This is a genomic window from Stutzerimonas chloritidismutans (assembly GCF_051486945.1).
GTDB classification, from domain to species: Bacteria; Pseudomonadota; Gammaproteobacteria; order Pseudomonadales; family Pseudomonadaceae; genus Stutzerimonas; species Stutzerimonas chloritidismutans_B.
This window is the reverse complement of record NZ_JAHVDX010000001.1, coordinates 1-56,879: the sequence shown is the minus strand read 5'-3', so window position 1 is coordinate 56,879 and position 56,879 is coordinate 1. Positions and strand designations below refer to the sequence as shown.

Here is a 56,879-nt window from a genome sequence, read left to right as displayed (position 1 = left end):
ACCTGGCCGAATGGTTGATCTCGCTGTCGGATAACGGCGCGGTACTGCTGATTCTGGTGATGGTCGCCGTGCTGCTTGCGGGGATGTTGCTCGATGCGATCTCGATCTACCTGATCCTGATGCCGATCCTCATCCCGGTCATGCAGCATTTCGGCTGGAACCCCGTTTGGTTCGGCATCCTCTTGGCGATGAACATCGCCATCGGGCAGTTCACGCCGCCGGTCGCAATCAACCTGATGGTGACCGCCGAGGTCGCGAAAATCCGCCTGGAGCAAACGGTCGGCTGGGCCCTGTTGTTCGTCGTGGTCATGGGCAGCGCGCTGGTGCTGGTAGCCCTATTCCCCGAAATCGCGCTGTGGCTGCCAAGGGTGCTGGGTTACGCGGTGTGAACCGCCCGTCTGTCCCGGGGCGCTCGTGCGTGTTTGCTGATCTGTAGAGGCACCCGCCTGGGCTGAGGAAGCGCCCGCAACCTCAGCCCTTTTCCATCAACTCCACCACCCAATCGATAAACACGCGCAGCTTCGCGCTGACATGCCGGTTCGGTGGGTAGGCGATGTACATCGGCATCGGGTCGAGCGTCCAGTCCTCGAACAAAGGTGTCAGCTCGCCGCGCTCCAGTGGCGCCCTCGCCATGTAATCCGGCAACCACAGCACACCCAACCCCGCCAGACCGGCCGCCAGATAAGCGTTGCCGTCATCGACCGACAGCACATGGTGCCCCTGCACGCTGATGCGCTCGTCGCCGCGATGCATGGCGTAGGGCAAGGCCTTGCCGGTGCGCGCCCAGAGGAAGCCGATGGTGCGGTGCTGGCTGTTTTCAAGCTCCACCGGATGCCGCGGCGTCCCGGCTCGTTCCAGATAATCCGGTGCGGCGTACACGGCCAGCCGCAGGTGCCCGATGGGCCGCGCCATGAGCGACAGGTCGGTCAGCTCGCCACCCCGCACCACGCAATCGACGTTTTCGTCGATCAGATCGACCTTGCGGTCGCTCACGCCCAGGTCGAGTTGAATCTCCGGAAACCGCGCATGGAAGGCCGGCAGCGCGGGTATCAGAATCAGCCGTGCAAAGGGGCTCGGTACATCCACACGAAGGCGGCCACGCGGCGCAGTGGCTGCGCCGGAAAGGCTCGTCTCGGCGTCATCCAGATCGGCCAGCAGCTGCACCACACGCTCGTAGTAGGCGGCGCCATCGGCCGTGACGTTGACCTTGCGCGTGGTGCGGTTGAGCAGCCGCACGCGCAGCCGTGCCTCCAACTGCTGGATCAGCTGGGTGACGCTGGTACGGCTCAGGTGCAGCGTTTCGGCCGCCTTGGTGAAGCTCCCGGTCTCGACGACACGGGCGAAGGCCTGCATGGCGGCGAAGCGATCCATGGCATGTTCTCGTGCTTGATTGTTTGGAATTCGCAAACGGTGCTGGTCAGGCTCGCGAGTTTATCCGCATGGCTCGGCTCCCTAAAGTTTGGTCATCAACCTGACCCGGGGCGTACCGCCCCAATTGGAGGAAACATGAGCACTCGTGACGTCGTATTCCCAGCCGGCCGCCAGGCGCTGTATGAAAAAAACCGCTACTCGCCCGCGATCCGCTCCAATGGTTTCCTATTTGTTTCCGGGCAGGTCGGTAGCCGCGAGGACGGCTCACCCGAACCCGATCTGCAGGCGCAGGTGCGGCTGGCCTTCGCGAATCTCAACGCCATCCTCAAGGAAGCCGGCTGCACCTTCGACGACGTAATCGATGTCACCGTCTTCATCGTCGATCCGCACGAGCAGTTCGAACGCATCTGGCCCGTGGTGCAGGAGTTCTGGGGCGAGGCGCCCCACCCTACGCTGACCGGCATCGGTGTGACGTGGCTCTACGGCTTCCAGTTCGAGATCAAGGTGATCGCCAAGCTGCCCGAAGCAGCCACCGCCTGACCCACTCCCCCTGGCCCGTAAAACCCCTTGCGGCTCTGCGGGCAGGTTTGGCTATGCTCAATGGCAACCGAGCGGTCAGCCGACCTGCCCGGCTCCGACTACTTTTGCCAGAGCCCTCTCCATGCAACTGATCTATGCCCCTGCGTCGCCCTTCGCCCGGAAAGTCCGTGTGCTTGCCATTGAAACCGGTCAAATGGGCAGGCTGGACCCGGTCGAAACGACCGTCATGCCCGTAACCCTCAATGAGCGCGTCAACGTCGCCAACCCGCTCGGCAAGATTCCGGTGCTGATGATGGATGACGGCGAAGCGCTGTATGACAGTCGGGTGATCTGCGAATACCTCGATAGCCTGCACGACGGACAGCACCTGTTCCCGGCAGACCCGGCGCAGCGCTGGCAGACCTTGCGCCTCGTTGCATTGGCGGACGGGCTGATGGATGCCGCCGTATTGGCGCGCTACGAAAAGGCAATGCGCCCGGCCGAGCGGCAATGGGATGAGTGGATCGATGGTCAGCTCGGTAAGGTGCGTCGCGCCTTGCGTGCACTGGAAGACAGCGCATCACAGCTGCAAGGCCCGCTGGACATCGCCCAGATCGGTGTCGCCTGCGCGCTGGGTTACCTGGATTTCCGCTTCGCTGAACTCTACTGGCGCAACGAATTTCCGAAGCTAGTGGCGTTTCAGGATGAATTTTCGCAACGCGAATCGATGCAGCTCACCGAGCCTGCGTGAGGTTCGCGTATTGCGTGCAAGTCGTGCTCCTGTAGGCGCCCGCGTGCTCGCGAAAAAGCGCTGCGCCCACCGGCACAGCGCCTGTCACACGAGTCAGCCGAGGCCCAGGGGTCGGGTAGTTCGCCCGCTGAACCGCACAGCAGTGCATTCGCGAGCAAGCTCGCTCCTACAGGGATACCTGCGGCTCATTCGTCAGCCATTCAGCACGCCATCCACCAGCGCCTTGGCCTCTTCCTGGATGCGCTTGAGGTGCGTCTCGCCCTCGAAGCTTTCCGCGTAGATCTTGTAAACGTCCTCGGTGCCGGATGGGCGTGCAGCGAACCAGCCATTTTCGGTGACGACTTTGAGCCCGCCGATGGCCGCGCCGTTGCCCGGCGCCTCGGTGAGGATCTGCGTGATGGGCTGGCCGGCCAGCTCGCCCGCGGTGACCTGGGAAGCGGACAGCTTGCCGAGTTTGGCCTTCTGCTCGCGATTGGCCGCAGCATCGATGCGCTGGTAGACCGGCGCGCCGAATCGCTCGGTCAGGGCTTGATAGCGTTCGCCCGGGTCCTTGCCCGTCACGGCGGTGATTTCCGCGGCCAGCAGCCCAAGGATCAGGCCGTCCTTGTCGGTGGACCACGCCCCGCCCTGCTTGCGCAGGAAGGACGCGCCGGCAGACTCCTCGCCGCCGAATCCCAGGCTGCCGTCCATCAAACCGTCGACGAACCACTTGAAGCCCACGGGCACCTCGACCACCTTGCGATCGATACCCTTGGCGACGCGGTCGATCATCGACGACGAGACCAACGTCTTGCCGATGCCTGCACTCGTGCTCCACTCGGGGCGATGGGTAAACAGGTATTCGATGGCCACGGCCAAGTAATGGTTGGGGTTGAGCAGGCCCACCGAGCGCGCCACGATGCCATGGCGGTCGTGGTCGGTGTCGCAGGCAAAGGACACGTCGAAGCGGTCCTTGTTCTCGATCAGCCCGGCCATGGCGTGCGGCGAGCTGCAGTCCATTCGGATCTTGCCGTCCCAGTCCAGGCGCATGAAGCGGAAGGTCGGGTCGACTCGGGTCGACAGCACCTCGAGCGGCAACCCGTAGCGCTCGGCGATGCGCGTCCAGTAATGCACACCAGCGCCGCCTAGGGGATCGACGCCGAACTTCAATCCGCTGTTACGGATCGCTTCGAGGTCGATCACCTGATCCAGCCCGCCCACGTAGCTGTCGATGAAATCGAAGCGCTGGGTGGTCGATGCCTTGAGTGCGCGGGCGTAATCCATACGTTCGACGCCCTTGAGCCCAGCGGCCAGCAACGCGTTGGCGCGGTCCTGGATCCACTTGGTCACATTGGTATCGGCCGGGCCGCCATTGGTGGGGTTGTACTTGAAACCGCCATCGGCGGGCGGGTTGTGCGACGGGGTGATGACGATGCCATCGGCCAGGCCGCTGCTGCGACCTGCGTTGTATTCGAGGATGGCGTTGGAGATCGCCGGGGTCGGCGTGTAGCCCGGCTCGCCATTGGTTTCAGGGCAACCCGCATCGATGCGCGTCTCCACACCATTGGCCGCGAGCACTTCGAGCGCCGAGACGAAGGCCGGCTCGGACAGTGCGTGGGTATCCATGCCGACGAACAACGGACCGGTGATGCCCTGTTCGCGACGGTAGTCGCAGATTGCCTGGGTGGTGGCCAGGATGTGCCATTCATTGAAGCTGACCTTGAATGACGAGCCGCGGTGCCCAGAGGTGCCGAAGGCGACCTGCTGCGCGGGATCGGAAGCATCCGGCCGGTCGCTGTAGTAGCGCGAAATCAGCCGCGGGATGTTGGTCAGCGTCAGTTCATCCGGCAGGCGTCCTGCGTTGAGGTCGGTGCTCATCAATCGTTCCTTTGAGGTCATGTGGTCGCCGCATGCGCCCATGCGCATCGCCGCCCATTGGCTGTGTACGCGCTTCGACCCCCAGCCATCGGCCTTTGGTTCCCCAACCGGCTACAGGAATCTGCGGGCAGCCTGGCGGGCGCATGATAGAGCCTTCGCCCGACCCGGCGAAGCGGCATGCGAGCGGCCTTACAACAACAGGCTGCTCCAGGCCGAGACGAGCAGGAGCAGCGCCATCCCTTGATTGAAACGTCTGAACGCGGCTGCCGATCGCAATAGCCCGACGGCACCGCGTCCCAGCGCAGCCCATGCAGCAAGGCATGGCAGCGCGACAAGAAAGAACAGCAACGCGAAGATTGCATAACGTGCCAGCCCGCCATCGGCTCCGGTGAACACGCTGGCCACTGCGATCGCCATCATCCATGTCTTGGGGTTGACCAGCTGCAAACCAGCGCCACCCCAGGCACCGATACGCAGGCCAGCGCCATTGGCTTCGAGCGGTTCACCCGCACTGCGCCAGAGTTTCCAGGCGAGCAGAGACAGCCAGGCAACACCCACCCAGGCCATCGTTTGTTGAAGCGTTGGCAGGCGCAGCAGCGTTTCTCCTAACCCCAGGCCGACCAGCAGCACGATGGCGGCGGCGCTCGCGCAGGCACCGATGACCAGCGGCACCGCGGCACGCCAGCCGAAGCGCGCGCTGTTGTTGAGCACCAGCATGTTGGTCGGGCCCGGGGTGATCGAGGCGACAAAGGCGAACAGCACGAACGGCAGCAACTGGCTCATGGCATCAGCTCCCGGGTGCAGGGAGGGGCAAAGGTTTGAAAGCGGGCGTTCATAGGCAGCTCCTCGGTAGGGTGCTGCTACTGTCGCGCGTGCAGGGCTCAGGCGTCTGGAAGGTTTGAGCACTGCCGGCGATACGCGGCGGGGCTCAAACCGTAGGCGCGCCGGAACCAGCGACCGAGATGGCTCTGGTCGGCAAAGCCCAGCTCGCTCGCCACGCTCGCCGGCGCCACGCCCTGGCGCAACAGCTTGCGCGCGAGGCTCAGGCGCAACTGCACGAGATAAGCATGCGGCGCCAGGCCAAATGACGCCTTGAACGCGCGGGACAAGCGAAAGCGATCCACCCCGGCCACCACGGCCAGCTCATCGAGGCCGATGTCCTGGTCCAGGTGCGCGTGCAGGTAGTCCCGCGCCCGGATCGCGGCCCCCGGCAACCGCGGCGTGACATCGAGGCGCTGGCGCCAGCTCATCCGCGCGGACAGCCTTTCCAGCAGCGCATCGAGCGCCGCGTGCCGGACGATGCGCATGTCCTGCTGGTAAAGCGCCTGAAAGGCCCGGGCGATATGCACCGCCAGGTCAGGTTCGTTGGTCAGGGTTTCGGCGAATGTCGGGAGACAGTCGTCCGGCACGTCCTCACAGAGACTTTGCAACTGGGCACGCAGCCAATGCGGCTGAAGATAGAGCGTGGAGTAGGTAAAGCCGACGGGCGACGGTGCGAGCCCGTCGTGGATTTCACCAGGCTCAAGCAAAAAGACCTGCCCTGGCAGGCTTGAATGCAGCGTTTTGCGGCAGTTGAACTGCTGCACGCCCTGCTCGGTGAAGCCCACGAGATAGCTGTCGTGCCAATGCGGGTCATAGGCATGGCCTTCGAAATGGGCACGGATGATCTCGATCCCGGTTTCGGCATCCAGTTTCAAGTCGATCCAGCTGTTATCGCTCATGCCAAGGCGCCCCAGTACGCCACTCGCATCGGTATGCATCGATATGCATCGGTATAGTTCGGCCGTTTCCGGCGTCCATGGCCCGAGTGTTCACCAAGCAGGCACAGGGTTCTAGAACATTCGTGCAACTTCGATTCGCACACCGAGCCTGCCGCCCGCTTTGCGCCCGCGGCCGCACCGCCCGTCGGAATGGCGCCAGGCAGGCCAAGGTGAACGCCCGCCCCGCCGATACATCCCGTATTGCCGGTCAACGCGGCAGCGTGAAGTCGGCGAACGAGCCGCTTCTCGCATTCCGTCGTACCGCCTCCTTCAAACGCCTGGCGAATTGGTCCCGATGACACACACCACAACGAACCTCCCAGAAGATGTGGCGGGCTACACCGCCATGACCCGCAAGGCATCGCTCAGCTTCATCAGCCTCATCGCCGCGCTCTTCGTGATCGCGTCCGTGGCGCTGGTTTACCTGTGCATGGCGCTTGACGAACGGCAGATGGACCACAGCGAGCAGGATGCCGCCCGGGCCATGCAAAGCCGCTGGGACAAGATCGAAACCGCGCTTGTCGACTATGCCTTCTGGGAGGACGCCTACAATTTCATGGGCGAGAAAATCGACCTCAATTGGGCGTATGAGCGCAACAACATTGGCCCGTCGCTGTTCACCACCTACGAGCTGGACGGTGTGTTCGTGCTCGACCGCAATGCCGCAACCCGCTACGGCATCATCGACGGCGAGCTGACCGACACGGCCGCGCTTGACTGGATCGACGGTGACCTGTCGGCCCTGCTCGCCGCCGCGCGCGAAGGCTCGCTGGAAGACACAGTCGCGCAGGCCTACTACTCCGTCTCCGGCATTCCAGCGTTCGTTTCGGCTGCGGTCATTCGGCCCGACAGTTCGTATGTAGACTTCGACCGGATGTCCTACCTGGTCTACGTCGACGTTCTGACCCAGGACAAAATGAAGGCCATCGACGAAGCGTTCGACCTCGCCGACCTAAACGCCAGCCTTGGCTCGCTGCCCAACGCGCCGGGCCCAAAGCTGACCTTGCGCTCCGACCTGGGCGTCAACGTGACGCTTCAGTGGCGTAGTGAAGAACTGGGCAAGACGCTGCTCAAGAAATTTCTGCCCATGCTGCTCGTGCTGGGTCTGCTGATCGCCATTCTGGTTGCCTGGCTGCGTGGCCGCGTGGCGCGCTCCGCTGCAATGATCGACGCCGCCCAGCAGGCACTGCGCGTGAGCGAGCAGCGCTTTCGCAATATCTCCGAAGCGTCGTCGGACTGGATCTGGGAAACCGACGCCGAGCAGCGCCTGACCTACCTGTCCGAACGGTTCACCCAAGTCACCGGGCTGCCCTGGGAAGCGTGGCTGGGGCGCCCCCTGGCCGAACTGCTCGCCTACGACACCCATCTGCTGGCCGCCAATGCCGAACCGGGCGCGCTTGCCGGCCGCAAGCCGCTGCCCTGCTCGATGCGCGACAGCGAGGGGCGGCAGCGCTATGGCCAGCTCTCGGCCCGCTCGGTATCGACCGACGGCACGCTGCAAGGCTTCCTGGGCACCGTCTGCGACATCACAGAGGAAATCGAAGCCAAGGCCCGTATCGAACACATCAGCCAGCATGACGCTCTGACCGGTCTGGCCAACCGCCACCGCCTCAACCACTACCTCAACGCCCGCCTCGCCGAAGGCGTGAGCGGCGACCATCCGGTGTTTCTGCTGGCCTTGGATCTGGACCGATTCAAGCCCATCAACGATACGCTCGGCCATGCCGCGGGCGACTTGGTGCTACGCGAGGTCGCCAGTGCGCTGACCGGCTGCACCCGCTCGACCGATCTGGTGGCGCGCCTGGGTGGCGACGAGTTCATCGTCGTGGCGACCGATTGCCGTACGCACGAGCAGGCAGAGCGCCTGTGTCAGCGGCTGATCGAGCAGATCAACCAACCGATCCGCATCGGTACCAACGACGTCAGCGTCGGCGCCAGCATCGGCATCGTCTCGGCGCCCTACGACGGTCTGACCGCCGAAGACCTGCTGCGGTACGCCGACATTGCGCTCTACGAGGCCAAGTCCAACGGGCGCAACCTGTTCAAGTTCTACGAGCCGGCCATGAACGAGCGGATCATGGAGCGCCGCCAACTCGAGATGGACATGCGCCAGGCCCTGCGTCGCCGCGAGTTCCGGCTCGACTTCCAGCCCCGCTACGATGCGTCCTCGCAGACCATCGTCGGCGCCGAAGCGCTGGTGCGCTGGCAGCATCCGACCCGAGGTTTGCTCAGCCCTGGCAGCTTCATCGGCCTGGCCGAGGAGACTGGGTTGATCGTGGAGCTCAGCGATTGGGTGCTCAACGAGGCCTGCCTGAATGCGTTGTGCTGGGGCGCAGAGTTGATGGTGTCGGTCAACTTGTCCCCGGTCGAGTTCCAGCGCAGCGACCTCGTCGAGCGCGTCGCCACAGCGCTCGCCAACACTGGCATCTCGCCGGCGCGCCTGGAACTGGAAATCACTGAAAGCGTCATGCTGGAAGATGCCGCCAGCGCGCTGACGACCATGAACAACCTCAAGGCGTTGGGCATCCGGTTGTCGATGGATGACTTCGGCACCGGCTATTCGTCGCTCAGTTACTTGCGCAGTTATCCGTTCGACGGCATCAAGATCGACCGCAGCTTCATTGCCGGGCTGGATCAGTCACAGAGCAGCGAAGCGATCGTCAACGCCATCGTCAGCATGGGCCACGCGCTGTCACTGACCGTGACCGCCGAGGGCATCGAGACCGTGTCGCAGCTCGGCAAGCTGACCGCCCTGGCCTGCGATCAGGCCCAGGGGTTCTACCTCGGCCGGCCGATGGCGCCGCTGCTGTTCCAACAGGTGGTGCGCGATGCCAACGGCGTGACACAGGACGGGCCGCTCGCTTTAGCAGGCGAGTGAATCGCTCCGACGGGTCGGTTGGCCGGGCGTTTGCTGGTCGGCGGGGCTAAAGCATTCGCTGGCTAGCGAGCGCGAACGCCCCAGCCGGTCAGGGCTCAACTTGCCTGACGGTCGATGATGTAGTCGCCCAGCTTGGCGAGCGGCATGGGCTGCGCAAACAGGTAGCCCTGAGCCTCGTCGCAATCCGAGCGCAGCAGGTGGCGCAGCATCTCGGCATCCTCCACGCCTTCGGCCACCACGCGCATGCCGAGTGAATGGCACATCTCCGTGACCGCGCGGATGAAATCGACACTGAGGTCGGCCTTGGGCGTCGGACAGAGGAAGGTACGGTCGAGCTTCACCACGTTGATGGGATACTGACGCAGGTAGGCGATGCCGGCATAACCAGTGCCGAAGTCATCGATCGCCAACCTGACGCCGATGTCCCCCAGCTCCCGCAACAGCTGATGCGACGATTCGGTGTCCTCGATCAGGCCGGACTCGGTCAGTTCCAGTTCGAGGCGGTGGGTGTCCATGCCGGCGGCTTCCAGCGCTTGGCGCACCTCACCGCAGAGCGTCGGCGACCTCAATTGCACCGGCGAGACATTGACCGACAGCATCAGTTTGGTGCCGACGCGCTCGACCAGGCGCTGCACGTCGCTACAGGCCTGGCGCAGCACCCAGTTGCCGATCTGGCAGATCAGCCCGGTTGCTTCGGCGATCGGGATGAACACATCCGGCGGAACCAGCCCCTTGCTTGGATGATTCCAGCGGATCAGCGCCTCGACACCGCAGGGAGAATCATCGTCCAGGCAGATTCGCGGCTGGTAGTGCAGCACGAACTCGCCGCGCTCCAACGCTTCGCGCAGGTCCAGCTCCAACGCCATGCGGTTCTTGGTCTCCACACTCATCTCCGCGGAGAAAAACTGCATGCGCGTACCGCCGGCATCCTTGGCACGGTACATGGCGATGTCGGCATGCTGCAGCAATTCGTCGATGCGCGTGTCGGGGGTCGGGTACAGGCACATGCCCATCGACGCAGAGGGGTAATAGCGTGTACCGAGCACGTCGCACGGGATCTGAATCGCGCGCATCAGGTCAGTGGCGATGCGCTCGGCCGAGGCCATGCCGTCAGGCAGATGCACAACCACGACGAATTCGTCCCCGCCCAGGCGCGCCACGAGATCGCCAGTGGGCAGCGCCTCAAGCAGGCGGTGCGCAATTTGCACCAGCAGGACGTCGCCATAGCCGTGGCCCATGGAGTCGTTCACTTCCTTGAAGCGGTCCAGGTCGATGAGCATGATCATCAACTGCTGGCCTTCCGGGATGAAGTTGACCAACTCGCGCAGGTGGTCGTTTAGATAAGTCCGGTTCGGCAGGCCCGTCAGCGCGTCGTGGGTCGCCAGGTGATTAAGGCGCTGCTCGGCCTGCTTGCGATCAGTGATGTCGGTGAGGCCACCCGACCATTCCTTCATCTCGCCTTGCTCGTCGAAGATCGGCACGGCATGGCCAGCCATGTGGCGGTACTCGCCGTCAGCACGGCGAACACGGAACTCGGCACGTTTGTTCGAGCGCTCCCTACGCATTTCGTCGAGAACTACCTGAACTTCGCCGACATCATCAGGATGCACGGCCTGTAGCCATCCACCGTTTCGATACCGGTCGAAGTCTTGTCCGGTGAATTCTTCCCAACCAGGCTGCGGTTCGATGACTTCAACGCTTGGGCTCGCTGACCAGACCAAGCTGTTGGTGGCTTTGACCAATCCCTGGAAACGACGCTCGACCTTGGATCGCGCGCGATTCGCGCGGTCGCGCTGCACAACCAGTGCGGCGGTGTTGGCCAGCAAGGTGACGCCTTTTTGCTCCTCTGTAGACGGGGCGGCTGAAACGCCGCTATAGCAAACCAGCGTACCCATCACCTCGCCTTCAACGGAGCAGATCGGGGTGGACCAACAGGCATGCAGGCCGTGTTCAAGCGCAGTATCCCGATATCGTTCCCAATGAGGGTCACGAGCAATGTCGACCGCTACGCTAGGCTTGCCGGTGCGGACTGCGACGCCACATGTGGTCTCATCAGATTTAGCATCGAGGCCATCCAGCGCTTGAACGAACCCTTCCGGCAGACTGGACGCCTCCACGAAACGCAGCTTGCCGTCATCATCCAAGCGCATGACAGCGGCGCGAACCACACCGGCGAACTGGCTTTGGGCGGACCGGGACAACTCGACAAGCACTTCGCTCAACGGCGCGCCCGCGACAGCAGATTCCAACGCGCGCATTTGACCTATAACGATCGCTTCGGCACGTCGGCAATCGGTGACGTCCTGGCTGACGAAATGGAGCGCGCGCAGCTCTGGGTGCGCGGTAGACCAGCCTGAAACGCTGACCATTTGAACCCCGCTCTCGCCCACCAACACCCTGCACTCAAACCGCACCTCATGCCCGGTAGAGAGCGCGACGGCTACGTGCTCGGCGACCGTGTCTCGGTCATCCGGATGAATATGCTCGAGAAATTCGGTCAGCGAGGTGCTGCCGAGCGAGCAGGCATCGAGTGCTTGAGTAACTGTCTCTACCGCCTCATGCGCATCGTTTAGTGAGTCATCGAGTTCGACGTACCACTCCAGCAGCCCGGCCGACTGAAGCGTGAACGCCAGGCGAGACTGGAGATCGGGTTGAGCCATCGAGATTCTCCAAGAAAGATCGGGTAGGACGCGTCATCCAACTTCGACCCCGCCGCCGCACTTGTGTTTCAGCCTAGCACCTCGTCCAGGCACCGGCGAAACAGCTGCTGCACCGGCAGGTTGCGCACGCCATGCCGGCGCATCAGTACCAAATCGCGATGAAAGGTATGGCTGCCTAGCGAAAGCACCCGCACGCGCGGGCTGCCTTCCAGCCAAAGCCCGGCCCGTGGCACCAACGCCACGCCTAGCCCGGTCTCGACCATCTTGACGATGGCGTCCAGCTCATCGAGTTCCAAAGCCGGGCGCGGGTCCAGGCGGTGCTTGCGCAGGAACGCGGTAACCTGCCGGCCGCCGAACGAACTGCGGTCGTAGCGCACGAACGGCTCCGTGGCCAGCAGTTCCAGCGGGTCGTCGCCGGGCGTGTCGAGCGGCGCGATGAGTACGAAAGGCTCGCGCTGCAGCGGTTCGGCCAGCAGCTCCTTCGGTAGCGCGAACGGAGGGCGAATCATCACTGCCAGGTCGATCTCGCCGGCATCGACCTGCGCGAGCAGGTTGAGCGAAACGCCCGGCACCAGCTTCGGTGCGACACCCGGCGCGTACTCCAGCAGGCGCAGCAATACCGGTGGCAGCAACCCGGTCTGCACCGTGCCGATAGCACCGATGCGAAGTTCGCCGCGGTAGTCGTCGAGCGATTCGGGTTGGCCCATCTGGGCGAATGTCTCGATGATCTGCTCGGCCAGCGGGAGTGCACGCTGACCGGCGGCGTTGAGGTGCGCCGAGCGGCCGGTTCGATCGAACAAACGAAGGCCCAGGGCCTCCTCCAGGTTGCGGATCTGCGCGCTGACCGCCGACTGCGTCAAGCCGATGCTATGGCCTGCGGCGGCGAAGCTGCCGCACCGGGCAATGGCGAGGAAGGTTTTGAGTTCTCGAATCATGCCAGGCCCATTGATCGAAATTTTCGTGGCTCGCTGCGAAAGATATCCGTTGGCCGGGCGGCCGACAACGCGTCAGGATCGTCCGCACGGCCCCAAACCAGAAGGAAGCCTCGATGAGCCTGTCACCCTTTCACCTTGCGATTCCCGTCCATGACCTGCCCGCTGCGCGGCATTTCTACGGCGAGGTTTTCGGCCTGCCTGAAGGCCGCTCGTCCGACCATTGGGTAGACTTCGATTTCTACGGCCACCAGCTGGTCATCCATGAACATCCCCGCACCGCGTCGCAGGAGGCCGCACACACCAATGCCGTGGACGGCCATGACGTGCCGGTGCCGCATTTCGGTATCGTGCTCAGCTGGCCGGAGTGGGAGGCACTGGCCGAGCGCCTGCGCTCGCTCGGCACCCAATTCGTGATCGAGCCCTATGTGCGTTTTCAGGGTCAGGTCGGCGAACAGGCCACCATGTTCCTCTTCGACCCCTGCGGCAACGCGCTGGAATTCAAGGCGTTCAAGGACATGAGCCAGCTGTTCGCCAAGTAAGCTCAACCGACGGCACGGCGCCGGCGTGAATCGTCGGCGCGAAATTCGTCCGGCGTCACGCCCATCATTCGCCTGAACATGGCGATGAACGCCGAGACCGAGCTGTAGCCGAGGTCGTGGGCGATGTTTTCGACGGTCTCGCCCGCCTCCAGCCTCGGCATCGCGGCCAGCGCGCACAGGCGTTGGCGCCATTCGTTGAGGGTCATGCCCAGCGCCTGCTGACTACGGCGCATCAGTGTCCGCTCGGTGGTGTGTACGGCCGCAGCCAGTTGCGCAATGGTTCGCGTATCGCCGGGCGACTGCTGCAACTGGCGCAGCACCGGTGCCAGCAATGGATCTTCCGAAAACGGCAGGTAGCTGCCCACGACCTGCGCCTCGCTTAGCTCGTCCAGCACCACCTGCAACACGCGCTGTTCACGCGCGCTTTGCGGCATACCGCGGCTGCTAAGTCGCAGGTGGTCCAGCAGCGCACGAAGCAGCGGGCTGACCGTCAACGCACAGGTATCGCTTGGCAACCCAGCGGCCAGCTCAGCGGTGATGTACAGCGAACAATGGCAGGCTTCGTCGCGGTTCATGCCGCGGTGTTCGACGCCTGCGGGTAGCCAGATGCCGTACTGCGGCGGCACCAAGAGGTGCGCATCGGCCAGCTCCAGCTCCATTACGCCACTGAACGAGTAAACGAACTCACCCCAGGCGTGCCGATGCACCGGATACGCCGCATGGGCTGGCATCCGGGCCGAGCGGAAGTACAGCGGCGCAGGCAAGGTATCGGCAAACGGCGGCTGGTAAAGGTGCCTGGCGGGTGGGGGTGGCGGCATTTGTCGGTTCGCCGTGATCAGCTGTCGGGTTTTCGTTATGTAACGCATCGCGGACGGAAGGACAATGCCGAGCCATCCGCTGCACCGAGGCTCGTCATGGACACACGCAAACCGCTCGATCTCCCTGCCGTCAGCCTGATGCTCATGCTCTGCCTGATCTGGAGCATGCAGCAGATCGCGTTGAAGGCCACCGCGGCAGACTTTTCCCCGGTGTTGCAGATCGCCTTGCGATCCGGCATCGGCGCCCTGTTGGTGGCGGCGCTGATGGCCTGGCGCCATGAGCGGTTGACCGTCACCGGCATTTGGAAAGTCGGTTGCATGGCCGGTGCCCTGTTTGCGCTGGAGTTCGTGCTGGTCGGCGAGGCAGTCCGGCATACCTCGGCCGGCCACGTGGTGGTCTTTCTCTACACCGCACCGGTGTTCGCCGCCCTCGGCCTGCACTGGAAACTGCCAAATGAGCGCCTGGCCCCGCTGCAGTGGATCGGCGTTGGCGTGGCGTTCGCCGGAATAGCCGTGGCCTTCCTGCGCGGTGCCAGTACCGGCGCCGGGCTCACGGATGTGCTCTGGGGTGACTTTCTGGCGCTGCTTGGCGGTGCGGCATGGGGCGCGACCACCGTGCTGATCCGCACCACACGCCTGTCGTCATTGCCAGCGACTCAGACGCTGCTCTATCAATTGCTGGTGGGCTTCGCGCTGCTCCTTCCGGTGGCGCTGGTGACGGGCCACACCACCTTCAACCCGATCCCGTTGGTATGGCTGAGCCTGGGCTTTCAATCGCTGGTGGTCTGCTTCGCCAGCTTCCTCATCTGGTTCAGCCTGCTACGTCGCTACCTGGCCTCGCGCCTGGGCGTGCTGTCTTTCCTCACCCCGCTGTTCGGCGTGGCGCTCGGCGCCTGGCTGCTGGCCGAACCCATCGAGCCTGGCTTCATCACCGGGGCGACCATGGCGCTGAGCGGCATCGTGCTGGTCAGCGGCTATGGCTGGATCAGCGCAATGCTCAAGCGATAGCCGTCAGCTGGCGTCCGCAGCGGGCTTTAACGCGTAGAGGTAAGCCTGGACCTGCTCACCCTTGGCCAGCCGGGTGGACGTCAGGATGCGTTGATACGCCTCGCCCTCGAACGCATCGAGCCGCGCCCAGTGTTTGGCAAGCTCGGCGGAACTGAAAACGAACCCCTCGATCGGCTCGCCTGCCTCGTCCAGGTCTAACCCGGGAAAGCCCAGCGCCGCGCCCCACCCTGCTTCGCGCAGGTGGCCCGTCACGCTCGCCGGTTCCCAGGTGCCGGGAACGTCCGCGAGGACGTGTGCGTTGGGGCGACCGGGTGCAAGGGTGCCGTATACGAAGAGTCGTTCGATCATGGCTGGCTTAGTCTCGGAAGGATTGCCGCGGCAGTGTGTCACGCGTCCGAGCCGCGGGCCAGAGCCGATGCGGGCTGCAAGGCGCTTTAAAAAATATTCGCGGTTCGACGAGCAGTCGCTAAACAAAACCGCCACCGTACCGATAACCCGGGCATGCCAAGCGTGCCCTGCAGGTCATCTGCCCGGCCGCACGACTCCAGGGTCGGCCAGCGTCGTTGCCGCGCACTCGCGGGGACCCGCGACCGGCGCCACCCACTGCAAACGGAAGCCTCTACCGTGCAAGTCATCGATAACCGAGCGTTGATCAACGATGCCCTCAGCCAGTCCGCGACGCTGACCGGAGGCCGCTTCGATCATCGCTACTGGTTGAGCAAAGTGACAGACGTAAACCTGCTGATCATCTCCAAGCCGGAGGTGCTCTTCGATTTGTCGGTCAAGGTCTACATCCCCATCGCCGGCGGCCAATCCACCCCCTGGAGCTACGGCGACGGCTGGTTCAATTGGCACTTCCTCGGCAGCAAGGCAGCCATGGTAACCATCGCGCGGGAAATCCTGACGATTGCGATGCGCAACCAGAAGGGTAAGTCGCCGATGCTGCAGGCGTGGCTCGCGGCGCTGGTCTCGTTCAAGCACAGCGACCAGACTATCGCCGTACTCGAGCCTGAAACCCGGCAAGACATCGCTGGCCGCTGACAGACACCCCTCCCTCCTACGGGCGAACTACGTCACCCCTGTCGATATTCCAAGCCGCGCCCGTCAATGGGTCGCGGCTTCGCGGCTCCCCAGCGCCGCTTCCTCATAATCCAGTTCTCGCAACAAGGTCTGCAGCATCTGCTCGTCGATCAGGTGACGCTTGCGCATCCGATACATTTCCTTGCGCTGCACGGCAATGGCCTGCAGGCGGATGTCACGCTCCAACTCGCGGGTCTGGCGTGCCTGGTTGGCGCGATCGTGGTGGTCCATCAGCGCTTCGATATCGTGCCGGTAGGATTCGGTGACCCGTGCGGTCACCTCGCTATGCAGCAGCGCCTGGTCGGGGTCATCGACCGGGTTGGTCTGCTTCCAGGTTTCCAGCCAGCTGACCGCAGCTTGCGCCGCCACCCGCCGCGCCTTCTGCAACTCTTCTTCGTGCTGCTCGAAGTCGTTGTTGGGCAGCTGCTTGAGGAAGAACGGTATGCCCAGCGCACCGACCAGCAACGACAGGATGATCACCGCCGCAGCCAGGAAGATCATCAGATCGCGTCCTGGAAACGGGGTGTCACCGATCATCAAGGGAATCGACAGCACACCCGCCAGCGTGATCGCGCCCCGCACGCCCGCTACTGCGCTGAGTGCTGAGAACAGCCGCAGAGGCTTGTCCTCGACCGGCTTGCCGCGCATCCGCCGCACCCGCGCCTCGCTCCAGTGGTAGGCATACACGAAGGCGAAGCGCACCAGCAGCAACAGCGCCATGATGGCCAACGCACTGAACACCAGCATCGGCATGCGGTAGGTATCATGCCCGGCCGCTTCCCAGACGCGCTCGATGATTCGAGGAAATTGCAGGCCCAGCAGCAGGAACACCAGCCCGTTGAAACTGAAATCGAGCATCTCCCAAATGCTGCGGTTGAGAATGCGCGTGGTGGTCTTCACTGGGAGCATGTCGATGCGGCTCTGCACCATCCCCGCCGCGACGGCCGAAAGGATGCCGGACATGCCCGCATGCTCGGCGAGAAAGAAGGCCGCGAAGGGCAACAGCAGGATCATCACCACATAGGTCGAAGGGTCGAAAAGGTCACGCGCGGTCATCCACTGCTTGATCTTGCCGACTGTCCAACTCAGGCCCGCACCAATCGCCAGGCCACCGAGCGCGATCACGAAGAACTCACCCGTCACGGCGACCAGCGAAAAGCTTCCGGTGATCGCGGCTGCCAGCGCGAACTTGAAGGAAACCAGGCCCGTGGCGTCGTTCATCATCGCCTCGCCTTCGAGCTGGTGTGCCATGTGCCGAGGCAGGCGCCCCTGGGCGATAGCGATTACCGCCAAGGCATCGGTCGGCGACAAGATGGCTGCCAGCGCGAAACTGGCGCCCAGCGGAATCGCCGGCAGCAGCCAGTGGATGAAGTACCCCACCACGACCAGGATGATCAGCACGAGGAACAGCGACATGGCCGTCATCTCGGCGCCATGCTCGGTGAACTCACGCTTGGGGATCTTCCAACCGTCGTAGAACAGCAACGGCGGGATGAACAGCAACATGAAGATCTCCGGCCGCAACTCGACACCCATACCGAACGGCGGAAGCGCAAGCGCCGACCCCATGATGATTTGCAGGATGGGCAATGGCAGCGGAACGACATTGGCGAGGATGCGGCTGGCGCCGACGGCGAGCAGCAGCAGGAAGATGAGATAGAGCGTTTCCATTAGGCGGGTGCGATCTCTTTGCGAGGTGGCGGTCGCGCACAAGGCGCATGCGACGAAAGTATAGCCAGGGCTTTGGATATAGCCGGCTCGTTCGTCAGATCCGATCGGCCTAACGCCAAGCAGCCCAACCGGTCATTCACAGACGCCACGGCTAGCCGGTCCAGTCACCCCGCGGTGCGAAAAACCTTGCGCCGGCCGTCGGCTTTTCTGACCTAGTGGACAACCTGTCCAGCGTGGCGGATAAACGTGCACGATGCTTGTCCAGCCGGCCGGACTTGGGTGAAGCGTCAATGCTCTGCACCGCTGCTTGTACGTGCAGGTGCCAGAGCCCCGGGCAGCCGGCGACGCGACCGACTGTCGGTGTCTGACCCGGGTGCAACCGCACTGGCATGAGATTGGCTCCGCCGAACGAGCCGCGACACGGCGCTCACCTATTCCAACAACAAGAAGGACGCTCCGATGAACCCACGCCCCTCCCGTTTGGCCCCCTGCCCTCGTCTGCTGCGCGCTTGGCCGGCAGCGCTGACATTGGTCTTGAGCGGCCCGACATTCGCCTCGACCTGTACTGAATTGCTTGGCGCGACCGTGCCAGCCAGCGCGATTGGGCTGCCCACCTCCGGCGCGCGCGTCACGGCAGCGACCGTCGTGCCGGCGGGAGGCAGCGCGCCACAAGCGTTCGGCGCGTATTGCGACGTCAGTGCCGACATCGCGCCGGTCGACCCCAGCGCACCGCCGATCCGCATGCGCATCGCCCTGCCCGAGCAATGGAACGGCAAGGCGATGATGTACGGCGGTGGCGGTTACAACGGCACTATCCCGAACGTTGCCGGCAACGTACCGGCCGGGCCGGTCGACCAACCGACGCCTTTGGGCCGAGGCTATACCGTCTTCGGCAGCGACTCGGGGCACCCGGCCAATCCGGTCAACCCCGGCGACTTCGCCTGGAACGAGGAAGCGCTGGCGAATTACGCGCACGATGCTTTGAAGAAAACCCGCGACACCGCCATACAGCTGATCGAGCGCCGCTACGGTAGCCAGCCGACGCGCAGCTACTTTGCGGGCGGCTCGACCGGCGGGCGTGAGGCGCTGGCCGTCGTGCAGCAATGGCCGACCGATTTTCAGGGCGCGATCGTGCTCTACCCCGCTTTCAATGCCGCGGCGCTGGACCTGCAATTCGGCCGGATCACCCGTGCCCTCGCCCAGCCCGGTGCCTTCCCTAACCTTCAGCAGCGCGCTGCCCTGCTCGAAGCCGCCATGCAAGCCTGCGACGCGCTCGATGGCGCCCGCGACCGTGTCATCAGCCATCAGGCGGCGTGCAACGCGCGGTTCGACCCGGCAACGGCGCGGCTCGATGGCCGCCCGCTGCGCTGCAAGGGCGGCAGCGGCCTTGGCGACAATTGCCTATCCGATGCGCAGATCGCTGCCCTCAACATATTCGACACACCGATCCGCTTCAGCCAGCCGCTGGCCAGTGGCGAGACGGGTTACCCCGGCTTCAACACGTGGGGCACCGATCTTGGGCGCCCTGGCGAGGGCTTGCAGCTGGTGGTCAACCGCCTCGGCCTCAATACGTTGCAACCGGACTACCCGATGCCCGTGCACGGCACGGGCTTTGCCGAAGGGGCCCCGTACCACGCCGGTTTCTGGGATGAATGGGTACGCTACTTCGTAACCCGTAACCCGGCGTTCAATTCGCTGACCCTGAATCCGACCCAGCTGGGACCGTGGCAGGCGCGCGTCGACGCTCTCTCGCTGCGCCAGGACGTAAACCAGACCGACCTCTCGGCGTTTGCCGACAACGGCGGGAAAATCCTCATGGCGCACGGCACGTCCGACCAGCTCGTCAGCACCCGCGCCACCGCCGACTACTACCGGCGCGTGCAACGCGACATGGGCGTGGGCCAGACCCGGCGCTTCATGCGCTACTACGAGATTCCCGGTTACGCCCACGCCGCCAGCACCGTGTTCAACGCCGCCTGGGACTCACTGACGGCGCTGGAGAACTGGGTCGAACGGGGCGTCGCGCCCAAGCGCGAGGTGGTCGCCGACAGCGTCGCTGTGCCTGGCCGCACCCGGCCGCTATGCGAGTACCCACGCTGGCCGCTGTATCGCGGCAAGGGCGACGTGAACCAGGCGGCCAGTTTCATCTGCGTGAACAGCTACCGGGACGCCCGCTGATAAAGAAAGAATGCGACCCGGATAGCGGGTCGCATGAGGCTCAGCCCTGGAGGAAGGCCAGCACAGGCTGAGTGAAGCCGTCGCCCTGTTCGACATTGGACAGGTGCGCGGCTTCCAGCTCCAGCAGTTGGGCACCGCCGATGCGCGCCTGCATGAAGCGCCCATCTTCGGGTGTGGTGACCGGGTCCTGGACGCCGCAGACGATCAACGTTGGCACCGAGATGGCACCGAGCTGTTCGCGGAAATCAGCATCGCGCACGGCGCCGCAGTTGGCGGCATATCCGGCCGGCGAGGTACTGGCGATCATCTCGGTGATACGGCTGACCTGTGCCGGCTGCTCCGCGGCGAAACCGGGTGTGAACCAGCGGGCCACAGAACCGTCGCGCATGTCGCGCATCGCCTGCTCGCCACCTTTCAGCACCATCTCGATGCGATCGTTCCACACCGCGTCGGTACCGATCTTCGCTCCGGTATTGCACACCACGAGCTTGGTTAGCCGTTCGCTGGCGTTGATGCCCAGCCACTGGCCGATCAGCCCGCCCATGGACAGGCCGCAGAAGGCAAAACGATCGATGCCGAGCGCGTCGACCATCGCCAGCACATCGCGGCCAAGCTGCTCGATCGAATAGGGCCCGGGCGTGACGGACGAGCCGCCGTGGCCACGGGTGTCGTAGCGCAGCACACGAAAGTGTTCGGTAAACGCCGGCAGCTGGGCATCCCACATGCCCAGCTCGGTGCCGAGTGAATTGGAAAGCACCAGCACCGGCGCATCGGCCGGGCCGTCGAGGCGATAGTTCAGTTCGCCGTCCGCTAGGTTGACGCTGGGCATGACCACTCCTTCTTGAATGAGAGAACGCCGCCGGGCGAACCCCGGCGGCAAGGCGATGAGATCAGGCAAGCAAAGGCCGGAACCGGGCACCGGGCAAGCCTTGCCGGGCCCCGTTCAAACCCGTTCGACCGCAAGCGCAAGGCCCTGGCCGACGCCTACGCACATGGTCGCCAGGCCCAACTTGCCGCCAGATTGTTCCAGCGCATGCACTGTGGTCAGCACGAGGCGCGCGCCGCTCATGCCCAGCGGATGTCCAAGCGCGATGGCGCCTCCTTGCGGGTTGACCTTGGGGCTGTCGTCCGCGAGGCCCAGATCACGCGTTACCGCCAAAGCCTGGGCGGCAAAGGCTTCGTTCAGTTCAATCACATCGAACTCGTCGACCGCTTTGCCCAGCCGTTCGCACAGCTTGCGCACCGCTGGCACCGGACCGATACCCATCACGCGAGGCGCAACGCCGGCGCTGGCCATGCCCAGCACCTTGGCGCGCGGCTTGAGTCCGTATTTCTGCACCGCCTCGGCACTGGCAAGAATCATCGCCGCGGCGCCGTCGTTGACGCCCGAGGCGTTGCCGGCGGTAACCGTCTTGTCCGGTCCGTTGACCGGCTTGAGCTTGGCCAGGGCCTCGGCGGTGGTATCGCCGCGAGGATGCTCATCGGTGTCGACCACCGTGTCCCCCTTCTTGCCCTTGATGACCACCGGGACGATTTCTTCGGCGAAGAACCCGGCCGCCTGCGCCGTGGCGGTGCGCTGCTGGCTGCGCAGGGCGAAGGCGTCCTGGTCCTCGCGGCTGACCTTGTGCTCGTCGGCGACGTTGTCGGCGGTCTGCGGCATGGCATCGACGCCATACAGCTCCTTCATCTTGGGATTGATGAAGCGCCAGCCGATGGTGGTGTCCTCGATCTTCTGGGTGCGGCCAAAGGCCGTATCCGCCTTGCCCATGACGTAGGGCGCGCGGGACATGGATTCGACACCGCCCGCGATTGCGAGCTCCATCTCACCGCAGGCGATGGCGCGGAAGGCGCTGCCCACCGCATCCATCCCCGAGGCACAGAGCCGGTTCAGCGTGACGCCGGGGACAGTTTCCGGCAAACCCGCCAGCAACGCGGCCATGCGCGCCACGTTTCGGTTGTCTTCGCCAGCCTGGTTGGCGCTGCCCATGAACACCTCATCGACGGCCGCCGGATCGAGGCTCGGGTTGCGCGCCAGCAGGGCCTTGATCGGCGTGGCCGCCAGGTCGTCGGCACGCACCGCGGCCAGGGAACCGCCGAAGCGGCCGATGGGCGTGCGTACCGCATCGCAGATAAAGACGTCGCGTGTCATTCGTCACCTCCAGCTTGTCCATGGGCCGCGGCGGTGCGTGCCTCGAGGGCGCGCAGAGCCTCCAGCTCAGCCTGGGTTGGTGCCGCCGTTTCCGACAGGTCATCGGCGAAACGAATGGCCCAACCGGTGTTTTCGACCACTTGATCGCGGGTCACGCCAGGATGCAGCGAGGTCACCACGAACTCGTTGGACCCAGCTTCCGGCGTCATGATGCACAGGTCGGTGATGATCGCGACCGGCCCCTTGCCTGGCAGCCCGAGGCGCTGGCGATGGTCACCGCCTTCGCCATGCCCCACCGACGTGATGAACGCGAGCTTGTCGACGAAGGTGCGGTGCGACTGCTTGAGAATGATCAGCACCTCCTTCGCGCTACCGGCAATTTCCGGTGCGCCACCGGCGCCAGGCAAGCGAACTTTCGGTTGGTGATAGTCACCGATCACGGTGGTGTTGATGTTGCCGAACTTGTCGACCTGAGCCGCGCCAAGGAAGCCGACGTCGATACGCCCACCTTGCAGCCAGTAGCGGAAGATCTCGCCGGTGGGCACTACGGTGTCGGCGGTCTCGGCCAATTCGCCGTCACCAATCGACAGCGGCAGCACGCTCGGCTTTGCACCGATCGGGCCTGATTCATAAATCAGCACCACATCGGGCGCATGGGTCAGGCGAGCCAGATTGGCGGCCTTGGACGGCAATCCAATGCCGACGAAGCAGACGCTGCCGTTGCCGAGCCGGCGCGCGGCGGCCACGGTCATCATTTCATTGGTGCTGTAATCGGGGGTGGCATGGGTGCTCATCAGTTGGCCTCCTGTGCAGCCAGCTTGGCCTGATAGGCAGCGAAATCCTCGGTGCCGCGAACGAACTCATCGACCCAGGCGTTGAAGCGTTCACGGTCACGCGCGATCGGGTCCCATTGCTGATAGAACCGGTTGTCGCGCTCGTAATACCCGTGGGCGTAGGACGGATGGGCACCGCCCGGCACAGCGCAAACGGCCGTCAGCGCCCAGCTCGGCAGGACGCAGGCATTCATCGGTGCTTGAAGGTCATCGACGACTTCCTCGACGGTGACGATGCAGCGCTTGGCCGCGAGGGCCGCCTCCTTCTGTACCCCAAGGATGCCCTGGATGAGTACGTTGCCCTTGCGATCGGCCTTTTGCGCGTGAATCACGGTCACGTCCGGGCGCACGCTCGGCACCGCTGCGAGCACTTCCCCAGTAAACGGGCACGTCACGCTCTTGATCACCGGGTTGACCTTTGGCAAGTCGGAGCCAGCGTAGGCGCGCAGCACCGCGAACGGCAGGCCCGAGGCGCCGGCCACATAGGCATTCGCAAGGTCGGCGTGGCTGTGTTCTTCAATTTCCAGCGGCTGCGGCCAGCCCTTCTCCACCGCGTCGCGCAACCGATGGAGCGAGCCCACGCCGGGGTTGCCGCCCCATGAAAAAATCAGCTTCTTCGCACAACCGGCACCGATCAGCAGGTCGTAGACCAGGTCGGGCGTCATGCGTACGAGCGTCAGGTCGCGCTTGCCTTGCCGAATCAGCTCGAGTGCCGCGGCAGTGGGAATCAGGTGGGTAAATCCTTCAAGGGCAACGGTGTCGCCGTTACTGACGAAGCGATCGATTGCCTCGCGAAGCGAGAGAAGCTCGGCCATGGGTCTGTCTCTTGTGGGTATCGAATGCGCATCTACGCGTTCGGCCACACTACCCAGAGCCCCTTAGCGGGACAATCCGATAATCGAATAGCTGTTCGATTATCGAACGAAAAAGCGTTGCACCGTGCTGGCGCTTTGGCTTGGGCCATTCAGTGAAATAACCGAGTGCTCAGCTCTTTGCTCGCTTCCAGCAACACGGGGAGAAAGCGCGACACCAGTTCCTGACGCGTCACCCGCCCGGCGTGGGTCCCCACATTGAGCGCGGCCAATACCTGCCCGGCTGAGTCCTTCAGCGGCACGGCCAGCGAGCGCAGCCCGACCTCCAACTCCTGATCGACGATCACCCAGCCCTGCTGGCGAATCTCGGCGATGGATTCGCGGATCGCTTCCGGCGTATGCAACGTGCGGCTGGTCTTGATCTGCAGGTTGGCGTGCTCGAGGTAGTCGTCCAACGCCGCGTCATCGAGGGCCGCCAGCAGGATGCGGCCCATCGAGGTGCAGTAGGCCGGCAACCGGCTGCCGACGCTCAGGTCCACCGAGATCAGCCGCTGCGGCGTGGCGGAGCGTGCGACGTAGAGCACCTCATCGCCCTCGAGGGTCGCCATGGAGCAGGCCTCGTGAAGCTGATCGCTCAAGCGGTCGAGGATCGGCTGCGCAGTCACCGCCAGCGGTGTCGAGGAAAGGTACGCGTGGCCGAGCGTCAGCACCTTGGGCAGCAGCGAATAGGTGCGACCGTCGGTGGTCGCATAGCCGAGTTTGATCAAGGTGTGCAGACAGCGGCGCACCGCCGCGCGTGGGATCTCGGTGCGGTGGCTGATCTGCGCGATGGTCAGGTGCCGCTTGCGTTCCTGGAACGCATGGATGACCGCCAGCCCGCGGGCGAGCGACGTCATGAAGTTGGGATCGCCGGTCAGCGCGTCGATGCGTTTGGCTGGCGAGGCGATGATAGCCGGTGCCATCGGCGCAATGCTGGGGCGGGATTCGTCGCTCATGACGTACACCTGGTCAGGAAGAATGTCCGATTATCGTTCTGTTTGTTCCCGATCCCAAGCCACTGGCCTGGCGAGAGCCCTATTCACCCTGAACCGACTCGACGCCCAACTCGTCGTAGACCTCTTCGGCCAGGTGAAAGGTAGCGTTGGCCGCCGGAATGCCGCAATAGATGGCGCTCTGCAAAAGCACCTCCTTGATTTCGTCGCGCGTCACACCGTTGTTCTTCGCGGCGCGCAGGTGCAGCTTGAGCTCGCCCTCACGGTTCATGCCGATGAGCATGGCGATGGTGATCAGGCTACGCGTGTGCCGTGGCAAGCCCGGGCGGGTCCAGATGTCGCCCCAGGCGTGGCGAGTGATCATCTCCTGGAATTCCTGGTTGAACGGCGTGATCTTCTCCAGGCTGCGGTCGACGTGCGCGTCGCCCAGCACTGCACGCCGGACCTGCATGCCGGCTTCGTAGCGTTCTTTCTCATCCATCGTGTCGGTTCCTGTATCGAAGTTCGCAAGGCCGCCGACGTGCGGCCTGTGATTGATCAAATTGCCCGGTGAGCCGCCACGGCCTGGTCGACCCAACGCCGCGCCTGGCCCAGGTAGCCGGCCGGATCGAGCAGGCGGTCCAGCTCGGCATCGTTGAATTGCTCCCGGATGGCGGGCGTTTCCGCGAGCACGCCGCGCAGGTGCCGGCCGTCGGCCACGGCACGCTTGCAACATTGCTCAACCAGATGATGCGCGGCGTCACGCCCGATACGCTGGGCCAGGGCGATACTCACCGCCTCGGCCAACACCAGGCCGCGGGTCTGTTCCAGATTGCCCTGCATGCGTGCCGGATCGACTTCCAACCCTGCCACTACCGTCAACGCCTGTTGCAGCGCCCCAGACACCACGCAGCAGAGCTCCGGCAGCGTTTCCCACTCGGCGTGCCAGAGACCAAGGCTGCGCTCGTGCTCTTGCGGCATCGCGGACAACAGGGTCGACACCAACCCAGGGGCGCGCGTGGCGGCAGCGATCATCACCGCGCAACCGACCGGATTGCGCTTGTGTGGCATGGTCGAGGAGCCGCCCTTGCCCGGGGCTGACGGTTCGAAGACTTCGCCGACATCGGTCTGCATCAGCAGCGACAGGTCGCGTCCGAGCTTGCCCAGGCTGCCCGCCACCAGCCCCAGCCAGGCGCCGAACTCCACCAGTCGGTCGCGCTGGGTATGCCAGGGCTGCTCGGGCAGCTGCAAGCCCAGCTCCTCGGCAAGCGCCTGCGACACAGGCCAGGCATGCTCGCCCAGCGCCGCGAGCGAACCGGACGCGCCGCCGAACTGCAGGCTGAGCAGGCGCGGTTTCAGTTCCTGCAAACGCTGGCGATGACGGGTCACCGCGCCCAACCAGCCCGCGATCTTCATGCCCAGGGTGATGGGCGTGGCGTGCTGCAGCCAGGTCCGCCCCGGCATGGCAAGCTCGGCGTGGCGTTCGGCCTGCTCGGCCAGCAGATCGCCCAGACGTGCCAGATCACGCTCCAACAGTCCGATCCCGCGACGGATCTGCAACACGAGCCCCGTGTCCATGGCGTCCTGGCTGGTCGCCCCCAGGTGAACATAACGCTCTGCCTCTGGATCGGCATTGGCGACCCGCTTGCCCAGCGCCTTGGCCAGTGGGATAGCGGAGTTGCCGGCCGTGGTGATGGCCTGCGCCAGCGCGTCGAGATCGTAGAATTCGGCGCGGCAAGCGGCCTCGATGGGTGCGACGGCGGTCTCGGGTATCGCGCCGCAACGGGCTTCGGCGCGTGCCAGCGCCGCTTCGAAATCCAGCATGCCCTGCATATGGCCGTGGTCGGAGAACACCTCGCGCATGTCCGCGGCAGTGAAATAGGCATCGAGAAGCTGACGGGTCGGACGGTTCAAGAATAGAGCTCCTGCATGTTGCGGAAACGGGCCGTCACGTCGCGCACCACGGGCTGAGTTGCTGCAAACGGCTGCGGGTGCGGGCGAAGTCCACGTGCGCGCCGGCGCTGAGCAGCTCGTCCAGCCCGGCCTCGGCCACCAGGACGAGCTCCACCGCGCTGTCATAAAAAATGTCGACAAGGTTGAGAAACCGCTGCTGCACATCGATGCCTTCACCATCGAGACGCGGCACACCGGTGATGATGATCTGCTCGAATGCGTCGTTCAGCCAGATGAAATCGGCGCTCGAGCGCGGAAGCCGGCAGAGTTCGTCGAAATCCAGCCAGCCCGCCCGGCCCGCCCGTGCGTTGAGCCGCAACGGCCGGTGGTTGACCTCGATCACGGCGTCGCGCTCCGCCGCGGGTGCAGCCAGCCGGTCGAGCGCCCACCTCGGCTGTTCGGCGGCCGGCACCTGGGCATAAGTGCCCCAGACATAGCCGCCTTCGGCACGCTGGCGGTAATCCTCGCCCCCATCGAGCTGGCGCACCGCAAATTGGCGCTCGATGAGTTCGATGGTCGGCTTGAAGCGGTCCCGATACAGCGGGTTCGGGCACAAGGCGCTGGGTTCGTAGTTCGAGGTGGCGACGATACCGACGCCCTGCTCGACCAACTGGCGCAGCAAGCGGCCGAGCAGCATGGCATCGCCGAGATCGTGGACGTGGAATTCGTCGAAACAGAGCAGGCGCGTTTCAGCAGCCAGCTCCGCGGCGACGCGGGCCAATGGATCGGGCTGGCCGGTCAGCGCTTGCAAACGGCTCAGCACGTATTGAAGAAACGCATGGAAATGCACTCGACGCTTGGCCACGACCGGCGCCGCCGCGAAAAAAGCATCCATCACGAAGCTCTTGCCCCGTCCGACGCCGCCCCAGAGGTACACGCCCGCTTTCGGCGCGCGCCGCCAGCCGCGACGACCGTCCAGCCAGCTGTCCAGCCAACCGCCGAGCAGCTCGACGGCGGCATATTGTGCCGGGTCAGCCTGGTAGCCATGACGTTCGAGCCGCGCCCTGAAGCCCTCGACGACCTGCTGCGCGACGTGAACTTCGGCCGAAGCCGTGTTGACCTTAGAAGTCAAAGAATACCGTCTCCCCCTCCCCCTGCAGGCGCACGTCGAAGCGATAGGCCGTTTGGCCATCGATTTCGCAGCGCTTGGCGATCAGCGTCTCGCGCCGCTGGGCCCATTCGATGCCGCTCAGAACCGGGTCCTTCGCGTTGGCGTCGGCCTCGTCGTCGAAGTAGATGCGCGTGTGCAGGTGGATGTTGATACCCCGCGCAAACAGCGAAAGGCTCACATGCGGTGCCATCAGCACACCGGCGCGGTTCCTGACCTGCCCGGGCTTGACCGTCCGCACCGTCCACTCACCCGCATCGAAGGTGGTAGCGGTGCGGCCGAAGCTGTTGAAGCTCCGCTTCGGATCGAATTCGGTGTGGTACACCCCCGCATGGTCGGCCTGCCAGAGTTCGAGGAAGGAGTCGCGTACCAGGTGGCCCATGCCATCGAACACGCGGCCGACCAGGAGGATGTGCTCGCCCTCGGCGTCGGGCTTGGCCATCTCGTTCCAGATTTCCAGCTCGCGAACCGGGTTGCCGGCAGCAGCGAGCGCGAGGCCGATATGGACGTAGGGGCCGGCCGTCTGGGAGGGTGTTTCGGGCAACAGTTGTACAGGCATTTCGGGCTCCTACTCAGCGATTTTCGAAGAACGTCTTGCGCTGACCGCGCAGCACGATGTCGAACCGATAGGCCAGACAATCCATGGGATGCGCCATGCCCATGTCCAGTTTGGCGATCAGAGACTGCACCGCCTCCGCATCGGAGATGGTCTTGACAATCGGACACAGCGGTATGAGCGGGTCACCCTCGAAGTACAGCTGGGTGATCAGGCGGGTCGAGATCGACGGGCCGCTGATGGAGACGTGGATATGCGCGGGCCGCCACTCGTTCGGGCCGTTCATCCAGGGATAGGGGCCGGGTTTGATAGTGCGGAAGACGTAGTTGCCGTCACGGTCGGTCAAGGTACGGCCGACGCCGCCGAAGTTAGGGTCCAGTGGGGCGATGTAGCGATCGTTCTTGTGCCGATAGCGGCCGCCGGCGTTGGCTTGCCACATTTCCACGAGCGTATTCGGGATCGGCTTGCCGTACTGGTCCATGACCCGCCCGGAGACGATGATCCGCTCCCCGATCGGCAAACCGCCGTTATTGAAGTTCAGCAGCAGGTCGTTGTCGTGCTTGCCGAATTCGAGGTGGGAAAAATCCGGGCCGGTGGTTTCCGACACCGAAGGCGCAATGGTGATCAGCGCTTGGCGCGGCGAACGGGCGACCGAGGTCTTGTAGTCGGGAGTCAGCGCCGGCGGGTGGAGGGACCGATTGCGCGCCACGAAAAGGCTGGTGTCCAACTCGGACATGTCAGGCTCCTTTTGTTGAAATTAGTAGAGCGTTCACTCAGGCGTCCTCAGTCTGCGTCGAAGCGTCGCAGATGAAAAATGAAAAGACGCGCGTGATCCATAACCAAAAGGTTATGGCTACTGACGTAATGCCGCCGCTGCATCCCGCAACGCTTCACAGCAGAACTGCACCGCGAGCGTCGGAGCCAGGGTCGGATTGCTGCAGATCCCAACCGAGCCGCCCGGCTCCTTCAGCCCCACGTCGAGCTCCACCAGGTCACCGGTGGCCAGCCCCTGGCGCACGGCATCAAAGGGCGCAACCCACACCGCATCAGTCAGGCGAACGTATTGCTGGCTGAGCGCGACTGACAGGGTCTCCAGCCGCCGTGGTGGCGCACCAATGCCTAACTGGATGAATAGGCTGTCAGCGTAGCGGCGGATGGTCGTGCCGGCCTGCGGCAACACCACAGGGTAATCGCCGATGCGCCCGGGCTCAGTCGTCAGCAGCGCATGGCCGGGGCGCACCACCAGCGTCATCGACTCGCTGTAGAGATGCTCGAAGCTCAAGCCTTCGATGCGCGGGCTGTCGGTCATCCGACCCACGACCAGGTCCAGTTGGCCGCCACGCAATTGGTCGAGCAAATAGGCGCTGGGCCCGGTGATCACGCTGACCGCCAGTGCGGCATGCCGCGTATGCAGGCGCCGGACGACTTCTGGCAGCAGCGAACTTTCCACCGTCGACAACGCACCGAGCCGCACGATGCCCGCCTCATGCTCGCCGGCGCGCAGGCTGCGGACGCCTTCGCGCAGCGCCTGCACGCTGGGGCCAGCGAAGCGCAGGAAGGCCTGGCCGGCGTCGGTCAGGGTCACGCCCTTCTTGCTTCGCTCGAACAGCCGCGCCTCGAGCAATTTCTCCAGCTCGCGCAAGGTCTTGGAGACCGCTGGCTGGCTGACGGCCAACGCCTCGGCGGTACGCGCCAGGCTGCCCTGCCGTGCAACCTCGATGAAACACAGCAGATGGCGAAACTTGATGCGGCTGTCGATGTTCACCCTGAACTCCCCGCGATGGGCCTGCGGCGGAGCTTACACGCCAGCCGGCCGAGCCCGCAGCCGTTCGCGCGGCTTACTCGATCGGTTCGTAGGGCAGCCCGACGTAATTCTCCGCAATGGTCTTCAGGCCCGCCTCGGTACTGGTGAAGTAGTCCTGCTCACTCAGTTGGATGCGTCGGCCGAACGCGTCGGTATCAGGGAAGCGGTGCAACAGGCTCGTCATCCACCAGGAAAAGCGTTCGGCCTTCCAGACCCGGCGCAGGCAGATCGGCGAATAGCGCGCCACGAGATCCGTGCGACCTTCCCCGTAGACCTTGAGCAGGATGCGCCACAGCGTACTGACGTCACTCGCGGCCAGGTTCAGCCCTTTGGCCCCGGTCGGCGGCACGATGTGCGCGGCATCGCCGACCAGAAACAACCGGCCGTGCTGCATAGGCTCGACAACGAAGCTGCGCAGCGGCGCGATGCTCTTCTCCAGCGACGGGCCAGTCACCAGCCGCTCGGCAACATCTGCCGGCACGCGGCGTTTGAGTTCGGCCCAGAAGCGCTCGTCCGACCAGTCCTCGACGCGCTCGTCCAGACCAACCTGCACGTAATACCGCGAGCGGGTTGCCGAGCGCATGCTGCACAAGGCGAAGCCCCGCTCATGGCTGGCATAGATCAGCTCATGGCTGACCGGCGGCGTGTCGCTGAGTACGCCCAGCCAACCGAAAGGATAGGCACGCTCGAATTCCTGGCGCGCATCGTCGGGCATGCTCTTGCGCGAGATGCCATGGAAGCCGTCGCAACCGGCCACGTAATCGCAATCCAGCCGGACCTGCTCGCCGCCGTAGGTGAAGCTCAGCCAAGGGGCCTGCGTCTCAAGGTCATGCAATGCGACATCAGGGACGCCGTAGAACGTCGTCGCGCCCACCGCTTTGCGTGCATCCATCAGGTCGCGCGTCACTTCGGTCTGACCGTAGACCATGACGGTGTCACCGCCGGTCAGCGCCTTCAGGTCGATCCGCACGCGCCGGTCGCCGAAGGCTAGCTCGACGCCCTCATGCACCTGGCCTTCGGCATCCATCCGGTCAGCCACACCGGCTTCACGCAGCAGGTCGACCATGCCCTGTTCCAGCACCCCGGCGCGAATCCGCGCGAGCACATACTCGGGCGTCTGGCGTTCGATGATGACGTTGGGAATGCCAGCCTTGTGCAACAGCTGGCCTAGCAACAGCCCGGACGGGCCTGCGCCGATGATGGCGACCGCGGTTTTCATGGCGAACCTCGCATTATTGTTTTATTCGAGAGGCTCATGGTCAGCGCTCGGCGCCTCGCCGATAATGCACCCAGCATCAAGAAACCTGGACTTTTATAAACAGCGTTCGATTACCGAACAGGAGCCTTCGTTGATGCGCATGCCACCCGCCGCTGCCGTTCCCGTCTTCAAGCTATACGGCGACGGGCTCGCGTGGCCGACACTCGACCTGATGCATTGCGAATCCATTGCCGAACGCAGCCGCCTGCATGGCTGGGAGATCCGCCCGCACCGCCATGCTGACTTGACGCAACTGCTCTATCTGCGCAGCGGCTGGGCGGAAGTCGAACTCGAAGGTGTGCGGACGCGCATCGACGAGGCATCGCTGCAGGTCGTCCCGGCGCTGGCCGTGCACGGCTTTCGCTTTTCCGAGCAGGTCGAGGGGCACGTGCTGACGCTGGCTGCGCCTCTGCTAACCCAGCTGGACGAAGCGCTCGGTAGTGGCCAGACGTCGTTGAAAGCCGCGGGGCTGTATCGCGCCGGGCGGGATCGCCCCTACCTCGACAGCCTGTTCGACCAGATCGAGCAGGAATACCGCGCCACGGCTCCGGCGCGGGAGCTGCAATTGCAATCGCTGGCGGCGATGCTCGCGGTATGGGTCAGCCGGCAGAGCCACACCGCCCACGCACCGGAGGCGCCAACGCGGGGCAAGCAGCTGTTGAGTCAGTTCGTGCAGTTGCTGGAGGCGGACTTCGCCGAGCAGCCGACGGTCGAGCAGTACGCCCGCCGTTTGGACATCACGCCGGCGTATCTGAATACGCTGGCGCGCCGCTATACCGGGCTCACCGCGCAGGGGATGTTGCACCAGCGACTGCTCATCGAGGCCAAGCGGCAACTGGTGTATACCGCGATGAGTGTCAGTGATATCTCCGATGCACTTGGATTTTCCGAACCGGCGTATTTTTCACGCTTCTTCAAGCGGCTGGCGGGGATATCGCCTAGGCAGTTCCGGTGCAGCACTGAAAAGTAGCGTGTCCCGGGCTGCTGGAAACCGAGGCAAATAAAAACCCCGCAAGGCAAGCCATGCGGGGTTCTTGATTACCTACCTGCAATCAGACCGCAAACCGTCCCACCAAGCCCCGCAGGCCTACGGCGAGTTGAGCAAGCTCCTGACTGGCCACGCTCGTTTGGTTGGCGCCCGCCGACGTCTGCATCGACAAGTCACGGATGTTCACCAGGTTCCGGTCCACTTCACGCGACACCTGGGCTTGCTCTTCCGATGCACTGGCCACAACGGTATTGCGCTCGCTGATAGTGGCGATGGCCGTCGCGATCTGATCGAGGGCCTCGCCAGCCGCCTGAGCGACGACCAGCGTCGAGCGCGCCTGCTCGTTGCTCAGCTGCATCGCTTGAACGGCGCGGTCGGTGCCGTGCTGGATGCCGCCGATCATTTCCTCGATTTCCTGGGTCGACTGCTGGGTGCGATGCGCCAGCGCACGCACTTCATCAGCCACCACCGCGAAACCGCGGCCGGCATCACCGGCCCGCGCCGCTTCGATAGCGGCGTTGAGCGCCAGCAGGTTGGTCTGTTCCGCGATCGCACGGATCACGTCGAGTACCTTGCTGATGTCGCGGACCTTGTCGGCCAGCTCACCCACTTGCCCAGCCGTGGTGGTCACACCGTCCGCCAGTGCGTTGATCGACTGCACGGTGCGCGTCACCTGTTGCTGACCTTCGCGGCCGGCACGCTCGGATTCGCGTGACGCTTCGGCGGTCGCTACGGCGTTGCGCGCAACTTCGTCGACCGCAGCGGTCATCTGGTTGACCGCTGTGGCGGCCTGCTCGATCTCACCGTTCTGCTGCGCCAGCCCGCGGCTGGAGTCCTCAGTGACGACGTTCAGCTCTTCGGCGGCAGCCGCCAGCTGGTTGGATGAATCGGAGATGTTTTGAATGGTGTCACGCAGGCTGGCCTGCATGCGCTTCATCGCTTCTAGCAGGCGCGCCGGCTCGTCCTTGCCGACGACGACGATCGGTCGGGTCAGGTCGCCTGAGGCGATGACTTCAGCAGCTTTCACCGCTTCGGCCAGCGGCTGGACGATGCTGCGGATCAGCAGCCAGGCCAGCAGTGCGGTAACCAGTGCCGCGATGATGATAGAAGTGATGACCGAAATACGGGAGCTATCGTAGGTTTCGGCGGACATGTCAGCGGCGGCTTTGATGCCTTTGGTATTGAACTCTCCAAGCGCGATCAGGGTTTGCATCAGCGCATCAGCGTCGGCAGCCATCGTGCCGTTGAGATAATCCCGTGCCTCGTCGAGGCGACCTTGATCTACCAGAGAAAGGATCTGCTTCTGATCACTCAGATAAACGCCATAGACGCTTGTGAGCCGATCAAAGAGCCCCTGCTCTTCAGGGCCGGTTATGTAGCGCTTGTAAACCTCAAACTGCTTAGCCACCTCGTCCCGCAACTGCACGATGGTGGTCGTAGTCTTGGCCAGCGAGGCTGCATCCGTCATGACAAGCGCCCGCAGGGTAAAGATCCGCTGCCGGAGAATCGACTGGTTCATGTCTTTGAGCGTCGTGACAGAGGGCATCCAGTTGCTATTGATGTCTTCAGAAGCGCTGTCCATCCGCGCCATCTGCGTCAGCGAAAAAATGCCGATGCACAACAGGAAGAGTGCGACCAAACCAAACCCCAAAGCAGCCCGGGGCGCGATACCAAAATTTCGAAGAGACATATAAGTCACCTATCTATGTATGAGCCAACCGCGCGCCGCGAGGGGCGCTGGCGGACAGGCGGCCAAGCCAACCTGATCCATGCTCACTTATCGGTCGCACTCTGCCCTTCTGTAATACCGCTAATCGTTTTTATCGATCGCAATCAGACGCTCGCTCTATCGACACACTCAGCTTATAGGTTGATAGCCGGATAACTGCCCGCGCTCAGGGTGTCGGCAATGGCCTGCGCTGCGACTGACAACTCGTGCCCCGGCTTGGTCAGGACACCCACTGATCGCTCGATCACCGGATCGCCCAGCGCCACGCAGCGCGCACCCACTTCTAGCATCTGGTTACGACACAGCGCCGGAACGGCGCTGACCCCTAAGCTGCTGGCGACCATGCGCCCAACGGTGGCCAGTTGGTGGCTTTCGTACTGCACGGGCAGCGAACGCCCCCGTTGGCGCAGGTGATCCTCCAGCATGAAGCGCACGGTAGATGGGCGCTGCAAGGTGATGAATGGGTAGCCGAGCAAAGCGTCCCAGCCAATTTCGGCCTTGCTCGCTAACGCCGAATCGGCCGGCACCACCGCGACGAAACGGTCGCTATAGAGCGGCGTGAAGCTCAGCGGCATGGTCGGCTCGGGCTCGAAGGCAATGCCGATCTCGACCTGGCCGTCACGCACCAACTCCATCACCTGTTCGTTGATCACGTCATGCACGGTAACGCTGATCGACGGGTAGCGGTCGCTGAAGGTCCGCAAAATGGCGGGCAGCACGTTGCCCGCAAACGACGGCATGGAAGCCAGCGCCACCCGGCCCTGCTGCAAGGTGAAACGCTGGCGCAGCTCATCCTCGGCGTTATCCCAGTCCGCCAACAGGCGCCGAGCCAATGGCAACAAGGCTTCCCCTTCGGGCGTCAGGCCGACGGCGCGTGTCGTGCGGCTGAACAGTCGCCCGCCCAGGCTTTCTTCCAACGCCTTGATCGTCAGGCTGAGCGCGGATTGCGACAGGTGCAGTCGCTCGCATGCCTGGGCAAAGCTGAGCGTATGGGCGACGGCGAGAAACGCACGAAGCTGCTTGACGGTCATGGGTATCCCTCGGCAACAGCCTATTGTTTGGTTTTATTCATTAATAGAACGTAAAAATCAACTTAACAAATAGTCGCTCGCCGTGAACACTCGCCCGTACTCTTAACAATAAGAAGGACTGGTCATGGCTGGTTTCGACAAACGCGTCAACTCCTACGCTGAGGCACTCGAAGGGTTGGAGGACGGCATGACTGTCCTCTCGGGTGGCTTCGGCCTGTGCGGCATTCCCGAGAACCTAATCGCGGAAATCAAGCGCCGCGGTACGCGCGACCTGACAGTGGTCTCTAACAATTGCGGCGTGGATGGCTTCGGTCTGGGCCTGCTGCTTGAAGACCGGCAGATCCGCAAGATGATTGCCTCCTATGTCGGCGAGAACGCGCTATTCGAACGCCAACTGCTCGACGGCGAACTTGAAGTCGAACTGACGCCTCAAGGCACTCTGGCCGAGAAGATGCGTGCAGGCGGGGCAGGCATTCCCGCGTTCTTCACCGCAACCGGCTACGGCACGCCGGTCGCCGAGGGCAAGGAGGTGCGTGAATTCGATGGCCGCCATTACGTGCTCGAGCACGCCATCGTCGGCGACTTCGCGATCGTCAAAGGCTGGAAGGCCGACCGCTACGGCAACGTCGTCTACCGCCACACTGCGCAGAACTTCAACCCGCTGGCCGCTGCTGCCGGCAAGGTGACGGTGGTGGAAGTCGAGGAGATCGTCGAGCCCGGCGAGCTGGACCCAACCCAGATCCACACCCCCGGCATCTATGTCGACCGCCTTATCTGCGGCACCTTCGAAAAGCGCATCGAAAAGCGCACCGTCCGTAGCTGACCAGAACAAGAAGAGGATTCCAGCATGGCACTTTCCCGCGAACAAATGGCCCAGCGCGTCGCCCGCGAGCTGCAGGACGGCTATTACGTAAACCTGGGTATCGGCATCCCTACCCTGGTCGCCAATTACGTGCCCGAGGGCATGGACGTGATGCTGCAGTCCGAGAACGGGCTGCTCGGCATGGGCACCTTTCCGACCGAAGAAGAACTCGACGCCGACATGATCAATGCCGGCAAGCAGACCGTCACCGCGCGCGTGGGCGCCTCCATTTTCAACTCGGCCGAGTCCTTCGCGATGATCCGAGGCGGCCACATCGACCTCACCGTGCTGGGCGCTTTCGAGGTGGACGTACAGGGCAACATCGCCTCCTGGATGATCCCCGGCAAGCTGGTCAAGGGCATGGGCGGCGCGATGGACCTGGTCGCCGGAGCCGAGAACATCATCGTGCTGATGACCCACGCTTCGAAGGATGGCGAGTCCAAGTTGCTACCCCAGTGCAACCTGCCGCTGACCGGCGCCGGCTGCATCAAACGCGTGCTGACCGACCTGGCCTACCTCGAGATTGAAAACGGCGCCTTCGTCCTCAAGGAGCGCGCGCCGGGCGTTAGCATCGAGGAGATCCGCGCCAAGACGGCCGGCGAGCTGGTCGTGCCGGATCATGTGCCGGAAATGACGTTCTAGATACGCATGTATTCGCTTGGGAACGTCGAGCGATCCATCGCGATCAGCGGGTGAGCGGGACTGCGGATCGCCAGCAGGTTGGCTCTACGGGACCGTGGACATTCAGCAACGCTTGCGTTGACCATCCGCATCTTTGAAAAACGACTTACCGGTACTAGAACAACATCCATTTCAACTGGAGCATGAATATGCAAGACGTCGTCATCGTCGCCGCCACCCGTACCGCCATTGGCGCCTTCCAGGGCGCGCTGGCTAATATCCCTGCCCATGAACTGGGCGCCGCTGTCATCAAGCGACTGCTCGCCCAGACCCATCTGAACCCTGCCGAGGTGGATGAAGTCATTCTCGGCCAGGTGCTCACTGCTGGCGCCGGACAAAATCCCGCTCGCCAGGCTGCGATTGCCGCAGGCCTGCCACACGCCGTGCCAGCACTGACCCTGAACAAGGTCTGCGGCTCGGGCCTGAAGGCGTTGCATTTGGGCGCTCAGGCGATTCGCTGCGGCGACGCGGAAGTGATCATCGCAGGGGGTATGGAGAACATGAACCTGGCGCCCTACGTGATGCCGAAGGCCCGAACTGGGCTGCGCATGGGGCACGCTCAGATGGTCGACTCGATGATCAGCGACGGCCTCTGGGACGCCTTTAACGATTACCACATGGGCATCACCGCCGAGAACCTGGTCGACAAGTACGCGATCAGCCGCGAGCAGCAGGACGCGTTCGCTGCCGGTTCTCAACAGAAGGCTGTGGCCGCTATTGAGGCCGGGCGTTTCAAGGGCGAGATCACCCCAATCGAAATCCCGCAGCGCAAGGGCGAGCCGTTGGTGTTCGACACCGACGAGCAGCCCCGCGCCGGCACCACGGCCGAGGCACTGGGCAAGCTCAAGCCCGCGTTCAAGAAGGATGGCAGCGTGACTGCCGGCAACGCTTCGAGTCTGAACGACGGCGCCGCCGCGGTCCTGATGATGAGCGCCGCCAAAGCCCAAGCGCTCGGGCTGCCCGTACTGGCGAAGATTGCCGGCTACGCCAATGCGGGTGTCGACCCGGCCATCATGGGCATCGCTCCGGTTTCCGCCACGCGCCGCTGCCTTGAGAAAGCCGGTTGGACGCTGGACGACCTCGACCTGATCGAAGCTAACGAAGCGTTTGCAGCGCAGGCTCTGTCTGTCGGCCAGGAGCTGGGGTGGGACGCGGACAAGGTCAACGTCAACGGCGGCGCTATTGCACTCGGCCATCCGATCGGTGCATCCGGTTGCCGCGTACTGGTGACGCTGCTGCACGAACTGATCCGCCGCGATGCGAAGAAAGGCCTGGCAACCCTGTGCATTGGCGGCGGCCAAGGTGTGGCATTGGCCATCGAGCGCGCCTGATCCGATTTTTGTAGGAGCAGGTTCTACCTGCGACCGGAACCACCTCGAGGCCGAAACCGCAAGTCGCAGGCAGAGCCAGCTCCTACAGCAGCGCTTTTTTGTAGGAACAGGTTCTACCTGCGACCGGAACCACTCCCGAGGCTGAAATCCCAAGTCGCAGGCAAAGCCAGCTCCTACAGCAGCGGTTTTTTGTAGGAGCAGGTTCTACCTGCGACCAGAACCACCCCGAGGCTGCACCCGCAAGTCGCAGGCAGAGCCAGCCCCTACAGCACAGCGCTTTTTTGTAGGAGCAGGTTCTACCTGCGACCCGACCGCGACGGGGGGTTTGAAACCACAGTCGCAGGCAGAGCGGCTACGGATAAACAGCGACAACCACAACGCACAGCAATAAGAACAAGGACCAATCCATGCTCAACGCCATCACCTCGGCAAGCGTGAAGCTCGTACAACGCTATCTACCCTCGCCCTTCGTTTTCGCCATTCTGCTCAGCCTTATCGTGCTCGTTGCGAGCATGACGGTGACCGGCCAAGGCCTTCCCGCCATGGCGCAGCACTGGGGCACCGGTTTCTGGAACCTGCTGACCTTCGCCATGCAGATGGCGCTGATCCTCGTCACTGGCCACGCGCTGGCCAGCGCCCCGGCAATTCATCGCTTGCTTGCCGGCCTCGCTCGCACGGCACGCTCGCCGGGGCGCGCCATCGTGCTGGTCACCTTGGTCGCACTGGCCGGGTCATGGATCAACTGGGGTTTCGGCCTGGTGATCGGCGCCGTTTTTGCCCGTGCGCTGGCACGTGAGGTCAAAGGCGTGGACTACCCACTACTGGTCGCCTCGGCCTATTCAGGCTTCCTGATCTGGCACGGCGGCCTGTCAGGCTCGATCCCGCTCTCGCTGGCCACCGGCGGTGCGGACCTCGAGCGCATGACCGGTGGCGTTGTCACCACGGCGCTGGGTGTCGGCGAAACGCTGTTCACACCCATGAACCTGACCATCATCGCGCTGCTCGTCATTGGCCTGCCGATCCTCAACTGGGCGATGCATCCGAAGACCCCGAAAACCGCTGATCCCGCCCTGCTGCGCGACCCCGAGCACAACGCCCTCCCCCGCGCCACGCTCGCCCAGCGCCTGGATGACAGCCGGATCCTCAATCTGCTGATCGTCGCGCTCGGCGTCGTTTATTTCGGCTACTACTTCGCCGCGAACGGCTTCGCGCTGACACTGAATATCGTCATTGGTCTGTTCCTGTTCATTGGCCTGGCACTGCATGGCTCGCCGGAGCGCTACATGCGCGCGGTGCAGGATGGCATCGGTGGAATCAGCGGCATCGTCATCCAGTTCCCGTTCTACGCCGGAATCATGGGCATGATGGTCGGCGCCAATGCCGACGGGCTGTCACTAGGCAAGCAGATCACCGACACCTTCATCGCCTGGTCGTCGGCCGACAGCTTCCCGGTGCTGGCTTTCCTTAGCGCGGGCCTGGTGAACGTCTTCGTGCCGTCTGGCGGCGGCCAGTGGGCCGTGCAGGGCCCGATCATGCTGCCTGCCGGCCAGGCGCTGGGCGTGGCCCCGGCCGTTACTGCCATGGCGATCGCCTGGGGCGATGCCTGGACGAACATGATCCAGCCCTTCTGGGCGCTCCCGATCCTCGGCATCGTCGGCCTCGGCGCAAGGGACATCATGGGCTACTGCCTGCTGATGCTGGTGTACTCGGGCGTGGTGATCTCCGGCTGCCTGTATTTCTTCGGCTGACGCTCGCCGCTGCGAGCCAGGGGCTAGAAACGACAAAGCCGGCAGTTGTGCCGGCTTTGTCGTTTAGCGAAGGCGGCTCATGCCGCCCGCAAACCTAGATGCGGAACTGACGCACCAGCCCACCGAGGCGTTCGCCGACGTTGGCAAGGTTGCGTGCCGTACGGGCGCCCTGCTGGGTTTCCTCGGCTACGTTTTCGACAGCCGTGGCGATCTGATGAACGCTGCGGTTGATCTCTTCCGCGACTGCGGTTTGCTCTTCGGCCGCGCTGGCGATCTGGGCGTTCATGCCGTTGATGGTCGCAATCAGTTGTGAGATCGCATCCAGCGAGGCACCGGCCTGGTTGGCCTGCGCGCTACTGGCATCCCCGGCTTCGCTCGAACGGCCCATCGCGGCGACGGCCTGCTTCGTGCCGGTCTGCAGGCGGTCGATCATGCCCTGGATTTCCTGCGTGCTTTGCTGGGTGCGGCTGGCCAACGCGCGCACCTCATCGGCAACCACCGCGAAGCCACGTCCGGCTTCACCGGCACGGGCCGCTTCGATCGCCGCGTTGAGGGCCAGCAGGTTGGTTTGCTCGGCAATCGAGCGGATCACGTCGAGCACGCCGACGATGGCGTGCACGTCCTGTTGCAGTTCGTCCAACGAGCTTCCGCTGCTGCGAATCTCCTCCACCAGCGCATGGATCTGGCGAATGCTCGTATCCACGACTGCCTTGGCCTGCTGCCCTTCACGGTCGGTCTGCTGAGCCGCTTCGGCGGCGCCTTGCGCGCTGTGGGCCACTTCCTGCGCAGCGGCGGACATTTCGTTGATCGCCGTGGCGACCTGATCGGTCTCCTGGCGTTGGGTTTCCATCGCTTTCTCGGAACGCTGCGCCTGCGCGGCAACCTCACCGACCATGCCCGTGAGCTGGCCGGTCATTTCGGCGACCTGGCTGACCATGGTGTGGATCTTGCCGACGAACAGGTTGAACGAGCGGGCAAGCTGGCCGAGTTCGTCGTTGCGGTTCTCTGGCAGACGGTGGGTCAGGTCGCCCTCGCCGGCAGCGATGTCGTCGAGCTGAGCGCGGATTACCTGGATGGGTTTGACAATGGAGTTGCTGATCACGACCCCGGCGATACCCAGCGCTACCAGCATCACGCCGGCGATGGCGAGGATGCTGCTGAGGATAGAGTTCACGCGGCCGTCGATGTCCGTACGGACTTCGTCCAGCGCCGCTTCGATGTTATCCAGGTTCACCGCCGTGCCCAGCGCCAGGTCCCATTTAGGCAGGTAGTAGCTATAGGCGAGCTTGGGTACCAATACCTTGTCGTTGCTCGGCAACGGCGAGGAATAGTTGACGTAGTAGGTGTTGTTCTTCGCGACCGCAACCAGCTCGCGGTTGACGTACACGCCATTCGGGTCGCGGCGGTCGCTCAGATTGACGCCAACGTCCACCGGGCTTTCGCCGCGGAACAGGCGGACCACGTTGGAGTCGTGGCCAAAGAAGTAGCCGTCCTTGCCGAACTTGATCTTTTTCAGGATGGCGATGGCCTCGTCGCGGCTGGCCATGTCGCCCTGCGCCGCCGGCTCGTAGAGATGCGCGACGCTACTGACACCGATGCGCATGTAGTCTTCCAAACGGGCGCGGGCATCGTCGATGAGCCGCTCACGGGTGGTTTCGATCTCTTCTTGGGCAAGCGAGTGAAGGATCTTTGCCGCCGCGCCGCTCAGCACTGCCGCGAACAGAACGATCGGCACGAGTGCCAGGAGCAGAACCTTCAGTTTCAGCGTCATTCGCATGGGATATATATCCGCAAAAGGAGTAGGAGTACTGGTGGGTCATCGGCTGACCGATGGGAAAGTTCAGTCCAGGCCCATGGCGCTCATCGGGATTGTGATAAACACCTCATTTTCTGGCCGTCCGCCTCGCCTCTCGCAACGGCGTACCCGCCATTCGCGCGCATTCGCTGCCGTTTCGGCCCCGTTCGGCCATCTCCCCGAAACCGCTCTGAATCGCGCCGTTTCGCTTGGTTTCGCTGCATGTTTCCGTCCATCCGCCAACTTTTCTTACCAGACGAACGGCGCAACTTTTTCTTACAACTGCCAGTCGCATTCACAGACCAGGAGATGACTCCGTAGTAGCGAGAAGGATCGAGCCTGGCAGCGAAACGCTCTTTTCGGGGGTGAGCCAGCGCACCGACGACTGTTGTCACGGGCTGGTTCATGGACGCTGTCGCCGAACCCAGCGGTTCGGCAGAGGATTTTCTGAGCAAGGATAAGGACAGTGCTCTTCAACTCCATGATCTTCATTGCCGGTTTCCTGCCGGTGGTCCTGCTCGGGTTCATCCTGCTTGCTGGCAGTGGTCGGCAACGTCATGCAGCGGTTTGGCTGACCCTCGCATCGCTGGTTTTCTACGGTTGGTGGAACCCTGCCTACGTGCCGCTACTGGTCGGCAGCATGGTCTTCAACTACCTGCTCGGCGGCGCATTGATGCGCAATTCATCCAGGGTTCTGCTGGTGTTTGGGGTCGGTGCCAACGTCGCGCTGCTCGGTTACTACAAGTACACCGGTTTCCTGTTCGGCACGCTGGATGAGGCTTTCGGCCTGGGCTGGTCGGTAGGCGACATCATCCTCCCACTGGCAATCTCCTTTTTCACGTTCCAGCAAATTGCCTATCTGGTGGACGCCGATGACGGCGAAGTCAGTGAGCACGATTTCGTCAACTACTGCCTGTTCATCAGCTTTTTCCCACAACTGATTGCCGGCCCGATCACACACCACGGCGAGATGCTCAAACAGTTCAAGGACGCCAGCACCTTCCGCCCGCGCCTGGATAACCTGTCGCTCGGCCTTACGGTATTTCTGCTCGGTCTGTTCAAGAAGGTCATCATTGCCGACCCACTGGGCGCCAAAGCGTCGCCGATCTTTGCGGTCGCTGCGGACGGCACGGTGCCGGCTCTGTACGACGCCTGGTTCGGCGCACTCACCTATACGCTGCAAATCTATTTCGACTTCTCCGGCTACAGCGACATGGCCATTGGCTTGGGCCTGATGTTTGGCCTGCGCCTGCCGGTCAACTTCAACAGCCCATTCAAAGCGCATAACGTCATCGACTACTGGTCGCGCTGGCACATGACGCTGACGCGCTTTCTCACCGCCTATCTCTACAACCCCATCGTCATGCGCATCACGCGCTCGCGAATGGCGGCCGGCAAGCCGCTGCCACGTCGCGGCAAGATGAGTCTCGGCACTTTCGTGGTGCTGGTGGCCTACCCGACGGTGCTGACGATGTTCATCTCTGGCGTATGGCATGGCGCTGGCTGGCAATTCGTAGTGTTCGGACTGCTGCACGGCTTCTATCTGGTCGTCGCGCATGGGTTCCGTGCGTTCAAAGCACGCCAGGGCCTGCCGCTCGACAGCGACAAACCAATGCACCACGGCGCCGCAGTGCTGCTGACCTTTCTCTGCGTTGTGGTCGCAATGGTGTTCTTCCGTGCCGAAAGCGTCACCGCCGCGCTGGCGATGCTGTCCGGAATGATTGGCTTGAGCGACCTGACGACCAAGTTCGACAAATCCGATTACCTCACGGTCGCTCTGTTGCTGGCCTTCGTCTGGCTGATGCCCAACGTGCAGCAGTGGATGGCTCGCGTACGCACCGCCCTGGATGCCCAGCCGCGCGAGCACTGGCTGCTGCGCTGGTTTCCCGTGGCGCTCTGGAGCCCGAGCCCGGTGATCGGGCTGGCCGTTGGCGTACTGGGCTTCTTCGCGCTCGCCGTGGCCTTCTCCGTGGCCCCTACCGAATTCCTCTATTTCCAGTTCTAGACAAGGAGTTCCGCTGCTTATGGATCAGCTCGTTTGGTTGGCACAACACCCGGATCTAGGCGCGGCGATTGGCGAGGCCAAGCGCGAGCCCGATGCAATGCTTCGCCTGGCCGAGGCTGCTCGCCTGGCCGGCTATCGCCGCGACTTTACCCAGACCACGCGGCTGGACCGGCTAGCGAGCGAAGGGTTGCGCGCGGTTGCCAGCGGTGATGCAAGCGCGCCGGGGCTGCGACCACTGCGTATCGCCCTGCTGGCTTCACATACTGTCGATCATCTCGTGCCTGCGATCCGCATCGCTGGGTTGCATCGGCGCCTCGCGCTTTCGGTCCATGTCGCGCCCTATGGGATGTATCGCCAGGCGCTGCTGATGGACGATGCCGCGCTCAACGCCTTTGCGCCGCAGCTGATCATGCTCGCGCTGGATGCACGTGATGCACCGCTTCAACTGTCACTCGACGCCAGCCAAGCCGATGTGGAGGCCGCGGTGAACGAGCGTGTCGAGGAACTTCGCCTGCTTTGGCGTCGGGCGCGTGAGCGCTACGCCGCACAGGTGGTGCAACAGACCATCGTGCCTGCCGATCCACCGTTGTTCGGCTCCTTCGAGGCGCTGGTGCCGGCCTCGCCCTATGCGCTGGTCGAGCGGCTCAACACGGCCATCCGGCAGGCCGCTCGTGAAGACGGTGTGCTGCTCATGGACCTCGCTTGGGAAGCCGCGCGCGGCAGCTACGGCGACGGCCTTGGCGAGCCGGTGCGCTGGCACCAAGCCAAGCAGCTGGTCAGCCCCCACCTTGCGCCGCTGTATGGCGACCAACTGGCGCGCATCGCGGCAGCGAGCGTCGGTCTAGCCCGCAAATGTCTGGTACTGGATCTGGACAACACGCTCTGGGGCGGCGTAGTCGGCGACGATGGCGTAGAGGGCATTCACCTTGGTCAGGGCTCGCCCAGTGGCGAAGCCTTTTTGAGCTTCCAGCGTTATGCCGCGTTGTTGGCGCGGCGCGGAATCATCCTTGCGGTGTGCAGCAAAAACGATCTGAGTGTCGCCGAGGCTGCGTTCAACCATCCCGAAATGGTGCTCAAGCGAAGCGACATCTCCGCCTTCGTAGCCAACTGGGAAGACAAGGCCGGCAACCTGCGGCGCATTGCGTCGATGCTCGATATCGGCCTGGACAGCCTCGTCTTCGTGGATGACAACCCCGCCGAGCGCGACATCGTGCGCCGCGAACTGCCCGAAGTGGCTGTGCCGGAGCTACCCGATGACGTGGCGGACTACCCCGCACGTGTCGCCGCGGCTGGCTACTTCGAAGCGGTGTCCTTCACCTCGGACGACACCACCCGTGGCCGTAACTATGCGCTCAACGCCGAGCGCAAAGCCGCCATGAGTCAAGCCACGGACATGGAAGGCTACCTGCGGGGCCTCGAGATGGTGATGACGGCTGCTCCCATCCGAACGGCTGAACTGGCACGTAGCACACAGCTGATCAACAAGACCAACCAGTTCAACCTCACCACGCGCCGCTACGGCGAGGCGGAGGTCGAGCGCATGGCCAACGACTCTCGGTGCGTAGCGTTGGCGATCCGGCTGGCGGACAAGTTCGGCGACAACGGCTTGATCAGCGTTGTGCTCGCCTGCCCGGACGCGTCGGTCAGCGATGACGAACTGCTGATCGACAGCTGGCTGATGAGCTGTCGAGTACTTGGCCGGCAGGTCGAAGACGCCGTGCTCGACGTGCTGGTCAGCGCTGCAATCGCCGCCGGCTACCGCGCCCTGATCGGCGAGTACCGGCCAACCGAGCGTAACGCGATGGTGGCCGAACACTACCCACGGCTCGGTTTCATCCAGCATCCAGCGCCCGGCACTGCACCCGCCGACGCGACCTTCTGGCGCTACGACCTCACCAGCCCCCGCACTTCCCGCCACTTCATCGAGGTAAAGGCATGACCGAAGCAGAAGTACTCCAGGCACTGACCCCCGTTTTCCACGACGTGTTCGACGACGACAGCATTGTCCTCGCACCGGAAATGACCGCCAACGATATAGACGGCTGGGACAGCCAGACCCACGTCATGCTGACCGTCGCGGCTGAGCAGCGCTTCGGTATCAAGTTCCGCACGGCTGAGCTCGAGTCGCTGCGCAACATCGGCCACTTTGCACAAGTCATCAGCGCCAAGCTCGAAGGGAGATAGATCATGATCCAGGCAGCAGACCTCCCCCACCCCGACGACGAAGCCACCCGCGCTGCCAGCGCGCCGGGCGGTATTCGGGCGCGGTATCTGCTGTCGGTCTTCGCCGGAGTGTTCGGCACGCTGGGGCTGTTCTGCCTGACGCTGTTCTTGCTCGAGCGCACCGGCAACCTGCCGCCCCCCGCGTTTTCGAACAACCTGTGCGTGGACGAGAAACTCAACTTCTTGCGTGCGAACCCGATCCGTTCGCCCAATCTTTTGGTGATCGGCTCGTCTGTGGCTTGGCGCCACGTCGACGGCGATGCCTTGACCCGAGCCATGCCCGAGCTGCGTCCCATGAATGGCGCCTTCTGCGGACTGTTTGCCAACCAGTCCACCTATGTCGGGCAATGGTTGCTCGACCGCGAGCCCAGCATTCGCAGCGTGGTGATGATTGCCGATCCGCAGGATTTCGCAGGCTGCTGGCGCGTACCGACCGCCGTGTTCAACCGCGAACACGTCGACCCTTACGTCTATGGTGGCGCCTCACCCTGGGGCTATTACATGCGCTACTTCGCGCCCAAGTCGCTCGCGCGCAACGCGCTGACCGTCAAGGCACAGCGCGCCGGGCAGATCGAGTGGGATCCGCTGGTATTCAACCGCCACGGCGACGGCCCGCTGGTGACCAACAATACCCGCGACCTGCTCTATGGCCGGCCCGAAGCGCTGGACCGCAACTGCTTTGCCGCCCTGCGCCAGCTACGTGAACGGCTAGAGCAAACCGGCCAGCAGCTGATGGTCGTTTCGACGCCCCTGCATCCCGAGTGGAAAGAACAATACGATCCGGACGGCACATTCATGGCCGACTTCGACCAGCGCATCCAGGCCAGCCTGGGCAGCCACGGCACTTACTGGAATGCTGACAAGGATTGGAGCACGCCGGACAACGCGTTCGTCGATGCCGTGCACCTGCGCTGGTCCGCCGTCCGACACTTCACGCTTGCCCTAGCCGAACAGATGCGCAACGCGGCAGCCGGCCCGGTCGCCCCAAGCGGCCTGGAAACAGCCGGACTCGAATAACCGTGACACTGCTACTTCATCGTAGCCCCGCTGGGCGAACAAGTTCGCCCCTACATCAACCGTAGGGGCGAATTCATTCGCCCCTACCCCGCCCCCCGCAGCGGCACCGGCACGCATTTATACGAACGGCTTTGCCCCTGCACCTCGCGATCAGGGCAAATTTATTCTTTTTACGCCATGGCAGGTGCGGCGATCACCCGCCCGCGACATTCGCCAAACCCGATCGAGGCCTGGCCATCGCGACGGCAGCGCGCCTTGAGGATGATCTCGTCGCCATCCTCAAGAAACGTACGGGTCTCGCCACTGGCCAACTCGAGCGGTTGCTTGCCGCCCTGGGTTATTTCCAACAGGCTTCCGAGGCTATCGGCGCTATCGCCGGACAAGGTGCCCGAGCCGAACAGATCGCCCGGCTGCAGGGCGCATCCATTGACGCTGTGGTGCGTAACCATCTGCGCGACCGTCCAGTACATATTGCGCGTCGTGCTCAAAGCGATGCGTTGCGGCGGGAGACCCTTGGTGCGCATGGACTCGGTCTGCAGCAGGACTTCCAGCTCGATATCCAAGCCACCCTGCGCCTGGTCCTGCGCATCACTGAGATAGGCCAGCGGCTCGGGATCGCCATCCGGGCGTGCCGGTTGCGCGCAGCGGAACGGCTCCAACGCTTCGGGTGTAACCACCCAGGGCGAGACGCTGGTAGCGAAACTCTTCGACAAAAACGGCCCCAGCGGTTGGTATTCCCAGGCCTGCAGGTCACGCGCGGACCAGTCATTAAGAAGGCAAAAGCCGGCGACGTGCTGGGCCGCCTGCCCGATCGGGATCGGCTCGCCCTGCACGTTGCCCGGCCCAATCCAGATTCCGAGCTCCAGTTCCAGGTCCAGTCGCTTGCTCGGGCCAACGCTCGGCTCGGTCGCACCGGGCGGCATCGTCTGGCCGTTGGGGCGCCGCACCGAGGCACCGGACAGACCGACCGTTGACGCACGCCCGTGATAACCAATGGGGACGTATTTGTAATTCGGCAGCAACGGGTTGTCCGGCCGGAACAGCTTGCCAACATTCGTGGCGTGATGGATGCCGACATAGAAGTCGGTGTAGTCGCCTACTTTCGCCGGCATATGCATCTGGCAGCCCGCCATCGGTCGCAGCAGCGGCTTAACATCGCCTTCGCGCGCACTGCCTTCGCCGAGCAGGTCCAGCAAGGCGCCGCGTAGCGCCTGACGCGCCGAAGCACCCAGCGCAAAGAAAGCGTTAAGGCTGCTGCCACTGGCAGCCTTGGCCGCTTCCAGTGCAGGGCCAAAGAACAGGCCCGCGTCACAGGCAGCACGCAGGTCAAGAATCTGATCGCCAATGGCGACACCGCCAAGCGGCTCGCCTGCGTCATGGCTGAACACACCCAGCGGCAGGTTGGTGAGTGGGAAGTCAGCGTGGCCGTTGGCCGACTCGACCCAGCTACGGGGCGCGTTTTGAGGATGTGCGGTCATGTCATTTCCCATTCTTGTCGAAGGTTTTGGCGAGGCCCGCCCAGCAGCTGTCGTAATCCTGCTGCAGCTGCGGGCTTTCCAAGGCTTGGCGTGTGGGGCGGAGCACCTGGCCGGTCTCGAACATGAACGCCATGGTGTTCTCGATCTTGTGCGGTTTGAGTTCGGCGCGGATCGCCTGTTCAGTCGAGACGTGATCCGGCCCGTGCGCGCTCATGCAGTTGTGCAGCGAGGCACCTCCAGGCGAGAAGCCGTCGGCCTTGGCATCGTAAGCCCCATCGATCAGGCCCATGAACTCATTCATCAGATTGCGGTGGAACCACGGCGGCCGGAAGGTGTTTTCGGCGACCATCCAGCGCGGCGGGAAGATAACGAAGTCGATGTTGGCCATACCATGGATGGCGCTAGGCGACGTCAATACGGTGAAGATCGACGGGTCGGGATGGTCATAGCTGACCGTACCGATGGTATTGAAGCGTCGCAGATCATACTTGTAGGGTACGTTGTTGCCGTGCCAGGCGACGACGTTCAGGGGGGAGTGATCCAGTTCGGTCGCCCAGAGCTCACCGAGGAATTTCTGCACCAACACCACAGGCTCGTCGCGGTCTTCGTAATGAGCGACCGGGGCCAGAAAGTCGCGCGGATTCGCCAAGCCATTGCTGCCGATCGGGCCGAGATCCGGCAGGCGCAGCGCGCAACCATGGTTTTCACAGACGTAGCCGCGCGCAGTCGTGCCGGCCAGCTCCACGCGAAAGCGCATGCCCCGCGGTATGACGGCGATTTCGAGCGGCGATACCTCGAGCACGCCAAGCTCGGTGACCAGACGCAACGCGCCCTGCTGCGGCACGATCAACAGCTCGCCGTCAGCGTTGAAAAACACCCGCTCCATAGACGCATTCGCCGCATAGCGATACACACTCGCGCCGGCCGGTTGGCCAGGCTCGGCATTGGCTGCGATGCAGGCCAGCCCGTCGAGGAAATCGGTGGCGCGCTCGGGAAGCGGCTCAGGATTCCAGCGCAGGCGATTAGGCGTGACCGGCCCCAGCTCGCTGCCGAGCTGCCGATCCAGCCGCTGGTATTGCCGATGATTGGCCGAGGGGCGGATGCGGTACATCCAGGTTCTGCGCGCCTCGCTGCGCGGCACGGTGAACGCCGTGCCCGACAGCAGCTCCGCATAGAGCCCATAGGGCACCTGCTGCGGCGAGTTCTGCCCGACCGGCAAGGCGCCGGGCAACGCCTCGCTACTGAATTCGTTGCCGAACCCTGATTGATATCGAGCGGACTCTCTTGATTGTTCTTGTGTCTGCATGACCGCCTCTCTTTTTTGCGTAACTCGTTTACGCAAAAAGTAATTTGAACTCACCCAAAGCGTCAAGCTATAAACAGCGCCTCCAAACGCGGGCCGTCAGACAGGCAGTGCACTCAATGGCAAACAGCAATACGGACGCGGCGCCTCGCCGTCAGAAGGTTCAGGCCGCCGAGGTCGGCACGGACATCCTCACCGCGCTCGCCGAACTGGCGCCGGCGACGTCGCTCTCGCGCCTGGCCGAGCACGTCGACATGCCGGCCAGCAAGGTTCATCGTTACCTGCAGGCGTTGATGGCGAGCGGCTTCGCCGAGCAGGACCCACTGACCAATCACTACGGGCTGGGCCGCGCCGCGCTCTTCGTGGGGCTGGCCGCGCTGGGCCGGTTGGATGTGGTCAGGTTGGCGACGCCGCACCTGGCGCAGTTGCGTGATGGGCTCAACGAGACCTGCTTCGTCGCCGTATGGGGCAACCGCGGCCCTGCCGTTGTGCATGTCGAGCAAGCGGTGCGCGCCGTGACCTTGGTGACTCAGGTCGGCTCGGTGCTGCCCTTGCTCGGCTCGTCTACTGGGCTGGTGTTCAACGCGTTCCTACCGAACGCGGAAACCGCCGAACTGCGCGACAACGAACTGAAGCGCCCGGGTGCACCCTCCGCTGAGGCGCTGTTGGAAACCATGCGCGAACTGCAGCGCACACATATCCAGCCCGTTCACGGCCTGCTGATGGCCGGCGTGAACGCCCTCTCAGCGCCGCTGTTCAGCCACAGCCAGCGCCTCGCAGGCGTGATCACCGTCGTTGGCACCGAGCCGGGCTTCACCGCCGAGCCCGACGGCGAAGCGGCGAAGCGTTTGCTGGACACATCAAGAGCGATCAGCGCCAGGTTGGGCGGCTGACTTGGGCCTCGGCCTCATCAACCTCAGTACTGACCTAACGGCGAGCCGATTTCATATGCGAAGTGCGACGCCCAAACGCAACTCGCGGCCAGGTTCGTCACTACCACATACGCCTCGGTATCCCGGTATCGATTCGAAATCCTCGTTACTGGCATGGTCGAGGTAGTGCTTGTCGAACAGATTCTTCAGCGTGGGGCCCACTACCAGGCGTTGACGTAGAGATTGGGATGCCCGCTAGGGTCGTGATCACGTCGCGAATCCGCGCGTCATAGACCACGATTAGCGATCACGCGATATCGCGCAGGCGGCTCACGTCTTTCGAAGGCGGGCAACCGAACTGGCGGCTGTATTCACGGCTGAACTGCGAAGGGCTTTCGTAGCCGACGCGGTAACACGCACTGGACACATCGAGCCCTTCACTGAGCATCAGCCGACGCGCCTCCTGCAGGCGCAACTGCTTCTGGTACTGCAACGGGCTCATCGCCGTGACCGCCTTGAAGCGGTGATGCAACGTGGAGTTGCCGAGATTGGCAACTCGCGCGAGGTCGTCGATGCGCAACGGTTCGGCGTAATGCTTGTTCAGCCATTCGATTGCGCGCGTCACCCGGTGTGTCTGCGAATCGCCCAGCGCGATCTCGTAAAGGCGTCGCCCGCTGCGCCCCCGTAACAACCGGTAATACAGCTCACGCAACGCGAGCGGTGCGAGCATGCCGATATCGCGCGGCGTTTCCAGCAGCCGTACCAGGCGCAGCATCGTATCGAGCAGTGGCGCATCGACGCTGTTGAGAAAAAGCCCCCGACCCGGCTCGTCCGGTACACCCGCAGGCGGCGCATCGACAATCAGCTGGGCTATCTCGGCTGGGTCCAGGTCCAGTCGCAGACACAGGTAGGGCGCGTCCGGGCTCGCCTCCAATACGCGGCCAGACACCGGCAGTGTCACCGACACGACGAGGTAATTGAGCGGATCGTAAAGGTAACGCTCATCCCACAACGTCACTTCTTTACGCCCTTGGACGATCAGGCAGAGCGCCGGTCGATGCACGGTGTGGATGGGCTCGGACGGCCTATCGCAGCGGATCACATGCAGCGGCGCGATAGCCGTTTCGAAAGCGCCCGGCTCTGGTATACGCCGCATCAAGAGGCGGACCAGCTCGGCCCGGTAAACTTCGACTTCCTGGAAGTTGGAAGGGATCTCCATATACAGCCTCTCATCGATCATCAGGAGGATGAGTGTCCGGGGCCGCTCATGGCCTTCCGCCCGCCGGCAAGCGGTACGAGAACCGGGCAGCCCCGTCAGTTTCGGTTTCAGCCTGCTTAGCGTAGCCAGCATGTGCGCCTCGACCACTGCCCAGAGGTGCCGCAGGCTTGCCCATTCCTGCCATTCGCTGAGCGTCAGCGGACCGCAGTAGTCATGCCACGAACACAAAGGCACTACATGACCCCGCCGCGCTCCGATGGGACTATGCAGCCGCGGACAATCTGGCAGTCGCGTCCGTATACCATTCGCTTGCCGATGGACTTACGCGGGCTTATCCGCCTTATCGCCGGGCTTGCGCTCACGGGCAGTGCCCGGCTGCACGTCAGGGTTGTCGGTGATGAAGTCAGGTTCGGGCTCATGGCTGGGGTTCTGGCCTTGGCCGGGCACCGGTTGCTGGTCGTGCGGCCTGTCGAGCGGGTCGATACTCATGGAACACCTCCGGTCTGGTTGCGATGGGCTCCTGCTTTCGAGGCGCGCGGCGCTTACAAGTGCAGTCGGGCCGTCGGATTCTGACGCGCCCGGGCAACGCCTCGGCTCCTTGTCCAAACCGCTCATCGAGGTTGCCGGCTTTTGCCATTGTTGCCGCCACCCTGCGGCGCGAATATCCGGGCACCCATAACAAGAAACCCGGAGCCAGCCATGCGCGACCATGCCACTGCTGCCAGCGAGTTCGACTACGACCAGACCGTCTCCTCCCTCCTCAGCGGCAACATGCAAGCGATGAACGCCTGCGTCGAGTGCTGCGACCGGCACGCCGATACCGACAAGGTCGCGCTGATCTGGGAAGGCCGCAACGGCCAGCGCGCCACCTGGACCTTCGCCCAGCTCAAGGACGCCGCAGCGCGCTTCGCCAACCTACTGCAAAGTCAGGGCATCAAGCCGGGCGATACCGTTGCCGGGCTGCTTCCCCGCACACCGGAACTGCTCATTACCATCCTCGGCACCTGGCGGCTGGGCGCAATCTACCAGCCCCTGTTCACTGCGTTCGGCCCCAAGGCGGTCGAACATCGGGTCAAGGAATCCGGTTCGAAGCTGGTCGTAACCGATACGCCCAACAGTGAAAAGCTCGATGCCATCGAAGTGGCTCCGCAGCGCCTTGTCGTAGGCGACGGTAGCGAAAATTTCTGGACCCAGGTCAACCGGTACTCGACCGATTTCGAACCCGTACTGCAGCACGGCGACGCGCCCTTCCTGGCCATGTTCACCTCCGGCACCACCGGCCCGGCCAAGCAATTGCACGTGCCGCTCAAGGCCATCGTCGCCTTTGTCACCTACATGCGCGACGCCGTGGACCTCCGCCCGGACGACACCTTCTGGAACATCGCCGATCCGGGCTGGGCCTACGGCCTGTATTACGCCGTCACCGGGCCGCTGGCGATGGGGCACAGTACGCTCTTCTACGAAGGCGGCTTCTCGGTCGAAAGCACTTGCCGCGTCGTCAACGACTACGGTGTGACCAACATGGCCGGGTCGCCCACCGCGTTCCGCCTGCTGTTAGCCGCTCGTCAAGAGGTGGAAGGGTGCATAAAGGGCCGCCTGCGCGCGGTCAGCAGCGCAGGCGAACCCCTTACACCGGAAGTCATTCGCTGGTTCAAGAGCGGCCTGGGCTGCACGATCCACGATCACTACGGCCAGACCGAGCTGGGCATGGTGCTGTGCAATCACCACGCGCTCAGCCACCCGGTCAGCATCGGCACCGCCGGTTATGCCATGCCAGGCCACCGCGTCGTAGTGCTCGACGAGCAGCAACGTGAACTCGGCCCCGGCACGCCCGGCATGCTCGCACTCGACCGCACCCGCTCACCCTTGCTGTGGTTCGCCGGCTACCTGGGTACGCGCACCAAGGCCTTCGTCGGGGACTACTACCTCAGCGGCGACACGGTTGAAATGAACGACGACGGCAGCATCAGCTTCGTTGGCCGCGCCGATGATGTGATCACCACTTCTGGCTATCGCGTCGGCCCGTTCGACGTCGAAAGCGCGTTGGTCGAGCACCCCGCCGTCATCGAGGCCGCGGTGATCGGCAAACCCGACCCCGAGCGAACCGAACTGGTGAAAGCCTTCGTCGTGCTCCATCCGAGCCACGTCGGCGACACGGCCCTGGCCGAGGCGCTGCAGCAGCACGTACGCCAGCGCCTGTCCGCCCACGCCTATCCGCGCGAGATCGAATTCGTCAGCGAACTCCCGAAGACGCCAAGTGGCAAGATCCAGCGCTTCCTTCTGCGTGACCGCGAAAAAGCAGCACCTCAAGCCGCAGCAGCCGCCAGCTGACCATCCCGCCCTGCCTCGCCGCTACCGAGCGCGGGGCAGACAACGCCGTGCGCCTCACCGGTAATCGTTGCCATGACCGTTTCAACCGAAGACCGTTACCTGCCGACCGAAGATGGCGAGGTGTTCTCACGCCGCTGGCGCACTCGGCACACCCATCGCACACCCATCGTGCTTATGCATGATTCGCTTGGCTGCGTGGAGTTGTGGCGCGACTTCCCCGAGCGACTCGCGGTCGCATGCGAGCGCGACGTCATCGCATACGACCGCCTCGGCTTCGGCCGCTCTGATGCACACCCCGGCGGTTGGTCGAACCACTTCATCCGCGACGAAGCCCAACGGTACTTCCCACCAGTGCGGGACATGCTCGACGTCGAACACTTCATCGCGCTCGGCCACAGCGTCGGCGGCATCATGGTGGCAAGCCTTGCGGCACATCACCCACATCACTGCCACGCACTGATCACCATCGCGGCACTCGCCTTCGTCGAAGACCGCACCCGCCAAGGCATCCGCCAGACCCAAGCCACCTTCGCCGAACCCGGACAACTTGAACGCTTGCGCAAATACCACGGCGACAAGGCCCAATGGATTCTCTCCGCCTGGATCGACACCTGGCTCGACGACAGCTACGCCGACTGGACCATCCAAACCAGCGCCCCCACCCTTACCTGCCCGCTCCTCGCGATCCACGGCACAGATGACGAATACGGCACCGTCACCCACGTCCACCGCATCGCCGCACTCGCAACCAGTCGTGTTGAGACGTTATTGCTGGAGGGCTGCCAGCACGTCCCCCACCGGGAGCGACCGGAGCTGGTCGTCGATGCAATTGCGGGGTTTGTCGGGTGTCTGGCGGATTAGCGAGCGCTGGAACACCGAATTCTCAAAAGCAGCACGCCCGACAGCTGCATAAGTCGCGAGAAGACCGGATGAAGTCTTGAATGCAGCGCATCAACCTGTGGTTAATCACCCCGGGTTTCGTGGAGGCCTCAACTCTTGAGAAGATGAGGCCATGAGAAAGACTACTACCTACTCCCCTGAAGTCCGTGAACGTGCTGTGCGCATGGTTCTGGAACACCTGAACGACTATCCGTCCGAGTGGGCAGCCATTGAAGTCATCGCTCCGAAGATTGGCTGTGCCGCGCAAACCCTGCATGGCTGGATTCGTCGCCAGCAGACCGATGCGGGGCAGCGCCCCGGTCAGACCAGTGAAGAGCGCGAGCGCATCAAAGCCCTGGAGCGCGAAAACCGCGAACTGCGTAAGGCAAACGAGATATTGCGCCTGGCCAGCGCGTATTTTGCCCAGGCGGAGCCTGACGGGCAGGCCTTCCTGCGCCGCACCAAGTCCTGAGGGCATTTGTCGATCAGCATCGTGACCGTCTCGGGGTCGAGTCGATCTGCCGCGTGTTGCAGATCGCCCTGTCCGGTTACCGCAGGCACGTGGCTCAGCAGCGCAACCCGGCACTGCGCTGTTGTCGTGCTCAGCGCGATGAGGCATTGAGCTTGGAGATCCAGCGCGTGTGGGACACCAACATGCAGTGCTATGGCGCGGTGAAGGTTTGGAAGCAGTTACTGCGAGAGGGCCGCGAGGTCGCCAGATGTACGGTGGAGCGGCTAATGCGGCGAGCTGGGTTGCAGGGAATTAGGCGTGGCCAGGTTGTGCGGACGACGGTGGCCGACGACAAGTCGCTGTGTCCGCTGGATCGTGTCCAGCGCCAGTTCCATGCCGACCGCCCGAACCAGCTGTGGGTGTCGGATTTCACCTATGTCTCGACCTGGCAAGGCTGGCTGTACGTGGCGTTCGTGATTGACGTCTTTGCACGGCGCATCGTCGGCTGGCGAGTCAGTACCAGCATGAAGACCGACTTCGTCGTTGGATGCCCTGGAGCAAGCACTGTACGCCCGACAGCCACATCGTATAGGTGGCCTGATTCACCATAGCGACCGTGGCAGTCAGTACGTCTCAATCCGCTACACCGAGCGACTGGCAGAGGCCGGTATAGAGCCCTCAGTTGGGAGCAAGGGCGACAGCTACGACAACGCCTTGGCCGAGACTATCAACGGGCTGTACAAGGCTGAGCTGATTTACCGTCAGTCATGGAAGAGCCGCGAAGCTGTTGAGATGGCGACCCTGAAATGGGTGCACTGGTACAACCACCAGCGGCTGTTGAGCTCAATCGGGTATATCCCGCCTGCGGAGGCTGAGGCAAACTTCCACAGGCAACAAACAGGTCAGGCCATGGCGGCCTAACTTAAACGAAACGGCCTCCACAAAAGCCGCGGCGATTCAAACGATTAAGCTAAGGGGCCGGCTTTAGCCGGTCCCAACGAACGAAGTGAGTGATTTGAGCGCATTGTTAGGCATAACCCACCATGGCTAGTGCATATAGATAAGGTCAAAAATCAGTTTTTGAGCTCTTTCGGAGCCAAGCTTGATGAGCTCATTCTTTCGGCCTGCCAAGGCTGTAAAAATATCGGCTATGTGAAGGAAATCTGCCTTGGTTTCGGGAAGGCTTAATACTGAGCCGGCTGCCTCATAGCTTTCTTTGATTAAAGCAGAGTCCAGCTCCGCACCTTGTCTGATTTTCCAATCAAGGTGCTGGGCGAATTGCTGCTCAAATTCCCCTGCGGTTACTCTTCCGGCTGGACTTGCCCCTATCAAACCGGACACCGCGGCCCCGTTAAATTGATGCTGCGCTCATTCGCCTGAACTCCCGAGGCGAGCGGTATTTCAGTGCGCTGTGCGGATGCTCTTCGTTGTAGTGTTCGAAAGCAATCGCCAGGTTGCGTAGCGCTG

50 protein-coding genes, 1 pseudogene and 1 other annotated feature (1 of these 52 running past the window's edge) are annotated in these 56,879 nt (G+C 63.5%); of the genes and pseudogenes, 21 read left to right on the top strand and 30 right to left on the bottom strand.

Annotated features, from left to right (window positions below; translation table 11 throughout):
- Positions 1–389 carry the 3' portion of a TRAP transporter large permease gene (locus KXR72_RS00255; RefSeq protein ID WP_437419138.1) on the top strand. The gene continues 907 nt to the left of window position 1, outside the view, so 389 of the gene's 1,296 nt are visible here — the last part of the coding sequence; the start codon falls outside the window, past its left edge; it ends in the stop codon at positions 387–389.
- 82 nt (positions 390–471) lie between these two features.
- Here the strand turns inward: KXR72_RS00255 and KXR72_RS00250 are convergent, their stop codons facing one another.
- On the bottom strand, positions 472–1,371 hold the full coding sequence (locus KXR72_RS00250; RefSeq protein WP_437419137.1) for a LysR substrate-binding domain-containing protein: 900 nt from the start codon (positions 1,369–1,371) through the stop codon (positions 472–474).
- Between the two features lie 135 nt (positions 1,372–1,506).
- Between KXR72_RS00250 and KXR72_RS00245 the strand changes: the two genes are divergently transcribed.
- Positions 1,507–1,911: a RidA family protein gene (locus KXR72_RS00245; RefSeq protein ID WP_437419136.1), complete on the top strand. Its 405-nt coding sequence runs from the start codon at positions 1,507–1,509 to the stop codon at positions 1,909–1,911.
- A gap of 121 nt (positions 1,912–2,032) precedes the next feature.
- The gene (locus tag KXR72_RS00240; protein ID WP_437419135.1) at positions 2,033–2,641 is read left to right on the top strand and encodes a glutathione S-transferase; all 609 of its coding nucleotides are present in this window, start codon (positions 2,033–2,035) and stop codon (positions 2,639–2,641) included.
- Positions 2,642–2,833: 192 nt separating this feature from the next.
- On the opposite strand, the gene pgm is transcribed toward KXR72_RS00240, so the two are convergent.
- From pgm to KXR72_RS00225, 3 genes are all read right to left on the bottom strand, one after another.
- The gene (gene pgm / locus KXR72_RS00235; RefSeq protein ID WP_437419134.1) at positions 2,834–4,498 is read right to left on the bottom strand and encodes a phosphoglucomutase (alpha-D-glucose-1,6-bisphosphate-dependent); all 1,665 of its coding nucleotides are present in this window, start codon (positions 4,496–4,498) and stop codon (positions 2,834–2,836) included.
- Between the two features lie 189 nt (positions 4,499–4,687).
- Entirely contained in the window at positions 4,688–5,281 is a 594-nt protein-coding gene (locus KXR72_RS00230; protein ID WP_437419133.1) for a LysE family translocator, read from the bottom strand.
- A gap of 98 nt (positions 5,282–5,379) precedes the next feature.
- Complete coding sequence (locus tag KXR72_RS00225) at positions 5,380–6,219, bottom strand: AraC family ligand binding domain-containing protein (protein WP_437420339.1); 840 nt, start codon at positions 6,217–6,219, stop codon at positions 5,380–5,382.
- Between the two features lie 334 nt (positions 6,220–6,553).
- Between KXR72_RS00225 and KXR72_RS00220 the strand changes: the two genes are divergently transcribed.
- Positions 6,554–9,136 carry a bifunctional diguanylate cyclase/phosphodiesterase gene (locus KXR72_RS00220; RefSeq protein ID WP_437419132.1) on the top strand — a complete coding sequence of 861 codons (2,583 nt, stop codon included), beginning with the start codon at positions 6,554–6,556 and terminating at the stop codon, positions 9,134–9,136.
- A gap of 95 nt (positions 9,137–9,231) precedes the next feature.
- On the opposite strand, the gene KXR72_RS00215 is transcribed toward KXR72_RS00220, so the two are convergent.
- Together KXR72_RS00215 and KXR72_RS00210 are read right to left on the bottom strand one after the other, a co-directional pair.
- Complete coding sequence (locus tag KXR72_RS00215; protein ID WP_437419131.1) at positions 9,232–11,796, bottom strand: bifunctional diguanylate cyclase/phosphodiesterase; 2,565 nt, start codon at positions 11,794–11,796, stop codon at positions 9,232–9,234.
- Positions 11,797–11,864: 68 nt separating this feature from the next.
- Positions 11,865–12,731: a LysR family transcriptional regulator gene (locus KXR72_RS00210; RefSeq protein WP_437419130.1), complete on the bottom strand. Its 867-nt coding sequence runs from the start codon at positions 12,729–12,731 to the stop codon at positions 11,865–11,867.
- Between the two features lie 113 nt (positions 12,732–12,844).
- Between KXR72_RS00210 and KXR72_RS00205 the strand changes: the two genes are divergently transcribed.
- Positions 12,845–13,270 (top strand): VOC family protein, encoded by a 426-nt coding sequence (locus KXR72_RS00205; RefSeq protein ID WP_437419129.1) that lies wholly within the window; start codon positions 12,845–12,847, stop codon positions 13,268–13,270.
- A 2-nt stretch (positions 13,271–13,272) separates the two neighbouring features.
- On the opposite strand, the gene KXR72_RS00200 is transcribed toward KXR72_RS00205, so the two are convergent.
- On the bottom strand, positions 13,273–14,088 hold the full coding sequence (locus KXR72_RS00200) for an AraC family transcriptional regulator (RefSeq protein ID WP_437419128.1): 816 nt from the start codon (positions 14,086–14,088) through the stop codon (positions 13,273–13,275).
- 96 nt (positions 14,089–14,184) lie between these two features.
- Here KXR72_RS00200 and KXR72_RS00195 point away from each other — a divergent pair, with 96 nt between their 5' ends.
- Positions 14,185–15,096: a DMT family transporter gene (locus KXR72_RS00195; RefSeq protein WP_437419127.1), complete on the top strand. Its 912-nt coding sequence runs from the start codon at positions 14,185–14,187 to the stop codon at positions 15,094–15,096.
- Positions 15,097–15,099: 3 nt separating this feature from the next.
- Here KXR72_RS00195 and KXR72_RS00190 read toward each other — a convergent pair whose 3' ends face one another.
- Positions 15,100–15,441: a gamma-glutamylcyclotransferase family protein gene (locus KXR72_RS00190; RefSeq protein WP_437420338.1), complete on the bottom strand. Its 342-nt coding sequence runs from the start codon at positions 15,439–15,441 to the stop codon at positions 15,100–15,102.
- 279 nt (positions 15,442–15,720) lie between these two features.
- On the opposite strand from KXR72_RS00190, the gene KXR72_RS00185 reads away from it, so the two are divergent.
- Entirely contained in the window at positions 15,721–16,137 is a 417-nt protein-coding gene (locus tag KXR72_RS00185) for a hypothetical protein (RefSeq protein ID WP_437419126.1), read from the top strand.
- Positions 16,138–16,200: 63 nt separating this feature from the next.
- On the opposite strand, the gene KXR72_RS00180 is transcribed toward KXR72_RS00185, so the two are convergent.
- Complete coding sequence (locus KXR72_RS00180) at positions 16,201–17,847, bottom strand: Na+/H+ antiporter (RefSeq protein ID WP_437419125.1); 1,647 nt, start codon at positions 17,845–17,847, stop codon at positions 16,201–16,203.
- A gap of 459 nt (positions 17,848–18,306) precedes the next feature.
- Here KXR72_RS00180 and KXR72_RS00175 point away from each other — a divergent pair, with 459 nt between their 5' ends.
- Complete coding sequence (locus tag KXR72_RS00175; RefSeq protein ID WP_437419124.1) at positions 18,307–20,025, top strand: tannase/feruloyl esterase family alpha/beta hydrolase; 1,719 nt, start codon at positions 18,307–18,309, stop codon at positions 20,023–20,025.
- 40 nt (positions 20,026–20,065) lie between these two features.
- Here KXR72_RS00175 and pcaD read toward each other — a convergent pair whose 3' ends face one another.
- The 12 genes from pcaD to pobA all read right to left on the bottom strand — a co-directional run bounded on the left by pcaD (position 20,066) and on the right by pobA (position 31,430).
- Positions 20,066–20,854 carry a 3-oxoadipate enol-lactonase gene (gene pcaD, locus KXR72_RS00170; protein ID WP_437419123.1) on the bottom strand — a complete coding sequence of 263 codons (789 nt, stop codon included), beginning with the start codon at positions 20,852–20,854 and terminating at the stop codon, positions 20,066–20,068.
- A gap of 114 nt (positions 20,855–20,968) precedes the next feature.
- Complete coding sequence (gene pcaF, locus KXR72_RS00165) at positions 20,969–22,174, bottom strand: 3-oxoadipyl-CoA thiolase (RefSeq protein ID WP_437419122.1); 1,206 nt, start codon at positions 22,172–22,174, stop codon at positions 20,969–20,971.
- Positions 22,171–22,968, bottom strand: a complete 798-nt coding sequence (locus tag KXR72_RS00160) for a CoA-transferase subunit beta (RefSeq protein ID WP_437419121.1) — start codon at positions 22,966–22,968, stop codon at positions 22,171–22,173. The genes pcaF and KXR72_RS00160 overlap by 4 nt, the downstream gene beginning before the upstream one ends.
- Complete coding sequence (locus tag KXR72_RS00155) at positions 22,968–23,822, bottom strand: CoA transferase subunit A (RefSeq protein WP_437419120.1); 855 nt, start codon at positions 23,820–23,822, stop codon at positions 22,968–22,970. The genes KXR72_RS00160 and KXR72_RS00155 overlap by 1 nt, the downstream gene beginning before the upstream one ends.
- 149 nt (positions 23,823–23,971) lie before the next feature.
- A complete protein-coding gene (locus KXR72_RS00150; RefSeq protein WP_437419119.1) occupies positions 23,972–24,814 on the bottom strand; it encodes an IclR family transcriptional regulator domain-containing protein in 843 nt (280 codons plus the stop codon).
- A 79-nt stretch (positions 24,815–24,893) separates the two neighbouring features.
- The gene (gene pcaC / locus KXR72_RS00145) at positions 24,894–25,292 is read right to left on the bottom strand and encodes a 4-carboxymuconolactone decarboxylase (protein WP_437419118.1); all 399 of its coding nucleotides are present in this window, start codon (positions 25,290–25,292) and stop codon (positions 24,894–24,896) included.
- A 56-nt stretch (positions 25,293–25,348) separates the two neighbouring features.
- A complete protein-coding gene (locus tag KXR72_RS00140) occupies positions 25,349–26,704 on the bottom strand; it encodes a 3-carboxy-cis,cis-muconate cycloisomerase (protein ID WP_437419117.1) in 1,356 nt (451 codons plus the stop codon).
- Positions 26,705–26,738: 34 nt separating this feature from the next.
- The gene (gene zapE / locus KXR72_RS00135) at positions 26,739–27,815 is read right to left on the bottom strand and encodes a cell division protein ZapE (RefSeq protein WP_437419116.1); all 1,077 of its coding nucleotides are present in this window, start codon (positions 27,813–27,815) and stop codon (positions 26,739–26,741) included.
- On the bottom strand, positions 27,805–28,410 hold the full coding sequence (gene pcaG, locus KXR72_RS00130) for a protocatechuate 3,4-dioxygenase subunit alpha (protein ID WP_437419115.1): 606 nt from the start codon (positions 28,408–28,410) through the stop codon (positions 27,805–27,807). Before pcaG ends, zapE begins: the two co-directional genes overlap by 11 nt.
- Before the next feature lie 13 nt (positions 28,411–28,423).
- Positions 28,424–29,143, bottom strand: coding sequence for a protocatechuate 3,4-dioxygenase subunit beta (pcaH, locus tag KXR72_RS00125; protein WP_437419114.1), 720 nt, complete (start codon positions 29,141–29,143; stop codon positions 28,424–28,426).
- A 117-nt stretch (positions 29,144–29,260) separates the two neighbouring features.
- A complete protein-coding gene (gene pcaQ, locus KXR72_RS00120) occupies positions 29,261–30,172 on the bottom strand; it encodes a pca operon transcription factor PcaQ (RefSeq protein WP_437419113.1) in 912 nt (303 codons plus the stop codon).
- 73 nt (positions 30,173–30,245) lie between these two features.
- The gene (gene pobA, locus KXR72_RS00115; protein WP_437419112.1) at positions 30,246–31,430 is read right to left on the bottom strand and encodes a 4-hydroxybenzoate 3-monooxygenase; all 1,185 of its coding nucleotides are present in this window, start codon (positions 31,428–31,430) and stop codon (positions 30,246–30,248) included.
- Positions 31,431–31,563: 133 nt separating this feature from the next.
- Here pobA and KXR72_RS00110 point away from each other — a divergent pair, with 133 nt between their 5' ends.
- Positions 31,564–32,439, top strand: coding sequence for a helix-turn-helix domain-containing protein (locus KXR72_RS00110; protein ID WP_437419111.1), 876 nt, complete (start codon positions 31,564–31,566; stop codon positions 32,437–32,439).
- 82 nt (positions 32,440–32,521) lie between these two features.
- On the opposite strand, the gene KXR72_RS00105 is transcribed toward KXR72_RS00110, so the two are convergent.
- Both KXR72_RS00105 and KXR72_RS00100 read right to left on the bottom strand, forming a co-directional pair.
- Positions 32,522–34,147 carry a methyl-accepting chemotaxis protein gene (locus tag KXR72_RS00105; RefSeq protein ID WP_437419110.1) on the bottom strand — a complete coding sequence of 542 codons (1,626 nt, stop codon included), beginning with the start codon at positions 34,145–34,147 and terminating at the stop codon, positions 32,522–32,524.
- Positions 34,148–34,320: 173 nt separating this feature from the next.
- A complete protein-coding gene (locus KXR72_RS00100) occupies positions 34,321–35,217 on the bottom strand; it encodes a LysR family transcriptional regulator (RefSeq protein ID WP_437419109.1) in 897 nt (298 codons plus the stop codon).
- A 124-nt stretch (positions 35,218–35,341) separates the two neighbouring features.
- On the opposite strand from KXR72_RS00100, the gene KXR72_RS00095 reads away from it, so the two are divergent.
- The 4 genes from KXR72_RS00095 to KXR72_RS00080 all read left to right on the top strand — a co-directional run bounded on the left by KXR72_RS00095 (position 35,342) and on the right by KXR72_RS00080 (position 39,839).
- Entirely contained in the window at positions 35,342–36,040 is a 699-nt protein-coding gene (locus KXR72_RS00095; RefSeq protein ID WP_437419108.1) for a CoA transferase subunit A, read from the top strand.
- A 24-nt stretch (positions 36,041–36,064) separates the two neighbouring features.
- Positions 36,065–36,721 (top strand): CoA transferase subunit B, encoded by a 657-nt coding sequence (locus tag KXR72_RS00090; protein ID WP_437419107.1) that lies wholly within the window; start codon positions 36,065–36,067, stop codon positions 36,719–36,721.
- Between the two features lie 188 nt (positions 36,722–36,909).
- Positions 36,910–38,091 carry an acetyl-CoA C-acetyltransferase gene (locus KXR72_RS00085; protein WP_437419106.1) on the top strand — a complete coding sequence of 394 codons (1,182 nt, stop codon included), beginning with the start codon at positions 36,910–36,912 and terminating at the stop codon, positions 38,089–38,091.
- A gap of 407 nt (positions 38,092–38,498) precedes the next feature.
- Positions 38,499–39,839 carry a short-chain fatty acid transporter gene (locus tag KXR72_RS00080; protein ID WP_437419105.1) on the top strand — a complete coding sequence of 447 codons (1,341 nt, stop codon included), beginning with the start codon at positions 38,499–38,501 and terminating at the stop codon, positions 39,837–39,839.
- A gap of 94 nt (positions 39,840–39,933) precedes the next feature.
- Here KXR72_RS00080 and KXR72_RS00075 read toward each other — a convergent pair whose 3' ends face one another.
- The gene (locus KXR72_RS00075) at positions 39,934–41,616 is read right to left on the bottom strand and encodes a methyl-accepting chemotaxis protein (protein WP_437419104.1); all 1,683 of its coding nucleotides are present in this window, start codon (positions 41,614–41,616) and stop codon (positions 39,934–39,936) included.
- Positions 41,617–42,100: 484 nt separating this feature from the next.
- On the opposite strand from KXR72_RS00075, the gene KXR72_RS00070 reads away from it, so the two are divergent.
- From KXR72_RS00070 to KXR72_RS00055, 4 genes are read left to right on the top strand one after another with little or no spacing between them, the layout of a single operon-like run.
- Entirely contained in the window at positions 42,101–43,639 is a 1,539-nt protein-coding gene (locus KXR72_RS00070) for an MBOAT family O-acyltransferase (protein WP_437419103.1), read from the top strand.
- Between the two features lie 19 nt (positions 43,640–43,658).
- Positions 43,659–45,578: an HAD-IIIC family phosphatase gene (locus KXR72_RS00065; protein WP_437419102.1), complete on the top strand. Its 1,920-nt coding sequence runs from the start codon at positions 43,659–43,661 to the stop codon at positions 45,576–45,578.
- Entirely contained in the window at positions 45,575–45,823 is a 249-nt protein-coding gene (locus tag KXR72_RS00060; protein ID WP_437419101.1) for an acyl carrier protein, read from the top strand. The genes KXR72_RS00065 and KXR72_RS00060 overlap by 4 nt, the downstream gene beginning before the upstream one ends.
- A 3-nt stretch (positions 45,824–45,826) precedes the next feature.
- Complete coding sequence (locus KXR72_RS00055; protein ID WP_437419100.1) at positions 45,827–46,879, top strand: hypothetical protein; 1,053 nt, start codon at positions 45,827–45,829, stop codon at positions 46,877–46,879.
- A 170-nt stretch (positions 46,880–47,049) separates the two neighbouring features.
- On the opposite strand, the gene fahA is transcribed toward KXR72_RS00055, so the two are convergent.
- Both fahA and hmgA read right to left on the bottom strand, forming a co-directional pair.
- Positions 47,050–48,357: a fumarylacetoacetase gene (gene fahA, locus KXR72_RS00050; RefSeq protein WP_437419099.1), complete on the bottom strand. Its 1,308-nt coding sequence runs from the start codon at positions 48,355–48,357 to the stop codon at positions 47,050–47,052.
- 1 nt (position 48,358) lies between these two features.
- On the bottom strand, positions 48,359–49,663 hold the full coding sequence (gene hmgA / locus KXR72_RS00045) for a homogentisate 1,2-dioxygenase (protein WP_437419098.1): 1,305 nt from the start codon (positions 49,661–49,663) through the stop codon (positions 48,359–48,361).
- A gap of 116 nt (positions 49,664–49,779) precedes the next feature.
- Between hmgA and KXR72_RS00040 the strand changes: the two genes are divergently transcribed.
- A complete protein-coding gene (locus KXR72_RS00040; protein ID WP_437419097.1) occupies positions 49,780–50,553 on the top strand; it encodes an IclR family transcriptional regulator in 774 nt (257 codons plus the stop codon).
- Positions 50,554–50,839: 286 nt separating this feature from the next.
- Here KXR72_RS00040 and KXR72_RS00035 read toward each other — a convergent pair whose 3' ends face one another.
- Positions 50,840–51,751, bottom strand: coding sequence for an AraC family transcriptional regulator N-terminal domain-containing protein (locus tag KXR72_RS00035; RefSeq protein ID WP_437419096.1), 912 nt, complete (start codon positions 51,749–51,751; stop codon positions 50,840–50,842).
- Between the two features lie 321 nt (positions 51,752–52,072).
- On the bottom strand, positions 52,073–52,240 hold the full coding sequence (locus KXR72_RS00030) for a hypothetical protein (RefSeq protein ID WP_437419095.1): 168 nt from the start codon (positions 52,238–52,240) through the stop codon (positions 52,073–52,075).
- Between the two features lie 210 nt (positions 52,241–52,450).
- Between KXR72_RS00030 and KXR72_RS00025 the strand changes: the two genes are divergently transcribed.
- The 3 genes and pseudogenes from KXR72_RS00025 to KXR72_RS00015 all read left to right on the top strand — a co-directional run bounded on the left by KXR72_RS00025 (position 52,451) and on the right by KXR72_RS00015 (position 56,333).
- Positions 52,451–54,082, top strand: coding sequence for an acyl-CoA synthetase (locus KXR72_RS00025; RefSeq protein WP_437419094.1), 1,632 nt, complete (start codon positions 52,451–52,453; stop codon positions 54,080–54,082).
- Between the two features lie 72 nt (positions 54,083–54,154).
- A complete protein-coding gene (locus KXR72_RS00020) occupies positions 54,155–54,943 on the top strand; it encodes an alpha/beta fold hydrolase (protein ID WP_437419093.1) in 789 nt (262 codons plus the stop codon).
- A gap of 151 nt (positions 54,944–55,094) precedes the next feature.
- Positions 55,095–56,333, top strand: a pseudogene (locus KXR72_RS00015) (IS3 family transposase).
- Positions 55,373–55,504 (top strand) — a sequence feature (AL1L pseudoknot). Its footprint overlaps the pseudogene before it by 132 nt.
- 126 nt (positions 56,334–56,459) lie before the next feature.
- Here KXR72_RS00015 and KXR72_RS00010 read toward each other — a convergent pair.
- Together KXR72_RS00010 and KXR72_RS00005 are read right to left on the bottom strand one after the other, a co-directional pair.
- Positions 56,460–56,753, bottom strand: coding sequence for a hypothetical protein (locus KXR72_RS00010; protein WP_437419092.1), 294 nt, complete (start codon positions 56,751–56,753; stop codon positions 56,460–56,462).
- A gap of 10 nt (positions 56,754–56,763) precedes the next feature.
- A partial coding sequence (locus KXR72_RS00005) for an integrase core domain-containing protein (RefSeq protein WP_437420337.1) occupies positions 56,764–56,879 on the bottom strand: 116 nt, incomplete at its 5' end.

What these genes read in the sequence shown, in the direction of transcription:
- KXR72_RS00250 (WP_437419137.1), bottom strand. Translation starts at nt 1,371, where the DNA reads ATGGATCGCTTCGCCGCCATGCAGGCCTTCGCCCGTGTCGTCGAGACC.
- KXR72_RS00060 (WP_437419101.1), top strand. Translation starts at nt 45,575, where the DNA reads ATGACCGAAGCAGAAGTACTCCAGGCACTGACCCCCGTTTTCCACGAC.
- pcaF (WP_437419122.1), bottom strand. Translation starts at nt 22,174, where the DNA reads ATGACACGCGACGTCTTTATCTGCGATGCGGTACGCACGCCCATCGGC.
- pcaG (WP_437419115.1), bottom strand. Translation starts at nt 28,410, where the DNA reads ATGCCTGTACAACTGTTGCCCGAAACACCCTCCCAGACGGCCGGCCCC.
- pcaH (WP_437419114.1), bottom strand. Translation starts at nt 29,143, where the DNA reads ATGTCCGAGTTGGACACCAGCCTTTTCGTGGCGCGCAATCGGTCCCTC.
- KXR72_RS00205 (WP_437419129.1), top strand. Translation starts at nt 12,845, where the DNA reads ATGAGCCTGTCACCCTTTCACCTTGCGATTCCCGTCCATGACCTGCCC.
- KXR72_RS00175 (WP_437419124.1), top strand. Translation starts at nt 18,307, where the DNA reads ATGAACCCACGCCCCTCCCGTTTGGCCCCCTGCCCTCGTCTGCTGCGC.
- KXR72_RS00040 (WP_437419097.1), top strand. Translation starts at nt 49,780, where the DNA reads ATGGCAAACAGCAATACGGACGCGGCGCCTCGCCGTCAGAAGGTTCAG.
- KXR72_RS00200 (WP_437419128.1), bottom strand. Translation starts at nt 14,088, where the DNA reads ATGCCGCCACCCCCACCCGCCAGGCACCTTTACCAGCCGCCGTTTGCC.
- KXR72_RS00220 (WP_437419132.1), top strand. Translation starts at nt 6,554, where the DNA reads ATGACACACACCACAACGAACCTCCCAGAAGATGTGGCGGGCTACACC.
- KXR72_RS00110 (WP_437419111.1), top strand. Translation starts at nt 31,564, where the DNA reads ATGCGCATGCCACCCGCCGCTGCCGTTCCCGTCTTCAAGCTATACGGC.
- KXR72_RS00240 (WP_437419135.1), top strand. Translation starts at nt 2,033, where the DNA reads ATGCAACTGATCTATGCCCCTGCGTCGCCCTTCGCCCGGAAAGTCCGT.
- fahA (WP_437419099.1), bottom strand. Translation starts at nt 48,357, where the DNA reads ATGACCGCACATCCTCAAAACGCGCCCCGTAGCTGGGTCGAGTCGGCC.
- KXR72_RS00150 (WP_437419119.1), bottom strand. Translation starts at nt 24,814, where the DNA reads ATGAGCGACGAATCCCGCCCCAGCATTGCGCCGATGGCACCGGCTATC.
- pobA (WP_437419112.1), bottom strand. Translation starts at nt 31,430, where the DNA reads ATGAAAACCGCGGTCGCCATCATCGGCGCAGGCCCGTCCGGGCTGTTG.
- KXR72_RS00075 (WP_437419104.1), bottom strand. Translation starts at nt 41,616, where the DNA reads ATGCGAATGACGCTGAAACTGAAGGTTCTGCTCCTGGCACTCGTGCCG.
- KXR72_RS00180 (WP_437419125.1), bottom strand. Translation starts at nt 17,847, where the DNA reads ATGGAAACGCTCTATCTCATCTTCCTGCTGCTGCTCGCCGTCGGCGCC.
- KXR72_RS00215 (WP_437419131.1), bottom strand. Translation starts at nt 11,796, where the DNA reads ATGGCTCAACCCGATCTCCAGTCTCGCCTGGCGTTCACGCTTCAGTCG.
- KXR72_RS00065 (WP_437419102.1), top strand. Translation starts at nt 43,659, where the DNA reads ATGGATCAGCTCGTTTGGTTGGCACAACACCCGGATCTAGGCGCGGCG.
- KXR72_RS00055 (WP_437419100.1), top strand. Translation starts at nt 45,827, where the DNA reads ATGATCCAGGCAGCAGACCTCCCCCACCCCGACGACGAAGCCACCCGC.
- KXR72_RS00210 (WP_437419130.1), bottom strand. Translation starts at nt 12,731, where the DNA reads ATGATTCGAGAACTCAAAACCTTCCTCGCCATTGCCCGGTGCGGCAGC.
- KXR72_RS00090 (WP_437419107.1), top strand. Translation starts at nt 36,065, where the DNA reads ATGGCACTTTCCCGCGAACAAATGGCCCAGCGCGTCGCCCGCGAGCTG.
- KXR72_RS00080 (WP_437419105.1), top strand. Translation starts at nt 38,499, where the DNA reads ATGCTCAACGCCATCACCTCGGCAAGCGTGAAGCTCGTACAACGCTAT.
- pgm (WP_437419134.1), bottom strand. Translation starts at nt 4,498, where the DNA reads ATGAGCACCGACCTCAACGCAGGACGCCTGCCGGATGAACTGACGCTG.
- KXR72_RS00025 (WP_437419094.1), top strand. Translation starts at nt 52,451, where the DNA reads ATGCGCGACCATGCCACTGCTGCCAGCGAGTTCGACTACGACCAGACC.
- KXR72_RS00100 (WP_437419109.1), bottom strand. Translation starts at nt 35,217, where the DNA reads ATGACCGTCAAGCAGCTTCGTGCGTTTCTCGCCGTCGCCCATACGCTC.
- KXR72_RS00035 (WP_437419096.1), bottom strand. Translation starts at nt 51,751, where the DNA reads ATGGAGATCCCTTCCAACTTCCAGGAAGTCGAAGTTTACCGGGCCGAG.
- KXR72_RS00225 (WP_437420339.1), bottom strand. Translation starts at nt 6,219, where the DNA reads ATGAGCGATAACAGCTGGATCGACTTGAAACTGGATGCCGAAACCGGG.
- KXR72_RS00155 (WP_437419120.1), bottom strand. Translation starts at nt 23,822, where the DNA reads ATGGCCGAGCTTCTCTCGCTTCGCGAGGCAATCGATCGCTTCGTCAGT.
- KXR72_RS00030 (WP_437419095.1), bottom strand. Translation starts at nt 52,240, where the DNA reads ATGAGTATCGACCCGCTCGACAGGCCGCACGACCAGCAACCGGTGCCC.
- pcaD (WP_437419123.1), bottom strand. Translation starts at nt 20,854, where the DNA reads ATGCCCAGCGTCAACCTAGCGGACGGCGAACTGAACTATCGCCTCGAC.
- hmgA (WP_437419098.1), bottom strand. Translation starts at nt 49,663, where the DNA reads ATGCAGACACAAGAACAATCAAGAGAGTCCGCTCGATATCAATCAGGG.
- KXR72_RS00105 (WP_437419110.1), bottom strand. Translation starts at nt 34,147, where the DNA reads ATGTCTCTTCGAAATTTTGGTATCGCGCCCCGGGCTGCTTTGGGGTTT.
- KXR72_RS00195 (WP_437419127.1), top strand. Translation starts at nt 14,185, where the DNA reads ATGGACACACGCAAACCGCTCGATCTCCCTGCCGTCAGCCTGATGCTC.
- KXR72_RS00245 (WP_437419136.1), top strand. Translation starts at nt 1,507, where the DNA reads ATGAGCACTCGTGACGTCGTATTCCCAGCCGGCCGCCAGGCGCTGTAT.
- KXR72_RS00085 (WP_437419106.1), top strand. Translation starts at nt 36,910, where the DNA reads ATGCAAGACGTCGTCATCGTCGCCGCCACCCGTACCGCCATTGGCGCC.
- KXR72_RS00095 (WP_437419108.1), top strand. Translation starts at nt 35,342, where the DNA reads ATGGCTGGTTTCGACAAACGCGTCAACTCCTACGCTGAGGCACTCGAA.
- KXR72_RS00230 (WP_437419133.1), bottom strand. Translation starts at nt 5,281, where the DNA reads ATGAGCCAGTTGCTGCCGTTCGTGCTGTTCGCCTTTGTCGCCTCGATC.
- KXR72_RS00160 (WP_437419121.1), bottom strand. Translation starts at nt 22,968, where the DNA reads ATGAGCACCCATGCCACCCCCGATTACAGCACCAATGAAATGATGACC.
- KXR72_RS00020 (WP_437419093.1), top strand. Translation starts at nt 54,155, where the DNA reads ATGACCGTTTCAACCGAAGACCGTTACCTGCCGACCGAAGATGGCGAG.
- pcaC (WP_437419118.1), bottom strand. Translation starts at nt 25,292, where the DNA reads ATGGATGAGAAAGAACGCTACGAAGCCGGCATGCAGGTCCGGCGTGCA.